Source organism: Streptomyces sp. NPDC042102 (assembly GCF_055582305.1).
Genome location: NZ_JBVJDL010000001.1, coordinates 1,803,556 through 1,861,226, shown reverse-complemented (window position 1 = coordinate 1,861,226; position 57,671 = coordinate 1,803,556). Strand labels below are relative to the sequence as shown.

The 57,671-nt window shown below is 73.6% G+C and carries 35 protein-coding genes (1 of these 35 running past the window's edge); 23 read left to right on the top strand and 12 right to left on the bottom strand.

The features are described 5' to 3' along the window. The 19 genes from eccB to ACZ6KO_RS07565 form a co-directional block, all read left to right on the top strand. Positions 1 to 1,355: the 3' portion of a type VII secretion protein EccB gene (eccB, locus tag ACZ6KO_RS07655; RefSeq protein ID WP_469301244.1), read on the top strand. It extends 118 nt beyond the left edge of the window; 1,355 of the gene's 1,473 nt are visible here — the last part of the coding sequence; its start codon lies beyond the left edge, outside the window; the stop codon is at positions 1,353 to 1,355. Between the two features lie 63 nt (positions 1,356 to 1,418). Next, positions 1,419 to 1,757 carry a hypothetical protein gene (locus ACZ6KO_RS07650; RefSeq protein ID WP_469301242.1) on the top strand — a complete coding sequence of 113 codons (339 nt, stop codon included), beginning with the start codon at positions 1,419 to 1,421 and terminating at the stop codon, positions 1,755 to 1,757. A 67-nt stretch (positions 1,758 to 1,824) separates the two neighbouring features. Then, positions 1,825 to 2,121 (top strand): WXG100 family type VII secretion target, encoded by a 297-nt coding sequence (locus tag ACZ6KO_RS07645; protein WP_469301241.1) that lies wholly within the window; start codon positions 1,825 to 1,827, stop codon positions 2,119 to 2,121. Between the two features lie 170 nt (positions 2,122 to 2,291). After that, a complete protein-coding gene (locus ACZ6KO_RS07640) occupies positions 2,292 to 2,741 on the top strand; it encodes a hypothetical protein (RefSeq protein WP_469301239.1) in 450 nt (149 codons plus the stop codon). Between the two features lie 40 nt (positions 2,742 to 2,781). Next, entirely contained in the window at positions 2,782 to 4,971 is a 2,190-nt protein-coding gene (locus ACZ6KO_RS07635; RefSeq protein ID WP_469301236.1) for a hypothetical protein, read from the top strand. 113 nt (positions 4,972 to 5,084) lie between these two features. Next, complete coding sequence (locus ACZ6KO_RS07630; RefSeq protein ID WP_469301234.1) at positions 5,085 to 5,651, top strand: YbaB/EbfC family nucleoid-associated protein; 567 nt, start codon at positions 5,085 to 5,087, stop codon at positions 5,649 to 5,651. Then, positions 5,644 to 5,952, top strand: coding sequence for a hypothetical protein (locus ACZ6KO_RS07625; RefSeq protein ID WP_469301232.1), 309 nt, complete (start codon positions 5,644 to 5,646; stop codon positions 5,950 to 5,952). The genes ACZ6KO_RS07630 and ACZ6KO_RS07625 overlap by 8 nt, the downstream gene beginning before the upstream one ends. 67 nt (positions 5,953 to 6,019) lie before the next feature. Further along, a complete protein-coding gene (locus tag ACZ6KO_RS07620; protein WP_469301230.1) occupies positions 6,020 to 23,284 on the top strand; it encodes a WXG100-like domain-containing protein in 17,265 nt (5,754 codons plus the stop codon). 79 nt (positions 23,285 to 23,363) lie between these two features. Next, positions 23,364 to 23,795, top strand: a complete 432-nt coding sequence (locus ACZ6KO_RS07615; RefSeq protein ID WP_469301228.1) for a hypothetical protein — start codon at positions 23,364 to 23,366, stop codon at positions 23,793 to 23,795. Positions 23,796 to 23,875: 80 nt separating this feature from the next. Continuing rightward, a complete protein-coding gene (locus ACZ6KO_RS07610; RefSeq protein ID WP_469301226.1) occupies positions 23,876 to 25,336 on the top strand; it encodes a hypothetical protein in 1,461 nt (486 codons plus the stop codon). Between the two features lie 111 nt (positions 25,337 to 25,447). After that, on the top strand, positions 25,448 to 28,903 hold the full coding sequence (locus ACZ6KO_RS07605) for a right-handed parallel beta-helix repeat-containing protein (RefSeq protein WP_469301224.1): 3,456 nt from the start codon (positions 25,448 to 25,450) through the stop codon (positions 28,901 to 28,903). Beyond that, positions 28,900 to 30,249 carry a S8 family serine peptidase gene (locus tag ACZ6KO_RS07600; protein ID WP_469301223.1) on the top strand — a complete coding sequence of 450 codons (1,350 nt, stop codon included), beginning with the start codon at positions 28,900 to 28,902 and terminating at the stop codon, positions 30,247 to 30,249. Before ACZ6KO_RS07605 ends, ACZ6KO_RS07600 begins: the two co-directional genes overlap by 4 nt. 177 nt (positions 30,250 to 30,426) lie before the next feature. Continuing rightward, on the top strand, positions 30,427 to 31,104 hold the full coding sequence (locus ACZ6KO_RS07595) for a sigma-70 family RNA polymerase sigma factor (protein ID WP_469301221.1): 678 nt from the start codon (positions 30,427 to 30,429) through the stop codon (positions 31,102 to 31,104). 90 nt (positions 31,105 to 31,194) lie between these two features. Next, positions 31,195 to 32,349, top strand: a complete 1,155-nt coding sequence (locus tag ACZ6KO_RS07590; RefSeq protein ID WP_469301219.1) for a MinD/ParA family ATP-binding protein — start codon at positions 31,195 to 31,197, stop codon at positions 32,347 to 32,349. Positions 32,350 to 32,401: 52 nt separating this feature from the next. Further along, positions 32,402 to 32,971, top strand: coding sequence for a hypothetical protein (locus ACZ6KO_RS07585; RefSeq protein WP_469301217.1), 570 nt, complete (start codon positions 32,402 to 32,404; stop codon positions 32,969 to 32,971). A 597-nt stretch (positions 32,972 to 33,568) separates the two neighbouring features. After that, positions 33,569 to 36,406, top strand: a complete 2,838-nt coding sequence (locus ACZ6KO_RS07580; RefSeq protein ID WP_469301214.1) for an AfsR/SARP family transcriptional regulator — start codon at positions 33,569 to 33,571, stop codon at positions 36,404 to 36,406. A gap of 99 nt (positions 36,407 to 36,505) precedes the next feature. Continuing rightward, complete coding sequence (locus ACZ6KO_RS07575; protein WP_469301212.1) at positions 36,506 to 37,747, top strand: cytochrome P450; 1,242 nt, start codon at positions 36,506 to 36,508, stop codon at positions 37,745 to 37,747. Between the two features lie 191 nt (positions 37,748 to 37,938). Further along, positions 37,939 to 38,478 (top strand): EF-hand domain-containing protein, encoded by a 540-nt coding sequence (locus ACZ6KO_RS07570; protein WP_469301209.1) that lies wholly within the window; start codon positions 37,939 to 37,941, stop codon positions 38,476 to 38,478. A gap of 117 nt (positions 38,479 to 38,595) precedes the next feature. Beyond that, positions 38,596 to 40,197: an NAD(P)/FAD-dependent oxidoreductase gene (locus ACZ6KO_RS07565; protein ID WP_469301207.1), complete on the top strand. Its 1,602-nt coding sequence runs from the start codon at positions 38,596 to 38,598 to the stop codon at positions 40,195 to 40,197. Between the two features lie 13 nt (positions 40,198 to 40,210). Here ACZ6KO_RS07565 and ACZ6KO_RS07560 read toward each other — a convergent pair whose 3' ends face one another. Then, on the bottom strand, positions 40,211 to 40,639 hold the full coding sequence (locus ACZ6KO_RS07560) for a nuclear transport factor 2 family protein (RefSeq protein ID WP_469301205.1): 429 nt from the start codon (positions 40,637 to 40,639) through the stop codon (positions 40,211 to 40,213). An 89-nt stretch (positions 40,640 to 40,728) separates the two neighbouring features. Next, the gene (locus tag ACZ6KO_RS07555) at positions 40,729 to 41,436 is read right to left on the bottom strand and encodes a helix-turn-helix transcriptional regulator (RefSeq protein WP_469301202.1); all 708 of its coding nucleotides are present in this window, start codon (positions 41,434 to 41,436) and stop codon (positions 40,729 to 40,731) included. Positions 41,437 to 41,776: 340 nt separating this feature from the next. Between ACZ6KO_RS07555 and ACZ6KO_RS07550 the strand changes: the two genes are divergently transcribed. Then, on the top strand, positions 41,777 to 42,439 hold the full coding sequence (locus ACZ6KO_RS07550) for a deoxynucleoside kinase (RefSeq protein ID WP_469301200.1): 663 nt from the start codon (positions 41,777 to 41,779) through the stop codon (positions 42,437 to 42,439). Positions 42,440 to 42,449: 10 nt separating this feature from the next. Here ACZ6KO_RS07550 and ACZ6KO_RS07545 read toward each other — a convergent pair whose 3' ends face one another. Further along, positions 42,450 to 43,055, bottom strand: coding sequence for a TetR/AcrR family transcriptional regulator (locus ACZ6KO_RS07545; protein WP_469301198.1), 606 nt, complete (start codon positions 43,053 to 43,055; stop codon positions 42,450 to 42,452). A 104-nt stretch (positions 43,056 to 43,159) separates the two neighbouring features. Here ACZ6KO_RS07545 and ACZ6KO_RS07540 point away from each other — a divergent pair, with 104 nt between their 5' ends. Further along, the gene (locus ACZ6KO_RS07540; protein WP_469301195.1) at positions 43,160 to 43,714 is read left to right on the top strand and encodes a DUF3995 domain-containing protein; all 555 of its coding nucleotides are present in this window, start codon (positions 43,160 to 43,162) and stop codon (positions 43,712 to 43,714) included. Between the two features lie 19 nt (positions 43,715 to 43,733). Here the strand turns inward: ACZ6KO_RS07540 and ACZ6KO_RS07535 are convergent, their stop codons facing one another. Then, positions 43,734 to 44,825, bottom strand: a complete 1,092-nt coding sequence (locus ACZ6KO_RS07535; RefSeq protein WP_469301192.1) for a PP2C family protein-serine/threonine phosphatase — start codon at positions 44,823 to 44,825, stop codon at positions 43,734 to 43,736. A gap of 63 nt (positions 44,826 to 44,888) precedes the next feature. Next, a complete protein-coding gene (locus tag ACZ6KO_RS07530; protein ID WP_469301190.1) occupies positions 44,889 to 45,683 on the bottom strand; it encodes a Tat pathway signal sequence domain protein in 795 nt (264 codons plus the stop codon). A 266-nt stretch (positions 45,684 to 45,949) separates the two neighbouring features. Between ACZ6KO_RS07530 and ACZ6KO_RS07525 the strand changes: the two genes are divergently transcribed. Next, positions 45,950 to 46,318 carry an amphi-Trp domain-containing protein gene (locus tag ACZ6KO_RS07525; RefSeq protein ID WP_469301187.1) on the top strand — a complete coding sequence of 123 codons (369 nt, stop codon included), beginning with the start codon at positions 45,950 to 45,952 and terminating at the stop codon, positions 46,316 to 46,318. A gap of 65 nt (positions 46,319 to 46,383) precedes the next feature. On the opposite strand, the gene ACZ6KO_RS07520 is transcribed toward ACZ6KO_RS07525, so the two are convergent. Further along, positions 46,384 to 47,364, bottom strand: a complete 981-nt coding sequence (locus tag ACZ6KO_RS07520; protein ID WP_469301185.1) for a hypothetical protein — start codon at positions 47,362 to 47,364, stop codon at positions 46,384 to 46,386. A 101-nt stretch (positions 47,365 to 47,465) separates the two neighbouring features. Then, a complete protein-coding gene (locus ACZ6KO_RS07515) occupies positions 47,466 to 47,870 on the bottom strand; it encodes an SHOCT domain-containing protein (protein WP_469301182.1) in 405 nt (134 codons plus the stop codon). Between the two features lie 236 nt (positions 47,871 to 48,106). Between ACZ6KO_RS07515 and ACZ6KO_RS07510 the strand changes: the two genes are divergently transcribed. Beyond that, positions 48,107 to 49,936: a diacylglycerol/lipid kinase family protein gene (locus ACZ6KO_RS07510; RefSeq protein ID WP_469301598.1), complete on the top strand. Its 1,830-nt coding sequence runs from the start codon at positions 48,107 to 48,109 to the stop codon at positions 49,934 to 49,936. 9 nt (positions 49,937 to 49,945) lie between these two features. Here the strand turns inward: ACZ6KO_RS07510 and ACZ6KO_RS07505 are convergent, their stop codons facing one another. The 5 genes from ACZ6KO_RS07505 to ACZ6KO_RS07485 all read right to left on the bottom strand — a co-directional run bounded on the left by ACZ6KO_RS07505 (position 49,946) and on the right by ACZ6KO_RS07485 (position 57,460). Further along, the gene (locus tag ACZ6KO_RS07505; RefSeq protein ID WP_469301180.1) at positions 49,946 to 51,547 is read right to left on the bottom strand and encodes an MFS transporter; all 1,602 of its coding nucleotides are present in this window, start codon (positions 51,545 to 51,547) and stop codon (positions 49,946 to 49,948) included. Positions 51,548 to 51,709: 162 nt separating this feature from the next. Then, the gene (locus tag ACZ6KO_RS07500) at positions 51,710 to 53,119 is read right to left on the bottom strand and encodes a DUF2252 domain-containing protein (protein WP_469301178.1); all 1,410 of its coding nucleotides are present in this window, start codon (positions 53,117 to 53,119) and stop codon (positions 51,710 to 51,712) included. A 53-nt stretch (positions 53,120 to 53,172) separates the two neighbouring features. Continuing rightward, a complete protein-coding gene (locus ACZ6KO_RS07495; protein ID WP_469301176.1) occupies positions 53,173 to 53,370 on the bottom strand; it encodes a hypothetical protein in 198 nt (65 codons plus the stop codon). 200 nt (positions 53,371 to 53,570) lie between these two features. Continuing rightward, positions 53,571 to 56,243, bottom strand: coding sequence for a winged helix-turn-helix domain-containing protein (locus ACZ6KO_RS07490; protein ID WP_469301173.1), 2,673 nt, complete (start codon positions 56,241 to 56,243; stop codon positions 53,571 to 53,573). Positions 56,244 to 56,371: 128 nt separating this feature from the next. Next, complete coding sequence (locus ACZ6KO_RS07485) at positions 56,372 to 57,460, bottom strand: helix-turn-helix transcriptional regulator (protein WP_469301171.1); 1,089 nt, start codon at positions 57,458 to 57,460, stop codon at positions 56,372 to 56,374. Between the last annotated feature and the right edge of the window lie 211 nt (positions 57,461 to 57,671).

The following is a 57,671-nucleotide window of genomic DNA, read 5'->3' as shown; positions in this document are numbered from 1 at the left end:
GGGTGCGCATGGGGCTGTTCATCGCCGTACTGATCGCCCTGGTGATGGGCCTGTACGGGGCCATCAAGCCGGGCGGCGCGACCGGCTGGGCGAAGCCGGGCACCCTGGTGGTGGTGAAGGAGACGGGCGCCCGCTACCTGTTCGTCGGCGGGCAGCTGCGGCCGGTGCTCAACCAGGCCAGCGCGCGGCTGGTGGCCGGGGAGAAGATGACCGTCTCCCAGGTGAGCCTGAACTCGCTGCGGGCGGCGCCGCGCGGCGGACCGGTCGGCATCGTCGGCGCGCCCGACGGGGTGCCGGTGCGGTCGCAGCTGGTGAACGGGGCCTGGCTGGTCTGCGGGCTGGTCAGCCGTACCCCGTCCGGGGAGGCCGCGCCGGTGCTGTCCGTGGCCGTCGGGGCCGGGGGGCCGGGCCAGGCCCTGTCGCCCGAGCAGGGGTTGCTGGTGGGGACCGCCGACGGCACCCGGCACGTGCTGTGGCAGGGCAAGCGGCTCCGGCTGAACACGGCCGAGGGGGCGGGCACGGCGCTGGGCTACGGTACGGCCGTCCCCTTCCCGGTGGCCCCGTCGTTCCTCAACGCGCTCCCGGCCGGCCCCGACCTGTCGCCGCCGGACGTCCCCGGGCGGGGCTCGGCGGGTCCCGCGCTGGCCGGGCACCAGACCCGGGTCGGCCAGTTGTTCACCGGCCCGGCGGGGGAACCGTACGTCCTGACCCAGCAGGGTCTCGCGCCGCTCGGGCAGGCCCTGTTCGAGCTGCTGCGCGGTGACCCGAGGACGCAGCGGGACGCGTACGGGGGTGCGCCGCCGGCCGCCGCGGCGGTGGGCGCGGCCGATCTCGCCGCGCACGCGGCACCCGCCGGGACCCTGGCGGCGGCCGGGCTGCCCGCGACACCCCCGAGACTGGTGAACGCCGGGGCGGGGCAAGGGGTGTGCGCATCGGTCCAGCCTTCGCCGCAGGGGCCGCGCACCCTGGTGACCGTGGTCGACGCGGCGGCGGTGGCGGGGGCGGCGCCGGCCGCCCAGCCGGGTGTGGCGACGGGGTGCGGCACGGCCGACCGGGTCCTCGTACGGCCGGGCGGCGGGGCCCTGGTCCGGGCGCTGTCCGGGGCGGGTGCGGGCGGGACGACGTACCTCGTGGCGGACAACGGGGTGAAGTATCCGCTGCCGTCCGAGGAGGCCCACAAGGCCCTCGGCTACGGCGGCACGGCCCCCGCGGGCCTGCCCTCGACCCTGCTGGCGCTGCTCCCGACCGGCCCGGCGCTGGACCCGGCCGCGCTGGCGTCGGCGGGCCTGGTGGAACCGCCCGCGGGCGCCGCCGGAGCGCCCTGCTCCGGCGCCTCCCCGGCAGTGAACCCCTAGCCGGGGCGGGCCCGTTCACCCTGCCGGGGAACCCAGCCCGTACCGTCCGACCAAGGAGACCAGGTGCCCGACAACCTCGATGCCAACCTCAAGGTATCGTCAGCGGTCCTCACGCAGACCCTCGACCGCCTCGAGGGGCACGTCCAGACGATGGAGCGGTCCTACACGCAGTCCGAGGACATCGCCACCGAAGTGTCGCGGACCATGGTGTCCACGGCCGGCCAGAAGTTCGTCGCGAAGATCGAGAACTGGCAGCGCGGCTACCGCTCGGTGATGGCCGAGTACAAGGACCTCGTCGAGGCCGTCCACTACACCAGCAAGGTCATGACCGACACCGCCGGCGAGGCGGACTCGAACATGGACCTCTGGACCAGCGACGTATACGACGTCCTGGGCAAGTGAGCCCGGCCGGCTCACCCGATCCCCTCTCCGCTGCCCTCCCGCCGCCCCCACCACCCAAGGAGTCCCCATGAGCGAAATGGACATGAACATCCAGCACGCTCCGCTCGCCGAGGCCAACGAGCGGATGCGGCAGGTCGCCGCGACCATGCACAACGCGCTCGATGACATGGTCAAGCAACTCGAAGCCGTCAAGAACGAGTTCACCGGTGAGGCGGCCAAGGAGTTCGACGAGTTCAAGCGCGCCGTCAGCATCCTGGACCAGCAGCTGTCGACGCAGTTCAACCAGGGCGCCGACCTCCTGGAGAACGCCCACAGCATCATCAGGAACGGCGACCGCAAGAGCGCCTACCTGTTCCAGCGCTGACCCGCCCGGCGCCGGCAGGCGCGGGCGGACCCGGACCCGGCCCAGGGCAGCAGCCCGTGGGCCGGGTTCTCGCACGTCGAGGGTGAACCACCGCGTGCGGGGCCCGCGTTCTTCCTGCCGGACGACACCGCACGGCCACAACCACCCGACACGACGGCAGGAGAGGTCCCATGGCGAGCACGCCCCCCAAGGACGACGAGGGCGAGAAGGATTCGTTCGAGATCACCGAAGCGGTCCTGCTGGACTTCGCCACCAAGTTCGAGAGCCTCCTGAAGGACATCGGCGAGAGCCCCTCGCTCCAGAGCCTGACCCAGTGGGCGAACGGGAACCTCATCGGTGACGACGGCAAGCTCCTGCCGGGCAACACGAGCGAGCTGGCGAGCGCCGGCGAGGTGCAGGCGGCGTTCCAGGCCCTGTGCAAGCAGGTGACCACCGGGCTCAGCACCTTCCGCGGCGTCGCCGACAGCGGCTTCCTGACCCTCAAGACCATCAAGACCATCCTCGACAACGCGTCCGACGACGCCATCAGCGTCACCGAGATGTGGGAGATCCTCAACTCGATCCAGGCGGGCGCCAAGACGCAGCCCGTGGACACGCCCGGCCCCGGTCCGAAGAAGTAGCCGACCACCCTCGCCCTGCCGACAGGAGTTCCGCGCGATCATGCCGGTGAACAAGAAGTGGGAAGAAGCCCTCAAGGTCTTCATGGGTACGACCGGCAATCTGGTGGACCGCGACGCGGTGGCCGGTGCGGGGTCGCCCCGATGGGTCGTCGAGAAGAGCCTGCGGATCGTCCAGGACGCGTCACCGGCCCATGACTGGAGCAAGACCTTCGACTTCCACTGGAGCGGCTACGCAACGCTGACCACGGGCTCGGGGGAGAACGTCGTTCCGCCCGTCTTCTACGTCGTGGGCTTCAACCTCGACTGGAAGAACGTCTTCGACAACACGTCATCCAAGTGGAACTTGTGGTTCCGCGACCCTGACAAGACCCTCACGTCCCTGGTGGCCTCGCCGTACAAGAACGACGTCGTCAACGCCACGACCTTCGACCACGCCGCGGCACAGGTCAAGGGGATCGTGGAGTGGTTCGACCACTGGGTGCCGACCATCAAGGGCTGGGCGGACTCGATCGACTCCGACGCGTCCGACTGGAAGGGCAGCGCGGCCGGCTCGTTCCGGAAGTTCCTGAACGTGATCAACGTGGAGATGACCAAGGTCAGGCTCGACCTGACGGCGCCGTACGACTACATCACGATGCTCACCACGACCAGGGAGCAGCTCGCGAAGTCCACCCTGGGCATGTACAACGGCTTCAACACCTGGAAGCAGACGCCGAACTCCAATGCGGTGAACCTGCTGCGCGAGGTGTTCAACCAGGTCATGACCGGTGCGCAGATCCAGGTCAACTGGCAGCCCTATGCGTACGGCGACACGTACGGCTACGAACCGGTCCTTCAGAAGATCGTCGACAGGGACGGCTCGGACGTCTCCAACGCGGTCTGGGTCGACGGTGTCGAGGGCGAGGCGAAGAAGCGCTGGCTGACGAACCTGACCCTCCTGGACACGACGTCGAGCGAACACGTCGGCGCGCTGGACACCGCGTACCTCAAGCTCGCCGGTGCGCTCAAGGAGGGCGTCTACCAGCCCAACATCACGATGCCGGGCGGCGGGACGGGGCCCAACGGACCGAACGGGCCGAACGGGCCGAACGGGCCCACCAACAACCCCCTCAACGACCTCCTCAAGAAGAACCAGGGCGAGAAGAACCCCCTCGGCGGGGGCAAGGGCCCGGGCGGCGCGGGCGGCCCGAAGGACATCCCCAAGCCGGGCGGGGGCGGCGGCACCCCGGGCGGCAAGCCGCCGGGCGGCATTCCCGGCAACCTGCCCGGCAAGGGCGGACCGGGTGGGCTGCCGGGCAACCTCAACCCCGGCACCTCGCCCGGGACGGGCGCCGGCGGCAACCTGCCGTTGCTCGACAAGAACGGCAAGCCGGTCCTCGGCCCGGACGGCAGGCCGGTCATGGTGCCGCCCGGTTCCCGGATCGGCAAGGACGGCAGGGTCTACGACAGGAACGGCAAGCCGGTCCTGGGACAGGACGGCAAGCCGGTCATCGCGCCGCCCGGCGGCAAGGTGGGCACGCAGCCCACGAACGGCCAGCCGGGCACCGGCCAGCCGCAGGGCGGGCTGATCCCGGGCACCAACCCGTACGACCAGATCCGGCTCCCCGAGGGGGCGAGGGTCCTGGACAACGGCACGGTGGTGGACGCCGACGGCAAGCCCCTGCTCGACGCCAACGGCAATCCGTACGCGCTGCCCAAGGGAGCCACCGTCAAGGACGGCATCGTCGTCGATGCCAACGGCAAGCCGCTGAGCCGTACGAACCAGCTCCTGACCAACGCCGAGCACGCGATCGGCTCGCGTCCGCCGAAGCTCACCACCCAGAGCGGCGGCCTGCCGCCCGGCCTCACCTCGGGTGGCCGGGGTCTCCCCTCGCTGGAGGGCCTGTCGTCGGGCGGCGGCCTCGGTGACGGCCCGAAGCTGAAGGGCAATGCGGCAACGGTCGGCGCGATGACCGGGATCAGCGAGCGCGCGGCCCAGAACCTCGGGCCGCTGTCCTCCGGCAGTCCGGCCGTCGCGGCGGCCAATGCCACCGGCGAGCAGCAGCGGGCGGGCCTCGGGGCGGGCCAGCAGCAGGCGCCGCCCCCGATGATGCCGCCGATGAGCCCCGGTGCGGGCGCCGCCGGCCAGCCCAACCAGGGCAAGGACCGGCAGCGCACCACGTGGCTCACCGAGGACGAGGAGGTCTGGGGCACGGACACCGGCTCGGTCAGCGGAGTGATCGGCCGCTGACGGCCGTATCCACCCGGCCCCTCCCCCGGCCGTGGCCGGTCCCCGCGCGGGCCCGGCCACGGCCTCTTCTCCCTCCCTTCCGCCCCAGCACGTACGCACCCGAGAGGTGACCCATGAGTATCGATTTCGAGGGCAGGATCAAGGACGCCATGTCGGCGCTGTACGAGCAGCGCGACAGGATGCTGGCGGTCAAGCGCGACCTGGACGCGGCGACCGCCTCCGTCACGTCCAAGGACCGCATGGTCTCGGTCACCGTCGGCCCCCAGGGCCAGGTGGTCTCGCTGACCTTCCACACCAAGGCCTACCAGACGATGGCACCGGCCGAGTTGTCCGCCGCCCTGCTCACCGTCCTCAACGACGCCCGGGCCCGGATGGGCGCCCAGGTCATCGAGCAGATCAAGGGCTTCGACAGCTTCGGTGACCACCTGCGCGTCGTCACCGGCATGACCGGCATGCCCGAGTCCCTGGAAGAACTCATGAAACCGCTGCGCGCGATGGGTTCCTCCTTCGGCCTGGAGGAGGCCAAGGAGGAGGCGAAGGCGGCCAGGCAGGAGGAATTCGTCGCCGCCGAGGCCGGCACCGACCGCGAGAAGGCCGAGCGCACGGGGAAGCAGGACGAGTTCGCCGCGGCGTCGGAGAGCCGTATCCCCACCGGGAAGCAGGAGGAGTTCCATGGCTGACGAGCTCCGGGTCCTGAGCGACCTGAAGAACAAGTTCGCCTGCTACGACGACTACGAGCGCTGTCTGGCCGACCTCAACAAGTCGATCGTGGAGATCAACCGGATCAACAAGGAGTCGGCAGGCCAGGACACCATCGGCAAGACCTACCACGAGCAGGTGGACAAGCCCACCGAGAACCTCACCCAGACCATCGCGTACATCAGGAAGCGGCTGGGATTGGTCGTGCAGGCCGGCAACGAGACGGTGGAGACGATGAACAACGCCGACGACGAGGCGGGGCGGACCGTGGACGGCATGTGAACCGTGGCGGTGGCGGCCCCCGTTCCTCCGGGCACAGCCGCCCGTCCGACCGGAGGACCCGCACAGCATGGCCATCAATCCGCCGAAGGAAATCGCCGACTTCCTCGGGTTCGTGAGCGGCATGGAGTGGCCCCAGGCCGACGAGGACCTGATGCGGCGGGTGTCGGAGTACTACGCGTCGATCGCGAAGGACCTGGGGACCCTGTCCGGTTACGTCGTGGAGCTCATCCCGATCGTCAAGGGCGACTTCGACGGCGACGCGGCGGACGCGTTCCTCGTGGCGATGAAGGACCTGACGGGCCAGACGGCGGGCGAGAACCAGCTGGAGCAGACGGCCGAGCTGGCCCGGCAGCTCTCCGAGGTGGCCCTGAAGGTCGCCAACCAGGTCGAGTACACGAAGATCATGGCGATCCTCCAGCTCGTGGAGCTGCTGGCACAGATCATGTTCGCCACGATCTTCTCCCCCTTCACCTTCGGCGCGGTGTGGGGACCCGTCTCGGTGATGTTCACGATGACCCGCGAGGGTCTGAAGAACCTCTTCATGTGGCTGCTCAGCACGATCCTCAGCCAGACCTTCATCGGGATCACCGGCGGTATCTTCCGCGACGCGGTCATCCAGCTGTACCAGCTCGGCGCGGGCCACACCAAGGGCTGGAACACGGAGTCGATGCTCGACTCGATCAAGCAGGGCGCGCTGACCGGTCTGGTCGGCGGCCCGCTGGAGGTCATCTTCCACTACGGCGGCAAGCTGCTCGGCCGGCTCCTCGGCGGCAGCGATCCCTCCTCGATCCTCAGCCGCCGGGTGGACGACGCGCTGCGGAACAAGGCCGACGACAAGATCGACGACACACTCGACGACACCGTCAGGAACACCACCAAGGACATCCCTGACGCCGGACCCGGCACGGCCGGGCCGAAGCCGACCGACAAGCCGGATCTGCCGCCGCGGACACAACGCAACGAGGTTCCGGAGGGTACGCAGCCCCCGGCCCCGGTCCGCACCAGCACCGATGGGGACGTGCAGCCCCCGGCCTCGCCGCCGGCGCGTACGCAGACGCCGGGCGATCCCGTCACCACGCCCAGCCCCACGCCCACGCCCACGCACACGCCCACGTCCGCCCGGCCGGACGCGCCCGGGGCAGCGGGCTCGGCGGGCCGCGCGGACGCGCCCGGGGCGGTCAGGACGGAGGCTCCCGCCCCCACCGCCACCAAGCCGGCCGGCGCCGGCGCCGGCGCCGGCGCGGCCGACGGGCAGCCGGTGGCGTCGGGCACGAGGGCCTCCGGGGCTTCCGGCTCCGCCGGCCGCGCGGTCGACGCCGACGTGCCGCAGGGGCTGGATTCGCTGCTGGCCACCCGGAAGGCGCAGCGGGAGTTCGCCGAGGACGTCGGCGAACTGCTCGGCGGTGTCAGCCGCCAGCTGGAGACCGGCTTCCTGCGGTTCGGCGAGGGCACCATCGCGGACTCGTTCGCCGACAAGATGGGCGACGTCTTCGCCAAGCACCTGGCGGCCGAGGGCGCCGACGCGGCCCTGAAGGCGGAACTCAAGGCGGCGGGCCGTGACTTCGGCGAGATGCTGGCCCGCAAGTGGGTCCGGCTCGGCGCCGACCACGACGGCCTCTCCGAGTCCCTGACCAAGGCCCTCGGCGACCTGGCGCACGTCCAGCCGCTGCGGAACCTCGCGGACGCGATGCCGAACATGTTCAACCGCTCCGAGCACAAGGGCTTCTTCCAGCGGGTCCTGTTCCAGGAGAACCCGCTGCAGGGCAACCCCCTGTACCAGCTGGGCGGCGCCCTCGCGTCGACCCTCAGCGAAGGCACCCACGAGATGCTCAGCGAGGGCTTCTACAACGTGGTCTTCGGCGACGGCACGTTCCAGGTCAGCGGTGGTCCGTTCGCCGCCGGCGTGGTCATGAGCCTGATGGGCAGCGGTCTGCACCGGATGTTCGAACCGGTCGCGATCAAGTACCAGAACTGGGTCCTGAGCCACCAGTACGCCGACAACCCCCACGACAGCAAGTACTTCGGCCTGTTCCACCCGATCAACATCGCCTCGTTCGTGTCGAACATGACCGGCAACCCCGCGCCCTGGCCGGTCCCCCGCCCCACCTCGGCGGAGCTGGACCCCAGCGTCGCCGCCGAGATGAAGGCCATGATCAAGTGGGTCTTCTCCAACCCCTTCACCGGGAACTCGTTCTTCTCCGACACGCCCGACCACACGGACGCCCCCTCCGGCGGCACCCTGGACGATGCCCGCACCGTCGCCACCGAGAGCGACAGGGGGACCGCGTTCGACCTCCCGGTGTTCACCCCCGACCGGCCGTTCGGCGAGGAGTTCGCCGACCACCCGCTGTTCCGGACCGGGTCCGGCCCCGATACCGCGACCGACGCGACGGACGGGACGGACGGGACGGGTCCCGGGGCCACCGAACCGCGCGACACCGTCTCCTCCGGCCCGGACTTCGGCCTCCAGCCCCTCTCCGGCGACCGGCCCGCCACGGACGACGCGCCGGACCGGCCGGTGTTCCGGCCCACCGAGAGCGGCACCGACCCGTTCACGACCGGCGGTCCGGTTCCGCGGGCCGGGGGCGAGAGCGCGACCGAGCCGGGCGGGCCCGTGCTGCGGCCCGGCCCCGAGCGGACGGTCGACGTCGTCACGCCGACGGTCACCCACACCCCGCTCGCCGCCGTCGTCGCATCGGCGTCCCCGGACCCCACCGGCACGGCCGACGACGGCGACGCGCCGGCCGCCCACCGGAACACACCCCCCGACGACGGCCTCTCCGCCACCCCCGAGCGGGCGGACGGCCCGCCGCCGGGCGACGGCCCGGATGACGGCGACGACACGCCGCCGCCCGATCAGGACGCGCCCGCCCGCGTCATCGACGCCGGCATCGCCGTCGGTGAACTGAGCCCGGCCCAGATCGCGGCTCTGCGGGCCCTGCCGCCCCGGCCCGGCGTGTTCGTCGTCGGCATGCACACCGGCCCCAACGGTGCCCCCGATGCCGTCACCACCCTCAAGGCCCTCACCGACGCCCACGACGCCGGCCGGCTCGACGGCATCACCCAGATCCGCTTCACCGCCTGCGGGCTGGCCGCGCCCGTCAGCGAGGCCACGGTGAAGACGGTCATGAGCGGCCTGTGGAAGCACCGGGCGATCGGCAAGCCCACGCACAGCCCGGACCCCCTCACGGCCCTGGCCGCCAACGCGCCCGTCTGGTACGTCCCCACCACCGGCGGCGACACGACCGGCGGGGAGCTCATCACCGCCCGGCACCTCGGGGTCACTCCGGACGGCAGGCCCGCCGTCCTCAGCGAGGACGCCGCCTGGCACGAGTACGCCGACGACGGCGACGCCGAGCACACGGCCGTCCACGAGGCCACGCTCACCGACGAGCTCCCCGGCCACTTCGTCCGCCTGGGCCTCGTCACCCCGGCGACCGGAAGCCCGTACCCCGGTGCCGTCACGTTCGGCACGGACCGGAACGAACCCGTGCCGCTGTCCCGGGTGCTGCCCAGGAAGTCCTGGGCGATGCTGCTGAACGACCCGAACAACCCGGACGCACCGGACGAGCGGATGGTCACGCTGCTCGGGGAGGTGCTGGACGGGCAGGACGGCACCCGGCGGCCGCTGGACACCGACGCGTACCTGGAGCTGCGGTCCCGGATCACGCAGAGCGGAACCGTCGAACAGCCCGGCGCCAGGGTCCGGGGGGAGATCGCGGACGCCCTCGCCTTCGTCGACGCGTCCGTGGGCCCGGACACCAGCGACGAGGAGCGGCTGAAGACCATCGCCGAGGCCGTCCAGGTGCTCCACTCGATCGACGGCCTCGACCCGTCGCTCACCGCCGACGTGCGGTTCGTGGCCCAGCGGCTCCTGCTGGACCGCGGCTACCTCCCGGTGCTGCTCCCCCCCGACCAGCACGACACGGACTTCTGGCAGGACTTCCAGGACCGCTCGGCCGAACTGGCCCTGGGCATGGCGGCGTTCGTCCGCGAGACCTCCTGGCGCCCGCAGGGTACGGATCCGGCGGGCGGCCCGCTGGCACGGGCGTTGCCGCCGGAGTCCTGGACCCGGCTGCTGGACGACCCCGACGAACGGACGGCCGCGCTGCACAGGGAGGTGCTGAACGCGCGGCAGACCCCCGACGGCGACTGGCGGACCCTGGACGCCGACACCTACCTGAGGCTGCGGGCCCGGGTCGACGGGACCGTGCCGGCCGCGGGCGCCGTGGACGACGTACGGGGCCGACTCGAAGCGGTCTTCGACACCTATCACCGTTCGGTGGGGCGGGCCGCCGGCGAGGTGGAACGGCTCAAGGCCGTCGCCAAGGTGGTCAAGGACCTGCAGAAGGTGCCGGGGCTCACGTCGCCGCCGGAGAGCCGGTACACGGCCGATGTCCGGTTCGTGGCCCAGCGCCTGCTGCTGGACCAGGGCCACCTCCCGTCGCAGCTGCCCGCCGCCGCCTTCACCAAGACCTTCTGGCAGCGGCGCACCGACGAGCGGATCGCGCAGGAACTGGCCCTGGGCATGGTGCCGTTCATCCGCTCCGGAACCCGGATGCCCGCGTCCGCGGAGCCGTCCGAGCCGTTGGAGGCATCCGCCGGCAACGCCACGACGAGTTCCCCGGAAGCCGACACCACCGCCCCGCTCACGCCGTCCCCGTCCCCGTCCACGTCCCCTCCCACGCCCGCCCCGGACGCCGGGGCCGACGGCGACACCGCGCAGCACACGGACCCGGGGACGCGGGGGCCCGCCGACTGGCGGGCGCAGCTGAACGGCCTCGGCGCCCGGACCGAGGAGCAGACCGTGGCCTATCTGGTGCTGCCGAACGCGGCGCACCACGCGGCGGGACGGTCCGACGCGTTCCTGCGGACCCGGGACAAGCCGTGGGCCACGCTGACGACGGAGCGGCCGCAGGGCGGCGGGCACACCCTGCTGGAGGTGACCGTCAAGGCGGGCCACGCCGTCGACACGGGCAACGGCCAGCTGCTGGTCGGCAAGGACGATCTGGCCGAAGCGACCATCTCCGGCGTCTTCACCGGAGACGGCGGGCTGCAGCCCTGGCAGGCGCAGACCCAGGCCGACCTGCAGGGCCGACCGCTGATGCAGCTGACCCGGCTCGGGCACATGCTGGCGGCCCATCCGGGCCGGAACGCGGACAGCCCGGAGGGCCGGCTGGCCCTGCGGATGACCTACGCGGAGGCCTCCCGCCAGGCCGAGCGACCGCTGGGTGAGTCCCTCGCCGGGAACCGGCAGGTGCAGGAACAGGTCCAGCGGCTGGTCCAGGCGATCTGGGACCGGGCCAGTGCCGCCCAGCGGGAGACGCTGGGCACCGAAGGGAACTCCGGGAGCGGCTCCGTGCGCCGGCGGCCCGCCGATCTGGAGCAGGTCGTCACGGAGGGGAATGTCCGCGAGCAGATGCACATGCTCGGCACCGCCGTGCACGGCGGTGCCCTCAAGGACATGCTCAAGTTCAAGAAGAGCGAACCGCAGGTCCTCAAGCAGGAGTGGACCCGGCAGCGCACGGCCGAGCCCGCCCAGCGGCGCGACGCGATCCAGCTCCTGCTCGACGGGGGGACCGCGGGACCCGATCGCGGCGCGCTGGAAGAGGAACTGAAGCAGGTGATGCGGACCGATCTCCGTCCGGAGGAGGTCGTCCCGCCGCTGAGTGCGCGCGAGCGCCGTCATGCGCTGGACGGCGATCGGCTGACCTGGGTCCCCGGTGAGAACCACCGCTCGATCAAGATGGTGAGCTGGGGCCAGGCGCTGGCGCAGGAGTCCGGCGGGCTCATGAGCGCCGGGACGTCCAACACGACGTACTTCGTGCTGGAAGCGGTCCACCACATGAGCAGGAAGTGGGGCGTGGCGGTCGACTACCAGCTCGTGCGGCTGGCCCTGCTCGCCGACATGCTCCCGGTCCACCACCACTCGTTCCACGAGATCATGCGGGCGGCCGCCGACTTCGGGCGCAACGTCCTCAGGAACGACTCGCTGGAGTACCACGACAACTGGTCCAGGTTCCGCTCGCTGCCGCCCCTGACCGAGGACGAGATCCGTTCGGTCATGCCCGGGGGGAGGTTCCCCGACGAGATCGCCCTGGGGAAGGAGGCCCGGGAGACGTCGCCGGACGCCGTCGCCCTGCTGCGGCCCGACCAGCACCCCAGGAACACCGGACGCCGTCTCTCCGGCATGCTGCCGCCGGCGTCCTGGCCGATGCTGCTGGAACACGACACCACCCCGCCGGAGCGGATGGCTCCGCTGCTCGCCGAGATCCTCGACCGGCAGCCGAGCGCCACCCGGGACTGGCGCCGGCTGCACGCCGATTCCTACCTGGAGCTGCGCCGCCGGATCGAGGGCGGCCCGGAGCCCGAGGAGCCCGGCATCGAGCCCTGGACCCCGTACGAGCCGGGTCCGGAGCCGGTCCCGGATCCGGACCCGCTGCGCACGGAGCTCGATGCGGTCTTCGACCGCTACTACGCCGCCCTCGCCACGTCCGCCACGGACCACGAGCGGCTGGTGGCCGTCGCCGATGTCGTCCGGCGGCTCCAGCGGATCGACGGAACGCAGCCGTGGCCCTCCGCCCCCAAGCTCACGCACGACAAGCGGCTCGAGCTGCTCAACTTGGCCCGGCCGTGGTCGTCCGGCACCTCGCTCACGGCCGGTGCCGGGGTCCTGGTCCAGCGCTTCCTGCTGGACCAGGGCTACACCCCGGCCCTGCTGCCGGCCGAGGCCCACACCGCGGACTTCTGGCAGCGGCCCCCGGAGCAGATCGCAGCCGACCTGGTCACGGGCATGGAGGCGTTCGCCGAGCGCCGGCCCGTACGCGACATCCCGGCCGGTATCGCCGTCGGCAGCCTGAACCCGGCCCGGACCAGGGCACTGGCCGCGCTGCCGCCCCGGCCCGGTGTGTTCGTCGTCGGCATGCACACCGGCCCCGACGGCGCCCCCGACGCCGCCACCACCCTCAAGGCCCTCACCGACGCCCACGACGCCGGCCGGCTCGACGGCATCACCCGGATCCAGTTCACCGCCTGCGACCTCGCCACGGCCCCCGGCGAAGCCACGGTCGAGACCGTCATGAGAGGCCTCTGGCAGCACCGCGCCGCCCACGGGACCGACCCCACCACCCCCGACCCCCTCACGGCCCTCGCCGCCAACGCCCCGGTCTGGTACGTCCCGGCCACCGACCACGCCACCGGCGGCCACCTCGTCACCGCCCGCCACATCGGCATCACCGCCGACGGCAAGCCCACCATCCTCACCGGGAACGCCGGCTGGCAGGAGTACACCGACGCCGGAGGCACCGACCACACCCCCACCCGCGCCGCCACCCCCACCCCCACCCAGACCGATGCCCTCCCCGACGACACGTTCACCCCCACCACCGAGACCGGCACCGCCCACCCGCAGGCCGTGAAGTTCGGCGACGACCCCTACCGGTCCGCCGCGGAGCTCGGGGACGATCTGCGGCGCTCGGCGCGCATCCCCGAGATCCCCGGCGACGGCAGCGTCAGGCCCCTCGGCGTGGACATGTTCGGGCTGCTGAAGCCGCAGGATCCGCCGTCGTTCCTCAAGGACCCCGAGACGGGGGTCCCGTACGACTACTCCGGTCTGAGCGTGGACGAACGCGTCTCGTTCCTCAGCCTCCTGGACATGCGGTACGCCCCGGACGAGCCCCTGTCGCCGGAGTACGTCAAGCAGGGCATCACCCCGGGCATGTACAGCGTGTCGCACGCCCGTGACTCCAGGATCTGGGCCCCGGCGAAGGACGCCCCGCCGCTGCCGTACGACACCGTCGAGATCCCGGCCCTGGTGCATTCGATCTGGGTCGGCGGGCCGGTGAAGTCCACGGGGCCCTCGGCCGGCTTCTGGAAGACCACCGGTGCGAACGCCACCCGGCACAAGGACAGCGTGATCACCGTGCTGTGGACGGACGTGACCCGCGATCAGCTCGCACCGGTCCAGGGCCTGACCGAGGCTCCCGCCGACCCGGAGCTGGCGGACCTGTGGCACTTCGACCAATGGGCGCACCGGAACGGCATCACGCTCGTCAACGTCTTCGAGGTCTTCAACTCGGCCCATCCGACCGAGAACGCCGAGATCCTCATGACCGAGCTCGTCCGGCAGACGGGGCCCGGCTACGCCGCCTTCAGCGACCTGCTCCGCGTGATGGTCATGAAGCACTTCGGTGGCCTCTACAGCGACGGCGACAACCGGATCGACACCGTGTCCAGCCTGCCGGACACCGCGGTGCACCCGAAGGCGATGGGCGCCCACGTCAAGGGCGGCAACTTCGGCAACTCGGCCTGGGTCTTCCCGGCCGGCCACCCGTTCGCCGAGGGCCTGGAGAGCCAGCTCGTCGGCAACTACGACAAGACGCAAGGAGAGCTCTACGGCGACTCGGTCAAGGCCTTCAGCAAGGAGATCTTCACCTCGGTGATCGGCCGGCCCCGGCGCAATTCGGTGATGCTGCGCACCGGGCCGGACGCCGTCATCCCCGTGGCCGGCCGGTTCGGGTTCGGCTCCGTCGCCGGCCTGCCCGCGCTCACCGGTGTGGCGATGGGCGGTGACGCCTCCTGGATGGTGCCGCCGGAGTCCCGCCCCGACGTGCCCTGGAGCAGGGAACGGACCCTGGAGTTCACCCAGAGGGTCACCCACACGCTGATCCGCAGCCTCTTCAACCGGGACGGCGACCTGCACCTGTACGCCCTCAGGACCGCGGTCGAGAAGCACCCGCAGCCCGATCTCGTGTGGCAGGCCGCACTGGAGTTCATCGCGGGCCGCGAGGACCTCAGGCCGCTGGTACGGAGCATCACGATGCACCATCTCGCGGAGGCGGGCGAGGACCCGCTGGAGCTGAAGCTGCCGGACCGTGTGCAGGGGCTGTTCGAGGAGCGCGTGGGCGAACGCCCGCCGCTCGGCGACGCCGAGGGCTGGTGGCTGGGCGAGAAGCTGACACCCGTCACCATGCTCCCGCCCGAGCCCGAGGGGGAGAAGCCCGCCTTCCCGCCCAGCATGGCACCGCCGAACCCCACTCTGGACGCCGCACCCGACGCGTCGATCGACGACAAGGGGCGTATCCGCTACCTGGAGGAGTCGGAGCAGCGCGAACCCGTCCGGGTCCCGCCGGTGGACCGGCCGGTCACCGCCGAGCGGTGGTCTGCGTGGAAGTGGTCCCCGGGCCGCCAGGACGTCCCCCCGCCGGCCCGTGTCCGCACCGAACGCTTCGACCCTTCGGCCGACCCGGACGACACGGGCCGCTACCCCGGCACCGCGGACCACCGTGGCGGCGGTCCGCTGGACGGCCGGGCCACCCTGATCAACGCCGAGGTGCAGCGCTTCAACGTGCCCGCGCGGGACGGAGCACCGGGCGGCCCGGTCCGGCTGGTCCAGCTCAACCTGCCCGTCGCCACGGACGGCTCGTACTCGGCGGAGCAGGTCGCCGCCCTGCGCGACCGGATGCAGCGCCTCCTGGACTCCCATGTGAACCTGGGGTTCACCCTGCCCCGTACCCGGGACCAGCTGCACGTGGAGGTCCAGCTCGTACCCCGGCCGGTGCCGCGGGGCGGCGCCAAGGGCCACGACTGGATCTCCGTGAACCCCGACGCCGGGCCCGGCGACCGGTCCGACCAGCTCCACTTCCACCTGCACGGCGCCGACGCCGGCGCCGATGTCAGGGCGCGTGACGACGCCATGCTCCTGCACGAGATGCTGCACTACGCCGGCCTGCCCGACCGCTACCACGACGCCACGTCCCTGTTCCGGCACACCCCGGACCGGGCCGACGCCTCGGGCGTCATGGCCCAGCTGGTCCTGCCGGACGGCACGTTCCCCCGGGACTACCTCGAAGCCATCGAGAACGTGACCGAGTCGGGCTCGGTCCTGTACGACAACAACGGGCCGGGCACCTGGTACCGGCCGGACGGCCAGGCCCACCACGTACCGGACGGGTCCGGCGAGGACGGCCCGTCACAGCTGCCGCCGTCCATGGCCCCCGAGGCCGCGGACCCGAACGCGCCCGCCGCCGCCGCGAGCTCCACCGGACCCGCGCCCGCCGCCACCGCTCCCGACCCGACGCCCCAGGTCCCCTGGCACGTCGCGGACGGGGCGCTCGGGGACGGCTACGTCACGTCCGTGCACGCCTGGGCCGACGCCGACAAGCAGCAGTGGCTGGCCACGGCCGAGCGGTCGCTGCGCGAGCGGGGCCTGAACGCGAAGACGGTCACGAAGATCATGACCCGGCTGGGTCCGACGGTCACCGGTGACGACCCGCGGGCCTGGCAGCGGTTCCTGCAGAACGGCCTGGTCCTGCGCGCCGACGGCAAGCGCGTGACCCTGAGCGCCTGGCCGCGGAACCTGCGCCACCACGGACCGCAGCCCAAGGAGGAGCTGGCGGGCTACACCTCCCGCAACCAGCCCGTGAGCAACCGCACGGTGACCTCGGGCGAGAACCGGTCGGGGGCGGCCGCCGTGGACGTCGTCATCAGGCTGGCGGACGCCGGCGCCCTGACCGGCGTGACCCCGTCCGTCAAGGTCACGGCGGGCACCACGACCAGTACGTCCCGCACGGCGACGGTGGAGACCCAGGGGGCCGGCCGGACCGTGATCAAGGAGATGACCGAGTTCGACGGCGACGTGGACGTCACCGTCCGCGTCGAGGGAACCGACCCGCTCGTCCTGCCTGCTCCGGACCGGCTGCGCATGGCCTTCCCCGAGGCTTCCGTTCCCGGGCCCGGGACCGCCTGGCCCGGTCCCCGCCCCGTGGTGAACCCCGGCGGTCTGAAGGCGGTGCTCTCCACGGTCAACGCGGTCGCCCCCAGGCAGCTCGTGGCGGATCTCGCCGACCACCTGGCGGCGGCGAAGGTCGCACCGGACGTGGCCGCGAAGTTCCTGGGCGAGGTCACCGAGGACCTCCTCAACGAGAAGGCGCTCAAGGACAGCAACCAGTGGTGGACCAGCGGCAGCTGGACGTCCAAGGTGTTCACCGCCGACGGCCGTCGCGGCAGCCGCTCCCTCGCCGGCCACTTCCAGGTCGGTGCCCGGCTGACCAGTCTCGAACGCAAGGGGGAGACGGGCGGCAAGCTGCGGGTGCGCGAGGACTTCGCGGACTCGTTCGGCGTGAAGTCGAGCAACAAGCACAGCGGCAAGGCCGGAGTGGCCGTCAGCACGTCCGCGCTGGTCTCGCTGAGCCCGTACGTGATCGTGCCCAGCGTGGAGGTCGCGGTGAACACCGCGCGCGCCCACAACCTCGACGCGGGCGGCTCGGACAAGTCCAAGCAGAAGCTGAAGTTCGCGAGCGAGAAGCAGGCCGACTACCGTGCGGAGGCCGACTTCCGCGTGGAGTTCACATCCCTGTCGAAGAACCGGATCCCGCCGTTCGAGTCCCGGCTGGTACTGGCCGTGGGCGTACCGGCCTCGCAGGCCGCCCGGTTCGAGGAACTGGTGCTCGCGCCCGAGGGCACGGCGGGGCAGGCCCCCGCCGCTCCCCCAGCCGCTCCCCCAGCCGCTCCCCCAGCGGCTCCCGCCGGCCCCGCCGCGGCCCCGGCGCCCGGATCCCGCTTCCGGGCCGCGACGCAGGCGATCCGCAGTCTGCTGCGGATGGCCCGGCAGGAGCCGGCCGCCAACGTCGACGTCGGCGTACGGCGCCCCTTCCCCAGCGGAGGGATGCCCACCGCCCAGGGCCTGCTGAAGATCGCCCGGCGGCAGCCGATCGAGGTCGCCGTCCCGCACGGCCGACTGCCCCCGGGGGACGTCTGGGACCGGCTGCGGGACCACCCGAACGTGAAGGTCGTCGACGACCGGGACGCCTACTCCTTCGAGGGCCCGAACCCGGCGAACGCCGCCCAGGGGCCGGTGTTCCGCTACTTCGCGGACGACCAGGGCACCGTCACCGCCGCCCAGCGGCTCGGCACCACCGACTTCACCGGCATGTTCGGCCGCCTGAACAAGGCGCACGAGGGAGGCATCACCGAACTCGCCGCCTTCCTCGGCACGCATCCCGAGGTCTCGATGGTGGTGGTACCGGACCCGCAGTTCGCCGCCGACCACCCCGAGGCGGCGGCGGACCTCCAGGGACTGCTCGACCACCCGCAGGTCTCCCCGCAGGCCCCGCCCGGCCGGCACCGTACGGTGATGGTCACCGACATCTCCGCCGACGGCACGGTCGAGGTGCCCGGCACCCTGCGCCACGCGGTGGAGCAGGCGGCCCTCAACCTCGCGGCGGCCACCGTCCAGGCGCCCCGTCCGCCGTTCTCCCGTTCCCACGAGCCCCCGCGGATGCAGGAGCGCGGGGTGGCGGAACTGGAGGACTTCGCCACCCGGTACGGTCCGGTCGAGCTGCGGATCAGCCCGCGGTACCCGCAGGCGCAAGCGCTCGCGGACACCTTCCGGGACGACGACCGGGTCCGTCTGCTGGACGCGACGGGGACCCGCGAGACCCCGTCCCGGCCGGAGGGCTCGGCCGCGGCCCGCCCGGAGCAGCCGGCCACGTACCTGATGGTGGTCGACGCCGGCGGCGGCCTCCTCGGGCCCTTCCCCAGGCGCGAGTTCCCGGTCGACCCGCGTGAGCCGCTGTCCCTGGCCTCGCGCAAGGGCCTGGGTCCCGGCATGGTCGGCGAGCTGCCCGGTGCCGAGAAGGTGCTGCCCGCGGCACGTGAGTGGCTGGACGCCCACCTGACGGCGGCCGGCCTGAAGAAGCGGCTCGACGAGGAGCTCCACGGCCAGTTCCAGCGGGACCTGGCGGCCGCCTTCGGCACACCGGGCATGCGGGCGCGCTTCACCAAGCTGATGGGATCCGGTGTGCCGGTGACGCTCACGGCCGGCAGCCACGAGATCCGGCTGCACCTGCGCACCGAACTGAAGGAGCTGCGCGGCACGTCCGAGGAGAGCGACGTCACGCTGGGCCGCTCCGCGCAGCGCAGCACCAACTACGGCGTCGGCCGGAGCGACCAGGTCTCGTTCTCGGTCAGCGGCGGCGCCACGCTGCGGATCGGCACCGGTGGCCCGGTCCGCGTCGAGGTACCGGGGGTCAAGGTGACCGGCGGCGCCTCGCTGTCCAACGTCAAGGAGTCCGTGAGCTCCACGGTCAAGTCGTCCCGCGGCGAGGAGTCCACCGGCACGCACACCGCGTTCACGTACGCCGCCGTCCACCACCTGACCGCCACCGTCCACGACGGGGACGGCAGGCTGCTCTCCGGGACCGCTCTGGAGTTCGGCGGGGCCGACACCTCCGCGGTGGTGCGCGTGAGCGACGAGCACCTGGCGACCGGGCCGCACGACCCGGCGAAGCTGGTGACCGTGGGCACCACGACGGTCTTCGATGGCCCGGACGAGCCGGGCTGGGTCGGCGACGGTGCGGGCCGGACCCCGGAGTTCGCCCTTCCGGCCGCCGGCCTCGGCGGTATGCACCCGGAGTTCCTGGGCACCAGGGAACTCGCCGCGGCCACGGCCGCGTTCCTGGCCGAGCGCGGCGGCGGCAAGCCGCCCACCGCCGACGACACCGCGTTCGGTGAGGGCTCGGGCGACACGGTCGGTGCGCTGCGCCAGGGCCTCACCCCGGAGATCGAGGAGATCTTCAGTCCGAACTTCCTGCGGTCGGAGTTCGAACAGCTCACGGGCCCGGACGGCGCGGTCCTCCCGCTCCCGCCGGACCCGGCCGGCCACCCGCAGGCGCTGGTGGTCAGGCTCAGGCCGGCCGGTCCGGAGCACGAGACGTCCGGTACGCGGACCAGCCTGTCGCACAGCACCGAGACCGGCACCAAGTCCAGCGTGGCGGACACCTCGTCGCGGCACATCGGCGGCACGTTCAGCGGCGGTTTCCACGCCAACCTCACCGGCAACGGCGGCGCGTCGTTCGCCGCGAGCGGCTCGGTCGAGGGCACCCGGACGTTCACGGACGTCTCCACCCGGGTCTCGAACAGCACCGTGTCGTCCACGCTGACGTACCAGGGCACGAGCCATCGCTTCCGTGCCGACGCCCACTTCGAGATCACCCACCACACGTGGGCGCCCTCCGGGAAGTCCCAGGCCGTCCCCGCCCCCGCCACCCTGTACGCGAAGGTGACCGGCGGCCTGGAGCTCACCGTCGCGGACCAGCAGGCCCGCGATCTGGATCTGCCGCTCCCCGCGGAGGCGGGCCCGGGCCCCGAGGCCGGCCCCCATTCGGAGCGCTCGTACGTCAACAGCCACCTGGCGAACGCCGTCTCCCACGTGGAGAAGCTGGACGCCGACCAGGTGCTGCCCGCGATCAGGAAGACGCTCCAGGACCTGAAGGTGATCCCGGATGCCCTGCGCGACACCCCGACGGACCTCGGCCGGAGCCTGACCGCGGTGTTCTCCAAGGAGTCGCTGCGCGCCAACTTCGCGGGCCTGACGACCACGTCGGTACGGCAGCTGCTGGGGCTCCGGACGCCGGGCGGCGGTACGCGTCTGATCGGCATCCGGGCCACCGCCGAGGTCGGTGCCGCCGTGTACGAACGGCCGCGGGGCGACGTCATGATGAGCGTGGGCGACTCGGTGACCGCCTCGCGCGGTTCCTCCTCCGGCACCTCCGACAAGATCGGCGGGCAGGTCGGTGCCACCTTCAGGGGCACCTCCGGCGGCTCGGGCGGCGCCGGATCGCGCGGGGGCGTGAAGTTCGCCGGGGGCGGCGAGACCACCTCGGGACGGACCACGACCGCGACGACGAACGTGAAGGACCAGCACGGCCTGGAAGTCACCGGGAAGGCGCAGGAGTTCTCGCACCCGGTGCGCTACCGGGTGGAGGTCTTCGACGCCGGCGAGCCGCACCAGCTCGTACGGCTGGCGGGATCGGCGCTGACCGCCCCGGCGCAGCTGGCCGACTGGGCCACGGACGGACGGGCCGGACGGTGGTTCACGGAGCAGTGGGGCGCGCAGTGGGACGCGCTGTTCCCCTCGGGCCACGAGCCCGCGCGGAAGCTCGACGTGCCGGGCGGCGAGGTCCGGCTGCTGGTGCCCGACCACCTGACGCGGGAGGGACCCGGTACGCGCACCGCACCGGTCCCGGTGGCCGGGCACGTCCGGCCCATGGGGCCGACGCCGGTCCCGGAGCCGGTCCGGAAGCTGACGAAGGACCTGGCGCCGGTCATGCAGGGGCTGGCGATGCCCGGACTGGACCGGGTGCTGCCGTGGCTGTCGGCGGCGGCGTCGCTTCCGCACCGGGTGGCGGCGGACGACACGGCGCCGCCGCGGCGGCGGGACCTCGCCCCGGCCACGCTGGCGGGGCTGCGCACGGACGTGCTGACGACCGAGCGGAACCTGCGGTCCCATATCACCGCGCTGCTCGGCGACGGCTACGCGGTGCCGGTGGCGGACGGCAAGAGCGTCACCGTACGCCTGGTGGTCCACCGCACCCGTCACCTGACCTCGGCCGAGTTCGACAGCGGGGCCGAGACCGGGGTCGTGGAACGGGAGAAGGAGCGGGAGCGGGAGCGAGGCTCCGGGGCGTGGTCGGCTTCGGTCACGCCGGACGTCGGCAGCGGCATGGTGAACACGGGCGCGCCGGTCTCGTTCGGCGGCGAGTGGGGCGGCAACGGCAGCGCCTCGCAGGGCGAAACGGTCGACGAGCGGGAGAAGAGGAAGGGGGCGCAGCACTACTACGAGGCCGATGTGACCTGGGTGCTCACCGGGAGCAACGGGACCACCGTCGAGGTCAAGGCCGACGGAGGCCTGATCGGCCTGCTGCACGAGTCCTTCGTGGACAAGCTGACGCAGACCCACCCCCCGCACCTGTTCGCCCCAAAGCCGACCCCGCCGGACCCGACGGCCGCAACCGACCCGGCTGCCCCGGTGGCCCCGACCGACCCGGTGGCCCCAACGGCCCCGACCGACCCGACGGCCTTGACGGCCCCGACAGCCCCTGTGGCCCCGCCCGCGGAGTCCCCCACGCCCCCGGTCCCGGCACCCGCCACCCCGGTGAACCCGGCCCCGCCGGCCGCCGGCCCGAGCGGCACGTCCGGGCACACCGCGACCCCGCCGGCCACCATCACCCCAGAGACCCCGACCCCTGTCCCGGCACCCGCCGTCCCCGTGGAACCGGTGACGGGCGACCGCGGCCCGGGGAGCGACGACCCGGGTGTGACCGCCACCGGGTCCGGTGCCCCGCAGGTGACCGTCCCGACGGTCGTCGTCACACCGCAGGGCGCGACCCCGGAGAATCCGGTCGCGGTCTCCCCCGCCCCGGAGGGGACCGGTCCCGAGGTCCCGGCCACGACCACGTCCACGACCTCGGCCGACACGGCGAACGCCGATCCGGCGGCCGGTGACCCCGTGGGCCCGGTCATGGGCCAGGAGCCTCCGGGGAGCGCCGGGGCCGCCCCCACGCAGGCGGCACCCCCTCAGGCGCCCTTCGCGCCGCCGCAAGGGGTACCGGTGCCGACGGTCACGGTGACCCCGCCCGACGGCGACGCCCTGCCGGAGCCGCCGCCGGACGCGGGCTCGCCGGCACCCGTGGCGCCGACGGGTCCGGTCGTGCCGTACGACGTGAGCCGGTACGAGCGGGGTGGCACGACCCCGCCCGCATACCGGGACCAGAAGGCCCGCATCGAGCCGTCCGCGGACGTGAACCCGTACGAGCTCGTGCTGAACGGCGGCCTGCCCAAGGACGCCTCGTCCTTCCCGCTCTACCGGCCCGTCCGGCCGGTGCACCCGGTGGACCGGCCCACCCTCACGGTGTCGGGCGACCACGGCTTCGCCCTGCCCCGGCACGACGGCCGCTCACGGGACTTCTACGCCACCCCGGAGGTCGTCCGGCAGGCCCGGGACGGCCTGGCCGCGGCCGGTGGCACGTTCCGGCTGACGGTGGACGACACGTCCTACGTCCGCTTCGGCGGCACCGGCGGCGAGCACACCCTGCACCAGGTCACCGTCGAGGGCAGCGGTTCCGGGGCCACCGGTCCCGTCGTCCTGGCCGGCGACCCGCAGGAGCACCACCTCACGCTGCGCAACGACTCCCGCGCCCGCCTACGGGACGAGGACATGCGCGAGGCGGTGGAGACCAACCTCCGGCACTACGGCGACCAGCTGCCGAAGATCGTGCAGCAGTTGCAGCAGTTGGAGCCGGACTCCGGCCGCACGGAGCTCGCCCGCGCCATGGCCGAGCTCCAGCGGGCGCGCACGGAGCTCGCCGCCCCCGACGGCGATCCGGCGCAGCGGGCCCGGCTCGCGCAGGCGGAGGCGGCGGCCCTCGCGGCGGCGGCCCGTGCGCTGGCCACCTCCGCCGGGGACGAGTACGGCACGTCGGACGAGGACTGGTACCTCCACCTCAGCCCGGGTGCCGCTCTCACGCTGCCCGTCGTCGACTGGTCCGTCTGAACCGCGCCCGGTGGTCCGTACGTTCTCCCGGGGGCGTACGGCCGCCGGGGCCGTACGCCCCCAAGGACAGGACCTCGCCATGACCGACCCGAGTGCCCCGGAGTTCCGGCTCGCCGCCGTCTTCGACCACGTGGACCCGCGGACCGGGCCCGGGTTCGCCGTCGACCACCCCGCGGTCGAGGACCCGCGGCTGCTGGGTCTGCTGGTCGAGCGCCTGAACGCGGGTACGCCCGTGCTGATGACGCCGGTGCTCATGGACGACGTACTGGACCCCGAGCGGCGTTCGGAGGTGCCGATGAACTTCCGGACGGACGGCACCTGGGTGTGGACCGACACCGTCACGTACTACCTGGAGCAGTACGCCCTCGCCCCCGAGCCCGGGCTGCTCGCCCACCTGAGCGCCCCGGAGTACCGGATCCCGGAGCCGCTGGACCAGGAAGCCGTCGAGCGGGCCGCCGCCTTCGTCCTCGCCCCGGCGCCGAAGGGCGAGACGGTCCATGTGCTCGGCTGACCGGCCCCGCTGAACCGGGGGCCGGTGTCGGTCCGTTCGAACCGGTTGCGGGTGTACCGCGAAGACCGAGGGGAAACACGGTGGACAACAACGAACAGCGGCAAGGGGCCGCCGGCGGGGCGCCGGCGGCCATCGCCCTGCCTGCGGTCGCCTGGCAGGCGGCCGACGAGGAACCGGCCGCGGCCTCCGGCCCGGCGCGGCCGTCCCTGACCCTGCCCGCGCTCGCCGCGGAACCGTCCGCCGGTGCGGCGCGGCCCGGCGTCGATGCCCGGACCGGCGCGGCGACGGTCCCGGTCGGCGGGGCCGTCGCGGCGGTCCCCGGCGACCCGGGCTCCGACACCGGCACGGGCTCCGGCACGGACACCGACGGGTCCGCGCAGCCCGAGCAGAGCACCGGGGCAGCAGCGACGCCGCACCAGGAACCGACCCAGGAACCGGCCCGGGAGACGGCGGCGGACGCCCTGGCCGCCGCGCCCGTCGCCGCCCCCTCACCGCGCCGGAGCCTGCGCCCGGGCCGGCGGATCCCGAAGCCGATGATCGCGGCGGCGGCCACCTCGGGCGTGGTGCTCATGGGCGTGCCCCTGCTGCTCTCCCAGCTCGGCGGCGGCTCCGCCCCCGGCCGGGTCCCGCCCGGCCCGGCGGGATACAACCAGCCCGACGGCGCCCCCGACGGGTTCGTGCCGGGAGCCGACGCGCCGGACAAGGGGTCCTCGCTGCCCGGGGTCGCCGCACCGGGCGCGATCGCCGCACCGGGCGAGGGCACCTCGAACACGAACACCCCCGTGGCCAACACCGGTCCGGGTACCGGCACCGGCACCGGCACCGGCACCGAGGGCAGCGGCGGCGCGAACCCGGCCGGCGGCCCCGGCGACACCCCGGTGTCAGGCCCCGGCTCCGGCCCTTCGGGCACCGGGCAGGGCTCCGACCCGGCCGGATCCCCGGGCACCGCCCCCGGCCAGAACCAGCAGCGGTCCGGCTCCGACCCCCAGTCCCCCGGCTCACCGCCTCCGGCCAAGAAGGAGTACACCGCGGTCGCCGGGCCGGGATGCGTGGGTGAGGGCACCTCGTTCAGCCGCCGCGGCTGGTACACCGACGGCAAGGAGGGCTGGAAGCAGTACGGCACCGGCGGCTACGGCAGCAGCGGGTGCAACGGCGACTTCTTCTCCATGCCGATGTCCGGCCACAGCGGCTCGGACGCGAGCAACTCCATGCTGTGGACCTTCCGCACCGGAGCCGTCACCACCGGCACCTGCCAGGTCTCCGTGCACATTCCGAACAGCTCCGACATCAAGGCCGTCGGCGGCAAGCCGTCGTACTACACCGTGCACGCCGGCGACTCGGGCAGCAGTCCCTTCCTCGGCTCGTTCACCGTCAACCAGCCCTCCCAGCTGGGCCGCTGGGTCGGCGCGGGCAGCTTCCGGATCACCGGCGGCCGGCTCGCCGTGAAACTGCACGACCGGGGCCAGGACTGGTCGGGGTCGACGAAGACCTACGCCCACCACGGAGGCGACGCCGTGCGCGTCCAGTGCACCTCTTCCTGAACCGCCGCCGAACCGCCCCTGATCCGCCCCTGAACCGTCCCTGATACGCCCCTGAACCACCTCGGCCACCACCGGCCGCCAACCGGCCCACGACGAAGGGAACCACCAGCCATGTCGCGCCATGTGCTGACCGTGTGCGCAGAGGCGCAGAACGGCGGCCGCCAGGGCTCCGGCGGGTCGAACGGCCCGTTCCGCACCATCGGAGCGGCGCTGGAGGCGGCGCGCAGCGGCGCGGTGATCTCGGTTCGGCCGGGCCGGTACGAGGAGAACCTGGTCATCACCAAACTCGTGACGATCACCGCCGAGGACCCGCGGGGCACCGTACGGGTGGTGCCCCGCAAGGGCACGGTGGTGCAGGTGGTGGCCGAGGCGGTGCAGCTGACCGGTCTGGTGCTGCAGGGCCAGGACGAGGAGCTGCCGGCGGTGGACGTGCCGCGCGGGCAGGCGGCGCTCCAGGACTGCGAGGTCGTGGGGAACGCCTGGACGGCCGTGCTCACCCGTCAGCAGGGTTCACTGGCGATGCGCGGCTGCCGGGTGACCAATCCCGGCGGTGCGGGCATCGTGGAGACCTCCACCGGCACCAGTGTGATCGAGGACTGCGTGGTGGAGCACCTGGGCACCTCGGCGGTGGTCATCGGCGAGCGTGCCGATCCGACGTTCCGCAACTGCGTGCTGCGCGACGCCCGCGGCAACGGCGTGGTCGCCAACGGCGAGGGCCGCGGGATGATCGAGGACTGCGAGATCTCCGCCACCGACAAGCCCGCCATCGCCCTGGAGCAGAACAGCGCCACCCGGGTCGTGCGCACGTCGGTACGGGACTGTCTGCTGGGCGTGTACATCAGCTCGGCGGACCGGGTGGTGCTGGAGGAGTGCTCGGTGACCGGCACGAAGGTGCACGGCATCGCGCTCGCCGAGGGGACCGATCCGGTGCTGCGGCGCTGCCGGACCTCCCGGACGAAGGGCAACGGCATCCACGTCACGGGCCGTTCCCGGGGCACGTTCGAGGAGTGCGAGGTCAGCGCGGCCGAGGGCAACGGCATCTGGGTGGAGGAGGCTTCGGGGCCTTCGTTCAGCAGGTGCTCGGTCCGGGACGCCAAGGAGGCGGGGGTCCAGCTGACCGGGGACAGCGCGCCGGACTTCGACCGCCTGGAGGTCCGGGACAGCGCGGGAGCCGGGGTGCGCGTCGTGGCGGGCGCGAACCCGATGCTGCGGCGGGTGACGGTGTCGGACGTGCGCGGGTTCGGCGTGGAGGTGACCCACGACGGGCGGGGCCGGCTGGAGGGTTCGGAGATCTACGGCACCGGCCAGGCCGGCATCCGGATCGCGGACGGCGGCAACGCGTACGTCGGCAACACCGCGGTCCGGGACACGGGGGCGGCCGCGATCGCGATCGGTGACGGCGGTGTGGCCACGCTGCGGGACTGCGACGTGGCCGAGTCCCCGCAGGAGGGGGTGCTGGTCGAGGACGGCGGTGAGCTGACCGCCACCCGTACCAGGGCCCGGTCCTGCCGGCGGCACGGCTTCCTCATCGCGGCCGGTGGCCGGGCCACGCTCACCCGGTGCGAGGCCGTCGACAACACGGCCGACGGTATCCGCGTCGACTCCGTCGAGGCGGTGCGGGTGCACGACTGCTCGGTCCGCGGCAACCGGGGCTCGGGACTGCGGCAGACCAAGCCCTCGGCACGGCTCGCGGTCGAGAACCTCACCAGCGTGGAGAACGGCTACCCGGACGCGCACGGCGAACTCGGCGCCGGGGCCGGCGGCGTCCCGCGCGCGGACGGCGGGCCGGCCGCCGACGGCCCGGCGCAGGACGCGGGGGGCGCCTTCCCCGGGGAGTCCGGGGCGGCCGGGGAGTCCGGGGCGGCGGAGCCGGGCGGCCGCCCGGGCGCGCCCGAGCCCAAGGGGCCCCTGGACGCACTCCAGGCGCTGGTCGGCCTGGACGGGGTGAAGGAACAGGTCGCCACCCTGGTCAACCTCAACAAGCTGGCGAGGCGGCGTGAGCTGGCGGGGATGCCGGCGCTGCCCATGAGCCGTCATCTGATCTTCGCGGGCCCGCCCGGTACCGGCAAGACGACGGTGGCCCGGCTCTACGGCTCGATCCTCGCAGAGCTGGACGTCCTGCCGTCGGGCCACCTGGTCGAGGTGGCGCGCGCGGACCTGGTGGCGTCGATCATCGGCGGTACGGCGATCAAGACCACCGAGGTGTTCCAGCAGGCCCTCGGCGGCGTGCTGTTCATCGACGAGGCCTACACGCTCTCGCAGGGTGGTGGCGGGACCGGGCCGGACTTCGGCCGGGAGGCCATCGACACGCTGGTCAAGCTGATGGAGGACCACCGCGACGAGGTGGTCGTCATCGTGGCCGGCTACTCGGAGGAGATGCGGGGGTTCCTGGACTCCAACCCCGGTCTCGCGTCCCGGTTCAGCCGGACGGTGGAGTTCGAGAACTACTCGGACGACGAGCTGACGACGATCGTGAGGATGTCCGCGGCCGCGCACGGCTACCAGCTCGCCGACGGCACCCGTGAGGCGTTGACGCTGCACTTCGAGACCGTGCAGAAGGGCGCCGACTTCGGCAACGGCCGGGCGGCGCGGAAGGTGTTCGAGGAGATGGTCGACCGGCAGGCGTCCCGTCTGGCCGCCCTCCCGGAGATCGGCAACGCGGATCTGGCGCTGCTGACGCCGCAGGACGTCGGCCCGGTGGCCGCCGCCGCGGCCGCCGCGGCCGGTACTCCGGCCGAGCGGAAGACGGAACTGCTGGACGAGCTGCGCGGGATGATCGGCCTGCCGGCCGCCAAGGAGCAGGTCGAGGACCTGGTCAACCTGATCAAGCAGGTGAACCGGCGCAAGGAGGCGGGGCTGCCGACCGCCACCATCAGCCACCACCTGGTGTTCTCGGGCCCGCCCGGTACGGGTAAGACGACGGTGGCCCGGCTGTACGGGCAACTGCTCGCGGAGCTGGGCGTCCTGCCCGGCGGACAGCTGATCGAGACCGCCCGGGCCGATCTGGTGGGCCGGTTCGTGGGCCACACCGCGCAGCTGACGAAGGAGGCCTTCGACAAGGCGCGCGGCGGTGTGCTGTTCATCGACGAGGCCTACACGCTGACCCCGCGCGGTGGCACGGGCAACGACTTCGGCCAGGAGGCCGTCGACACCCTGATGAAGCTGATGGAGGACCACCGCGACGAGGTCGTGGTCATCGTCGCCGGCTACGCCGACGAGATGCGGGGCTTCCTCGACTCCAATCCCGGTCTGGCGTCCCGGTTCTCGCGGTCGGTGTCGTTCGAGCACTACGCGGACGACGAACTCGTGCGGATCGTCGAGGTGCTGGCGGACAAGGCCGGGTACGTGTGCCCGCCCGAGACCCTGGCGGCACTCGGGGAGATGTTCGCAGCGGTACCGCGCGACCGGAACTTCGGCAACGGCCGCTTCGCCCGGCAGACGCTGGAGTCGATGATCACCCGGCAGGCCGGGCGGCTCAGCAGGCTGGACATCGACGACGTGGCCGAGCTCAGCCTGCTGCTGCCGCAGGACATCCTGTGGGACCGGGTCCCCGGAGGCGCCGCGTGAGCCCGGGCCGGCGGGGTGCCGCCGCCCTGACGGCGGCCCTGATGTGCTGCGGGGCGCTGGTGACGGGCCCGGCGGCCACGGCGGCGGCGTCCCCGGCACCGGCTGCGCCCGGGCCCGGGCCCGGGACGACACCGACGGCGACCGACCCGGCCCGGGCGGGCACCGGCCAGGCCACGGCGGGCACCGACCCGGCCCCGGGGGGCGGTTCCGCCGGGGCCGGGGCGGAGCCGACCTCGTTGCCCGGCCTCTCGCAGCGGCTCCCCGGCGACGAGTGCCGCAAGGCGTCGGACCGCAACGTCACCCGGACGCCGTGGCCGCAGGCGCACCTGCGCCCCGACACCGTCTGGCCGCTGACCGAGGGCGCCGGGGTGACCGTGGCGGTGGTCGGCTCGGGCGTGGACGACGCCGCCGGGCTGCTGGCCGGCCGGCTCGGCCGGGCACCGCGCCTGTTCGACGGTGGCCCGGCGACCGACTGCGCGGGACACGGCACCTTCACGGCGGGCCTGATCGCCGCGGCCCGCACGCCCGGTTCGGGGTTCGCGGGCATCGCCCCCCGCGCCCGGATCCTGGACGTCCCGGTCACCGACCGGCGCGGGAACACCACGGCCGATCTGCTGAGCGCCGGCATCCGGGCGGCCGCCGACGGCGGGGCCCGCGTCATCGCCGTGGTGGCCGTGGCGGGCTCCGACAGCCCGTCCCTCGCGGACGCCGTGCGGTACGCCGTGGCCAAGGGCGCGGTCGTGATCGCTCCGGTCTCTCCCGACGCGGACCACGGAGGGCCCGCCTACCCGGCGGCCCATCCGCAGGTGCTGTCGGTCGCGGCGACCGCCCCGGGCGGGGCTCCGGCCCGGCGGACCACCGCGGGCCGGGTGGACCTCACGGCGCCGGGTGAGGCCGTGATGGGCCCGGGGCCGGGCGGGAAGGGCCAGTTCACCGCGTCCGGACCGAGTTACGCCGCCGCTCTGGTGGCCGGTACGGCGGCGCTGGTGCTCGGCTACCGGCCGGAACTCGACGGTGCGGCGCTCGCGCACCGGCTGCGGGCCACGGCGTCCGGCCCGGCCGGGGTGGACCCGGTGGCCGCCGTCACCGCGGTGCTCCCCGAGGAGCAGCGGCCCGCGGCACCGGCCCGGCCCGCCCGCGCCGCCGCCTCCGGGGTGGCGATGCCGCCCGGACCCGGGCCGTCGGCCGCGGGTCCCGCCTGGCTGGTCTCGGCGGGCGCCTTCGCCGTGGCGCTGGGGGTGGCCGGTGCCGCCGTGGTGGTGCCGGGAGGGCGGCGCCGCGGTTGGCGGCCTGGCCGGTACCAGGCGCCCGCAGCGGACAGGAAGCGCAGGTCAGAAGGGTTTTAGCGGCGACACGACGCGCTGCTGCCGGGCGGGCCGGGGCCGTTGGCGAAACGTTGGTGAAGCGTTGGCCAGGGCTGGGACGCTCGCTTCCGTCAAGCCCGGCGCGCCGCACCACGGCGCCCGGATGGTGCTGCCGCCGCTCCGCGAGACCGGCGGCGCAATGCGGGAGGAACAGCCGTGATGGGGATCGAGCGGCACAGGGCCGATGGTGATCCGACGGTCGTGGGGGCCGCCGGGGACGACGCGGCGGACATGGCTGCCGCGTGCGAGGCGGACCCCGGCCCGGACACCACGACGGGTACGGCCGGGTGCGAGGGCACGGGCACGGACCCGGTGCACCGTCCGACGATGGACCGCGACACGCTCGCCGAGCTCTACCGGCTGCACGCTTCGTACCTGCTGCGCTCGCTGCTCCGCCTGACCAGTGGTGACCGGGGCAAGGCCGAGGACATGCTCCAGGAAACGTTCCTGCGCGCCTGGCAGAACCCGCAGGCGCTGACCCGCGGCCCGGAGCACGGCCGTCCGTGGCTCTACACGGTGGCGCGCCGGATCGCCATCGACCACTTCCGGATGCAGGCCGCCCGCGCCAAGGAACTCGGGGACGAGACACCGGAGGACCGGCCGGCCACGCACGATCCGTACGACGAGGTCCTGGCCGCCCACGACATCCGCGGCGCGCTCGCCGAACTGCCCCCGCACCACCGGCAGGTGCTCGTGGAGCTGCACCTCAACGACCGTTCCACCGTCGACGCCGCGGCCGTCCTCGGAGTCCCGCCGGGCACCGTCAAGTCCCGGAACTTCTACGCGGTACGGGCCTTCCGTCCCCTGCTGGAGCGGCGCGGCCTCGCCCCGGCATGACCTGCCCGGCGGGCCGGAGCTGAACCGGCACCGGTTGCACACCGTTCCCCCGGGTGACGCCCGGCCGGGACGACGAAAGGGGACCGCGACGTGACCACCATCGTGGACAGGAACGACATGGACGAGCCCGGACACTGGACGGGCGCCCCCGACTACGGACCGGCCCACTGGCCCGGTCCCGCCCCCGAGCCGCAGCGGCCCCAACTCCGGAGCCTGCGCGACCTGCTGGACGCCGTCCCGGCCACGGCCCCGGCCCCGCTCGCCGAGGCCCTCGCGCGGCCCGCCACCGAGGACCCGGCCCCCGCCCCGCCGGCGGTGCCCGCCGCCCCGGCCGGTCCGCGTGCGGGTCTGGTCGCCGCGGCCCCCCTGGGCCTCGCCCCGGCCGTCGAGCTGTCGGCCGCACGCCTGGTCCGCCGTACCCCCCGCGAGCGGCTGCGCGTCGGCCGGCGCCGGGCGCCGCGCGGATTCTCCGAAGTCCTGCGCACCCCGCTGCGGCGCAGCTACCGCATCGCGGTGATCAGCCTCAAGGGCGGGGTCAGCAAGACCACGACCACCACCGCCCTCGGCGCCGTCCTGGCCCGCGAACGGGCCGACCGGGTCATCGCGGTCGACGCGAACCCGGACTCCGGCACGCTGGGCCGGCGCGTGAACCGGCAGTCCGGCGCCACCATCCGCGACCTGGTGGCGGCGCTGCCCGGCCTCCAGACGTACATGGACATCCGGAGGTTCACCTCCCAGGCGCCCAGCGGTCTGGAGATCCTCGCCAACGACACCGACCCGGCCGTCTCGCGGATGTTCGACGAGCAGGACTACCGGCGCGTCATGGAACTGCTCAGCGGCCAGTACCCGATCGTCCTCACCGACTCCGGCACCGGTCTGCTGCACGACACCATGCGCGGCATCCTGGACCTGACGGACCAGCTGGTCGTCGTCGCCACCCCGAGCGTCGACGGGGCGAGCAGCGCCGGCATCACCTTCGACTGGCTCAACGCCCACGGTTTCCAGGAGAAGGCGCTGGGCGCCGTGACGGTCGTCTCCGGCGTACGTTCCGCCTCCGGTCGGCTGATCCGGGTCGACGACGTCGTCGCCCACTTCCGGCAGCGCTGCCGGGCCGTGGTGACGGTGCCGTACGACGAGCACCTGGCCCGCGGCGGGGAGGTCGACCCCGAGCAGATGCGCCACCGGACCCGGGCGGCGTACTACGAACTGGCGGCCCTGGTGGCGCAGGAGTTCAGCCGTGCCTGACGTCCGCCCCGCCTGACCGCCCCGCACCCGAGACACCCCTGGAGGAACACTCATGGCCTGGTACGAGGGCCCTTGCCGGATCACCGTCGTCGGCGTGGACGCCGACTACCCCCAGCGCGCGGTGGTCGTCGTGTCCGGCGCGGGCGGGGCCCGGACCGTCATCCCCGGCGTGGCCGGCACGGTCCGGCACATCGACGCGCCGAGCTGGCACCTCGAGGTGGAGCACGAGTACGAGGGCGTGTGGCGGCCCAATGTCCGGGCGGTCCGCAGCCGGTGGGAGTCCGTCGGCGGGATCCGCACCCAGACGATCACCAGCAAGGACGTGGACTGGGCCCACGGCAACGCGCACGAGCGCAACCTGGTGCTCCGTCTGGAGCGGACCGGTGAGCCGGCGGAGCGCTCCGGCGACGCCGGTCAGGGCCTCGGCCGGGGGCTCGACGCCGCGTCGCCCACGGCCACCCGGTCCTCGTCCGCCGGGCCCGCCGCCCGTGCGTCCGCCGGACCCGCCCGCTCCGTCACGCAGTCCTCGTCGGGCGGCGCCGCTTTCGCCGCGCCTCCCGCCGCGTCCCCGGGCCGTACGGGTTCCGCCCACGGCTCCACGACGAGCAGCAGCCCCTGGTAGTCGTCCGGCCGCCCGGAAACGGCCCGCCCCGCCGCACGGGGAGTGGCGGCGGGGCGGGCGGTCCCGCGGGGGACTGCGGGACCGGGCGGAAGGGCCGGGGCCGGTGTACGGGGGGACCCCGTCCCCAGGCGCTTCCACTCAACTCAACGTATGAAGGGGCGGGCCGGGTTCACCGTCCGGTGAAACACCTGCCGCCCCGGCCCTCTCTGGCCGAATCCGCACCCCCGGGCGGCCCGGAGCGTCCACGGACCCCCTCGACCGGTGGTGACCGACGAGGCCGGCGCCACAGCGGTTCACCTTCAAGATCATCACACGTCACCCGGAATTCCCCGCGAGGTCGCCGGGAACCGGTGAAGTCGGGTGAACCGGAGGGCGCTGCCGTCCGTGCAACAGCAATGGGCTAGCCTCGGACCTGCCTCAAGGCGGTTTGGCTCGGTTTCGGTGATTTTCAGCCACTGGTCCGGAGTCCGCTGGAGTCGGTACGGTGACCGCTCCAGTCGCTGCTGCGAGCACCATCCCGGAGCGCCCTTGACCGCGGGCGCCGCGTGTCGGGTGGTTCCACGTGCTTCGCGCATCGGCCGGTGGGGGTGGGGAATCATGAAATTGCTGCTGTTGGGACCGTCGGAGCTGCGCTCCGACCAGGGTGACCCCGTCCCTCTCGGCGGTGCCAGGCGCCGAGCCGTCCTGGCCGCCCTGGCGTTGGACCTCAACCGGGTCGTGCCGGTGGACCGGTTGCTCGACCTGGTCTGGGACGAGGAACCGCCGCCGAGCGCCAAGGCCGCGCTCCAGGGACATGTCGCCAGTCTGCGCAGCCGGCTCGACGGGTCACTCCGGCTGGTGACCCGGGCTCCCGGGTACGCGCTGATGGCGGACCGGGCCCTGGTCGACGTGCACCACATGGAGGACCTCGTGGCGGCGTCCCAGGACGTGGCGGACGACGAGGGCATCCGCCTCCTGGACGCGGCCCTCGGCCTCTGGCGCGGACCGGCCCTGGAGGACTGCGAGTCCGAGGCCCTGCGCGCCCGCGCCGGGACCCGCCTGGAGCACACCCGGCTGCGGGCCCTGGAACTGATGGGTGAGCGGCTCCTGCGCACCGGACGGCCGGACCTCGCCGTGCCGCGGCTGGCCGCGGCGGTGGAGGAGAACCCGCTGCGCGAATCGCTGGTGCGGCTGCTGATGCTCTGCCACCAGCACGAGGGCCGCCAGGCGGAGGCGCTGCACCTCTACCACGCCACGCGCGAACAGCTCAAGCGCGACCTCGGCGTCGCCCCCAGCCCCCGGCTCCAGGAGGCGTTCGCCGATCTGCTCGGCCGGATGCGCTCCGGGCGGCGGGTGCCGGCCGCCGTACCGGAAGGGCGCGCCGGCACCAGATCACGCCCGGTCGCCCCGGCCCGGCCCGACCCCGCCGGGCGCGCTCCCGCCCGGCCCGCGATGGCGCCCCGGACCTCGGCTGCCACAGCCGCCGAAGCCGCCCCGGCCGACCATCGGGTCCGGCCGGCGCAGCTCCCGCGCACACCGGCCGGTTTCATCGGCCGGACCGCCGAGTTCCGTTCCGTCGCCGCGGCGCTGGCTCCGGACTCCGCGGGCCTCGCCCTGGTCGTCGGCCAGGCAGGGGTCGGCAAGACCTCGCTGGCGCTGCGCTGGGCCCATGCCCACGCCGACGACTACCCGGACGGCCAGTTGTTCGCCGACCTGCACGGCTTCGACGGTTCGACGCCGGTGGAACCCTCGGTGGTGATCAGCGGGTTCCTCTCGGCGCTCGGCGTGCCGCAGGACCTGATACCCGACGATCCGGCCGCCGCGCAGGCCCTGTACCGCACCATGCTGGCGCAGCGCCGGCTGCTGATCGTGCTGGACGACGCGCGCGAGTCGGCTCAGGTGCGCCCGCTGCTGACGGGCGGCGGCGGTTCGGCGACCCTCGTCACCAGCCGGCTGCGCCTCGACGGGCTGCTCGCCCTCGACGGAGCGGCCCTGGTGCCGGTCGGAGTGCTGGGTGAGGAGGAAGGCCTGGCGCTGCTGCGGGCCGCCCTCCTCGACGACCGGATCGAGCGGGAACCCGACGCCGCGCGGGAACTCGTCCGGCTGTGCAGCGGTCTGCCGCTGGCCCTGCGGATCACCGCCGCCCGTCTGGCGGCGCACCCCCGGTGGACGCTGAGGTCGGTGGCGGACGAACTCGGCGACGAGCAGCAGCGGCTGGCGGCCCTGTCGATCGAGGACGCCGACATCACCGCGGCACTCACCCTGAGCGTGCGCGCGCTCAGCGCCGAGGCCCAGGCGGTGTTCTCGGCGCTCAGCGTGGTACCCGGCGGCGACTTCACCGCTCACGCCATCGCGGCCGCGTGCCGGATACCGCTGGCCGACTCCCGCCGGGCGCTGGGCGCGCTGGCGAGCGCGCACCTGATCGAGCAGCGTTCGGTCGGCCGTTACTCCTGCCACGACCTGGTCCAGCTCTTCTCCCGCCAGTACGGCTGCGAGGGGCGCGCCGACCGGCTGCGCGGTCTGCTCGACTTCTACGTGCACACGGCGTACGCCGCCTCCCGGCTCTACGCTCCCGACGGCCGGCCCTGCTGCGATCTGCCCGACTGGTGCGAGCGGCCGCAGGCCGTCCCCGCGCTCGCCGACCGGCGTGCGGTGCTCGACTGGTACGAGACCGAGTCGGCCAATCTCTGCGCGGCGATCGAGGCGGCCGCCCGGGCCGGTGAGGCGGACCGGGCCTGGCGCCTGACGGTACTGGTGTGGCCGCTGATGACGTGGCAGAGCCATCGTGACTGGACCTCGGTGGTGAGCCACGCCCTGCGGGCCGCGCGGGCGACCGGTGACCCGTGCGCCGAGACCCGGGTGGCGAACCTGCTCGGCTGGGCCACCGTGGAGGCGGGCCGGGCCGAGGAGGCGATCCCGCTGCTGGAGCGCTCGCGGGAGCTGGCGGCCCTGACGGGCGACGACTGCGATCTGGCCCAGGCACTGATCAACCTCGGGCTGGCCCACGCCGCGTCCGGGTCGTACGAGGCCGCGGTGACGGTGTACGAGGAGGCGGCCAGGGTCTCGGAGGAGAGCCGCGACTACGGCACCGCGAGTCTCGCCCTGCACCACGTGGCCCGGCTGTACCTGGACCGCGGCTGGGCCGACCAGGCCCTGATCCACGCCGAACGGGCCCGGCTGATGCCCGGTTCGCGCGGTCTGCTGGGGGTGCTGCTGTGCGACGTACAGGGCGTCGCGCTGTGCCGGACCGGGGACCCGTGGGCGGCCCTCCAACTGCTGGAGGAAGGGCTGACCGCGGCCCGCACGGAGAAGTTCGTCACCGGTGAGGTCAAGGTGCTGGAGCACCTGGTGGAGGTGACCGGGCGGCTGGGTCTGCGCGCGGAGAACGAGGAGTACCGCGGCGCGGCCACCCTCCTGCGGGGCCGTATGCGGGAGGTGGCCGGGGACCCGTTGTGAGCGGGCGCCGCCGGCCGGGCCGGCGGGTCCGGCGCTTCTTTGCCGTTTCTCTGCATGGACATGCGAACCCCGGTGGTGAGGGGGCACGTTCCCCATGCCATGAGTAGCCTGCATCCTGACGGATTCAACCCGTTCGCGCCGGGCGCCATGGACGACCCGTATCCCGCCTACCGGGAGCTGCGCGAGAGCCGTCCGGTCCACTTCAGCCCGCGGACCGGGCTGTTCTTCCTGTCCAGGTACGAGGACATCGCGGTGCTGGCCCGCGACCGGACCAAGCTGGTCCGGGGCAGCGCGCTCACGGGCCGGTTCGAGCAGTTCCGCGGCACCGCGCTGCACCGGATCCTCGCGGCCAACCTGTTCGCCCTCGACGACCCCGGTCACGGCCGGCTCAAGCGGCTGGTCGGGCGCACGTTCACCCGGGGCCGGGTGGCGGCGATGGTCCCCCGGATCGAGGAGGTCTGCGCCGAGCTGCTCGACCGGGCGGAGCTCGACCCCGCGGGCGGCGTGCTCGACCTCGTACCGGTCATCGGTCATCCGCTGCCGTTCCTCGTCATCTGCGAGTTCCTCGGCATCGCACCCGGGGACCGGTCCCCGTTCCTCGGCTGGACCCACAAGGTGCTGCCGATCGCCGACCCCTTCCCCACGGACGAGGAGAAGATGCTGGCGGTCGACGGCGGCGGCGCCTTCGAGGGCTTCTTCGCCGCCCTGATCGCCGAACGCCGCGGCCTGCTGCACCGCGGCCGGCCCCTGCCGCCCGGCCTGATCAGCGAGCTCGTGACGATCGCCGAGGAGGACGGCGAACGGCTCGGCGAGGACGAACTGCTCTCGCTGGCCTTCACCCTGCTCGTGGCCGGCTTCGAGAACGTCACCAACCTGATCGGCAACGCCATGCGGGCGCTGTGCGAGAACCCGGACCAGCAGGAGGCCCTGCGGGACGAACCGGAGCTGCTGGACAACCTCGCCGACGAGGCCCTGCGCTACTACAGCACCACGCAGTACAACCTGCGCGAGGCCGCCGAGGACTTCGAGCTGCACGGGGTGCGGATCCCGGCCGGCTCGCGGGTGGTCCTGCTGCGGGGCGCCGCCAACCGGGACCCCCGGCAGTTCGAGGACCCCGACCGGTTCGACCTGCGGCGCCCCAACAGCGCGACCGGCGTGGGTTTCGGCGAGGGCGCCACGCTCTGCACGGGAGCGGCGCTGGCCCGGCTGGAGGTGCGGATCGTCTTCCGCGAACTGCTGCGGCGGTGCGGGACGTTCGGGATCGAGCGGTTGCGGACCGGCCCCACCAGGCTGTTCTGGGGACCTCGTGTGCTGTCGGTGGCGTACGGGCCGCGCGGCTGAGCGGAGTGCGGTGCCGGGCGCAGCTGGGTCGGTCCTGGCCGGGCTGGGCGGGGCCGTGGGTGGGCCTACCCGATCGGGTAGGAACGATCACCGGGAGCCGCAGCCGTATGCGCGCGGGCCGCGGCATGTGGTTTCCTGGTCCCGCCTCGCAGCGTGACGGGGCGACCACATGGAGTGAAGGGGATGGTGTCGTGAGCGTTCTGGACATCAAGCTGGAGCGGGCGTTCGACGTCTTCGACGCGGACCGCGACGGGCGGCTCGAGAAGGCGGACGTCATCGGCCTGTCGGACAGGCTCGCCGAGTCGCTCGGCTGCGCCCCGGAGGCCGTGGCCGCGCTGCGGACCTCGCTGGCGGACCTCTGGGACACCGTCTTCCACGCGATGGACAAGAACGCCGACGGCGGTGTCGACCGGCAGGAGTTCCGGGCGGCGTTCCGGGCGCGGATCGTCACCGACCAGAACCGGATCTGGGAACGCATCAGGAACATGAGCAACGCCTGGACCGAGCTCGGTGACCGCGACGGCGACGGCATGCTGAGCCGCGAGGAGTACACCTCCCTGCTCCACGGCATGTTCCGGCTGCCCCGGGAGACCTTCGACGAGGCGTTCGACCAGCTGGACGTCGACGGTGACGGGCAGTTGAGCCGGGACGAGATCAGCGCCGCGATGAAGGAGTACTACACGAGCGAGAACTACGCGGCGCGCGGCAACCAGTTCTTCGGCCGTCTCTGAGCGGTGCGCAGGGGGGTCTGCGGGCCCCCCTTCCTCCTGGGCCGATGCGTATCGCGTTCCCGCTCGTTGATCACGAGGGGAAGCCGATCCCACGTAATCCACCTGGAGGATCTCTTGATGGCCGATGCCGAACTGCCGGTGATTGTTCTCTCCGACTCCGATCCGCTCCGCCGGCACGAGACCGCCGAGCTGGTGCAGAGCTGGTACCGGACGTCGTTCCGTGTGCTGCAGGTCGGCGGACCGGCGGAGGTGGTCCGGGCGCTGACCTCGCTGGCCGACCGGAAGGTGCCCGTCGCGGCCGTGCTCGCGGACGAGGCCCCCGACCCCGGCGCCGCGCAACCCGGCGTGCGCTGGCTGCCGCTGGCCGGGCACCGCGGCACCGTACCCGGCGCCCGTACCGGGGAGGAGGCTGCGGACGGTGACGGCCCGGCCGAGCACCTCCGTGAGGCGCTCGACGACTCCCTGTGCACCTGGAACGCCGACTGCGAGGGCGAGCTGGCCACCGCCGAGGTGCGCGGCAGCCGCTTCTCCCCCGCCGCGTACGCGGTGCGCGACTTCCTCGGCCGCAGCGGTGTGCTCTTCCGATGGCTGCCCGAGGAGGACGTACGGGAGGCACCGGTGACCGTCCGGCTCGGCGACGGCACCGAGCTGGTGAACCCTTCGATCAGCGCGCTGGCCGAACGGCTCGGCCTCATCCGGCCGGCGGCGCAGGACCACTACGACGTCGCGGTGATCGGCGGTGGCCCCGGGGGACTGTCCGCCGCCGTGTACGCCGCCGCCGAGGGCATGAGCGTGGTCGTGATCGAGGACGACGCGCCCGGCGGGCAGGCGGGATCGACCTCACGGATCGAGAACTACCTCGGGTTCCCCGTCGGACTCACGGGTGGCGACCTGGCCCAGCGGGCCCTGCAACAGGCGCGCAGGGCCCGCGTCGAGTGGCAGCCCACCCGGGTGGCCAGCCGGGTGACCACGACCGGAGAGGGCGCCCACACCGTCGATTTCGTCAAGGCCGGCACCGATGAGACGGCCTCGGTGACCGCGGCCGCCGTGGTGGTGGCCACGGGCGTGGACTGGAACCGGCTGACGGCTCCCGGCGTCGACCGCCTCCTCAACTCCGGTGTGTACTACGGGTCCTGCCTGTCCGACGCCCCCTCGACCGCCGGGGAGGACGTGTACATGGTGGGCGCGGGCAACTCCGCCGGGCAGGCCGCCCTCTACTTCGCGCGCTACGCCCGCTCCGTCACCCTGCTCGTCCGGGGCACGGACCTCGCCGCGTCGATGTCGAGCTACCTGGTGCAGCGGATCGAACGGACCCCGGGCGTCAGGGTCCTGCTGGGCACCGAAGTGGCCGAGTGCCTCGGCGGGCCGACCCTCACCGGACTCAGGCTGCGCGACCGCCGGGGCGAGGAGACGACCGTCGCCGCGCACTGCCTGTACGTCCTGATCGGCGGCCGCCCGTCGACCGAGTGGCTCGGCGGCGCGCTGAAGCTCGACGACCGCGGCTACGTCCTGACCGGCAGCGGCGGAGCCGGCCCGGACGCGCTGCCGATGGAGACCAGCCGGCCCGGCGTGTTCGCCGTGGGCGACGTACGGTCCGGATCCGTCAAGCGGGTCGGCGCCGCGGTGGGCGAAGGCGCCGCCGTGGCCCAGTCCTTGGTCGAGTACCGGCGGCGTCACCCGGAGCGCTTCCAGGACGCGCGGACGTCCTGCGGGTTCTGACGGTTCCGGCCGGTCAGGCGGCGAAGCGGCGGTTTCCGGTGAGCGACCACACGGAGGAGATCCGGCCGTCCGTGACCGCGAACATGTCGATGCCGCTCTTGACGACGACGTCTTCGCCGTCCGCGTTGCTCTCGATCCAGCGGCAGGCCATCTCGCCGCGCTCGGAGTCGACCAGCGGTGCGGCGTCGGCGGCGAACGTCAGGCCGGTGAGGGCCAGGCTGTTGGCCGAGATGAACGCCATCAGTTCGTCCGGGCCGAAGGAGGCGGCGGAGCCGGTGCCGTCGAAGTCGTCCGCGAAGTGCAGCCGGAAGCCGGGGGCGAGGATCTGCTCGGCGAGGGCGACGTTTCCGTTCCAGAGCGCCGTCCAGCCCTCCACCAGGCGGGTGCCGGCCTCCCGGGTCAGCGGTGCGGAGTCGGTGGTGGGGGTCGTCGTCACAGACATGGGTGCCTTCCATGGTCGGTTCGTGGTCACCCAGCGTCCGGGCCGGGGGCGACAACCCCCTGTCGGTATTTAGCCGTCCGGGCGGCGGCTCAAGCGAAACCGTAGAGCTCGTCGAGCGGGACGAAATCCCATCCCAGGGTGTCCAGTTCGGACAGGTCCACCGGACGCGGCTCCGCCGTCTCCTCCAGTGCCCGCGCCTCCCGGATGCGGTCGAGGCGGAAGCCCCGTACGGCGGAGCGCAGCCGGCACCAGCCGATGAGGTACCAGTGGTCGGCCCCGAGGAAGCCCAGGGGTTCGACGGTGCGGTCGGTGACCTCGCCCCGCGCGTCGGCGTAGCGCAGGTGCAGCAGCCGGTGGGCCGAGAGCGCCTCGCGCAGGGTGTGCGGGAGCGCGGACGGGCGGACGGGGTTCACGGCGAGCCGGATCCGGCCGGCGAGCTCGCGCGCGGCCTGGCGTTCGCGCTCCGGCATGACGGCGAGCACCTTGTGCAGCGCCGCGCGGGCGTCCGTGGCGAACGGTGTCCCGGACAGCCCGTGCAGGGCGACGGCCAGGGCCGCCGCCTCGGCCGGGGTGATGGTCAGGGGCGGCAGGGTGTGGTCCTTGTCCACCACGTACCCGCCGCTGCGGCCCGGTTCGGCGTAGAGCGGCACACCGGACTGCTGCAGGGCGCTGAGGTCGCGCTCGATGGTGCGGGTGCTGACGCCGAAGCGCTCGGCGAGCCACCGGGCGCTGCGCGGCCGGGGCGAGACCGCGCGTAACTCCTCCACCAGGGCGTACAGGCGCTCGGTACGGTTCACAGTCAAGGACCGTAGCCGATGCCCCAAAGCCTGACGACGGCGGATCCGGCCCCGGCCCTCCGGTGCGGTCCGGCGCCCTGGCCTGCGGGGGGCTGATCGTCATCTAAGATTCAAGGCGGCCGCGGGGCCGCGGCTCGGCGCTGTGCGCGGCGGCCGCGCAAGCGTCAGGCCGGCCGGTCGAGGAGAGCGGCCTGGGTCAGGGCCTTGGTCCGGACGGGGACCACATGACGCGGATCTTGAAGATCCCGGGGAATCGCGTGACCGCCGGTGTGCGTCTCAGTGGTGTGGGGCGCCCAGCCCACCCGCCCACGAACAGAAGACCCCCAGGGAGAAGTGAGGTATGCCAGTGATCTGCGTCGGAGGCATGATCGGCATCGGCAAGACGAGTGTGGCCGAGCTGCTCGCCGAGGAGCTGGGCAGTGAGGTCTTCTACGAGAGCGTGGAAGACAATCCGATCCTGCCCCTCTTCTACACGGCCGGCCCCGAGGAGATCCAGGCGAAGCGCTACCCCTTCCTGCTCCAGCTCTACTTCCTGCAGACGCGGTTCGCCGCGATCAAGGAGGCGTACAAGCAGGGCGACAACGTCCTCGACCGCTCCATCTACGAGGACTGGTACTTCGCCAAGGTCAACCACGACCTGGGCCGGATCAGCTCCCTCGAGATGCAGGTGTACGAGGGGCTGCTGGACGAGATGATGCGCGAGATCGACGGCCTGCCCTACCGCAAGGCACCCGATCTCATGGTCTACCTCAAGGCGGACTTCGAGACGGTGCTGCACCGCATCGGGCTGCGGGGCCGCGATTTCGAACAGGACGAGGCCCTCGTCGAGTACTACCGGACGCTGTGGTCCGGCTACGACGACTGGGTGCACAAGCACTACTCGGCCAGCGAGGTCCTCGTCATCGACATGAACCACACGGACGTGGTGCACAACCCCGAGGACGCCGCCCGCGTGGCGCGGGAGGTCAAGGACGCCTTGGCGGCGGTCGGGCACCGCGGCTGAGCCCCGCCGTTCAGGATCCGCCGCCGGTACCCGTACCGGTACCGGCCGGCGCGAGGATCATGTCGATCAGGTGGGCGAGGGCCTCGGCCGAGCCGGGGCCCTGGAGCTGTACCTCGGGGGCGGGACCGGGCGCCGTCCTGCGCAGCTCGAGCCATCCCAGGTAGGCGGCGTACGCGGCGAGCGCCCGATGGCGGGCGTCCCGCTGCCCCAGACCGAGGCCGGTGTACACCTCTTCGAGGAAGGCGAGCCGGGTCCGCGTGACGCGCGCGACGACCTCGGCGACCGCGGGGTGGCCCGTCTGCGCGGCGAGGGCGGGCTCCAGGCCGGCGATCTCCTCGTCACCCAGTGCCTCGGCGAACAGGGCCCGTGCCCGCGCCAGGGGGTCCGCCTGCTCCCGGACGGTCACGATGACCTCGGCCGTACCGCGCCGCTCCCAGGTTTCGAGGGCGGCCACGAGGAGGGCCTCCCGGTTCTCGAAGTGCCAGTAGAAACTTCCGCGGGAGACGCCGAGCTCCCTGGCCAGCACATCCACCGCCACCGCGGCGGCCCCGCCGCGCGCGAGCGCCCGCAGTGCCGCCATCGTCCAGTCGTCCTTGCTGACCTTGCCCTTCACCATGGTCCGTACAGTACTGTATGGAATGTCCATACAGCGGTGCATGGATCTGCCTCCGGTGCCGGTGGCCCGGTGGCAGACCTGCGGAGGTAGGGAAGGGCGGCAGCATGAAGGCCGTGGAATGGCTGCTCGGTTCGGCGGGCGGCACGAACCGTACGGGCGGTATGAGTGATTCGCTCGGGGGCGGTGCGGGTGGTGGCGCCCGCGCCGCGGCCGGTGTCGTGGCCGCCGGCCTGGCGGCGGCCGGCGCCCTGCACGTGGTGTGGACCGTCTCCTCCTGGCCGCTGGCCGACCGCGCCGAGTTCGCGGCCGTCGTGGTCGGCGTCGACGAGGGCCGGCTGCCGTCGGTCCCCGCCACGCTGGCCGTCGCCGGACTGCTCGGCGCCGGCGCGTGGCTCGTGGTCACGGCTGCCCGGCCGGCACACCGGCTCGCCCCCTCGCGACTGGTGCGGACGGGTCTGTGGACGCTCTCCGGCGTGCTGGCCGTCCGCGGACTGGGCGGTCTGCTGGTGTCCGGCCTCGAGCTGCAGGAGGCGCCGGAGCGGTTCCGCCACTGGGACCTGGCCCTCTACTCGCCGCTGTGCGTCGCACTGGGCGGGCTGACCGGCTACCTGGCGTTGCGCACACGCCGCCGGCACACGCCCTCATCCTCGTCCTCGTGAGGTACCTCAGGTTCCTCGCTCAGGGTGCGCACAGGCGTACGGCGAGGGCGGCGATGTCGTCGTCGAGGCGCCCCCTGCTGTGGCGCAGGAGGTCCCGGTGCAGGGCCGTGAGCAGCTCGCGGGGCGGTGTGGGGGGCTGCCGGCCCATCCAGTCCCCCAGCGGGAAGAACTCACCGTCCCGGGCACGGGTCTCGGCGATCCCGTCGGTATAGAGGAGCAGCAGGTCGCCGGGGGCGAACTCGAACGTGTCGACGGTGTAGTCGTCACCGATGAGCTCCGCGAGGCTGAGCAGCGGCGAGGGGCTGCCGGGCTCGAGGACACGGAGCTTCCCGCGGTTCAGGAGCATCGGCGGAGGGTGTCCGCAGTTGAGGATGTCGATGCGTCTGCCGCCGTGCGGGATCTCGGCGAGCAGGGCGGTGGCGAAGCGCTCCATCGGCCCGTCGGGGGGAAACGCGGCGTTGTACCGGGTACTGCTGGCGTCCATCCTGCGCGCGACGGCGACCATGTCGGCCTCGCCGTAGGCCGCCTCCCGGAAGGCGTTGACGATCGCCGCGGCCGCCCCCACCGCCGGCAGGCCCTTGCCCCGCACGTCACCGATGAGCAGCCTGACCCCGTACGGCGTGTCGACCACCTCGTAGAAGTCCCCGCCGATGCGGGCCTCCGCGGCGGCCGCGAGGTACAGCGATTCGATCTCGACGTCGCCGAAGCGGCGCGGCATGGGGCTCAGCACGACCTGCTGCGCCGCGTCGGCGACGAGCCGGACCTGGAAGAGGGTGCGCTCCCGCTGGAGGCGGACATGGCTTCCGTACGCGGCGGCCACCGTGACGGCGACGATGCCCGCGCACGTCCACCACGCTCCCAGATCGGGGAAGACGAAGCTGAGGCCGATCATCAGGATGAGGCAGACCGTCCCGAGCAGGACCGTGGGGAGGACCGGCCACATGGCCGCCGCCAGGGCCGGCGCCGCCGGCAGCAGGCGGCTGAAGGCCATTTCCGGCGGAGTGGCGTAGGCCAGGCTGGCGATCACGACGGTCAGGATGACCGGCGACAGCCGCACAAGCCTCCCCGGGCCGTAGCTCCGACGCAGCCGCGGCCGTCCAGACTCGATCACATGTCCCAGGGTATCCGGGCAATAAGGGCATAGCACTCCGGCGAGGCGGACCCCGGCGCCCCCTCACGTACCGGTGAGCTGGTACGCGCGCAGGTTGCGCAGCAGCAGGTAGCTGTCGCGCAGGGAGCCCGACGTGTCACCCAGGGAGCGGTAGATGCCCCACTTGGGCCGCACACGGTCGGCCAGGAAGGTGTCGACACCGGTCCTGGTCGCGTCGACGATCGTGGTGCCGCCGCTCTTCACCACCCAGCGCACGGATCCGGACGTACCGTCGCCGATCTTCATCTCGTACTCGATGTCGATCCACTTGTTCTGGAGCGGTTCGAGGTTCGTCCGGCCGACCAGGACGTCACCGGCGAAGACCTTGTGCTCGATGGTCTGCACCCCGTTGACGCGCCGCAGCGAGGTGACCGTGATCGGTGACGTGCCGCTGCCGGGCTGCTTGGTCTGCATGATGTGGGTGAAGGTCGTCGTGGCCTTCAGCGAGCTCGGGATGTACATCGAGTACGTCACGCGCCAGGTCTCGCCCCGCCGCCACTGGAGGTGGGCGGACGAGGAGGTCCGGTTGCCCGTCACCTCCTGGCGCTGGCGGTCGGTGGCCGAATCGCGATCACCCATGTGCATGTCAAATCGATAGGCGCCTCCCGCGACCTTGATGTGGGGTGCGCCGCCGGGGTGCGAGCCCGCCCGGTCGTCCTCGACGGTCTCGAACGCACCGAGTCCGGCCGTGGCGGGATCGGGTGCCCAGCGGAGCTTCCAGGTCGGGGCCGCCTCGGCGGAGAAGGAGGGGAGCGCGAATCCGAGCAGGGCCAGCGCGAGCGCCGCCGGCGCGACCCTCGCCAGACGCCGATGCCTCATGTGTCACCTCTGGGTTGAGGTTGTGGAGTGCGCCTCATGGTGCGGGAGGCCGTAGTGGAAGTAAAGGTTCCTAACCAACCTGCCGACACCCGGCGCCCTCCCCCAAGGGGGCGCCCGTTCGCGCCGAGGCACGCGGAGGTCGGCCGGATGGACCAACGGGGACGGGTCCGGGGCCGCGTGATGGCGTCGTGGAACGGACCATGGCAGGTGACCGGTCCGTGCCGGCCCGTACGTCCCCGTGTCCTGGCCATGTCCTGGAGGAAGCCGTGTCAGACCTCAAGTACGAGCAGAAGCGCTCGTTGTCCCGCATGGAGGCCGCCGACCAGCTCGCGGCACTCGCCGAGGCGCTCCGAGGGGGTGAAAAGGCCGACATCGAGCTCGGCGCGGGCGTGCTGAGCCTGCGGCTGCCGGACGAGCTGCGCACCGAGGTGGAGATCGAGGTGGACGGGGACGAGATCGAGCTGGAGATCGAACTGAAATGGACCACCGGCCGGCCCCGCTCGGCGTCCCGCGCGCCGAAGACCGCCGAGGAGCCGGAGCCGGAGCCGGCCCCGGTGAGACCGGCGAGGCCGGCACGCAGCCGGAAGGCCGCCGGGGCGGCCAGGACCAAGCGGGCCGCCGCGAAACGTGCGTGAGCGGCGGCTGCGCGAGCGACCGCCAGGGGGTGTCCGGCCCTGGTCCGCCGGGCCGGCGCCAGGGCCTACGCGTCGTCTGCGTCCGGGGCGCGGTGCCGGCGGCGGTACTGCCACAGCGCGCCCGCCCCTACGGACGTCGCGATCAGGACGATGCCCACCACCGGCCACACGCTCCCGGCCATCCGGAGGTCGGCGCCGTGGACCACGACCACCAGCAGCGCCGGCAGCACCACGTAGCCCACGGCACGCAGGAACGCGGCCAGCATGCCGGGATCCAGGCGGGACGTGGTGGTGCGCCGGCGCGGCAGCCCGGTGTGGGTCAGGTACATCGCCGCGGCGCGGGAGAACGCCTCGCGGGACCCCCTGCGGTAGGACACCGCCATGTACGGCAGCCACACCAGCGGGACCACGGTGCCCACCAGCAGCGTCAGCACCAGGAGCGCCCAGCGGCCCAGGGAGATCAGCCGGTCCCGTGCGGTCGGGGTGGTGTCCGTCGGGCGCGGCGGCGTCACCCCGAGGAGTTTGGCCATGCGGAGCGTCAGCGCCGTCAGGGCGGAGATCCGCCCGCCCTCGTGGCGCGCCGGCCGGCCGTCGCCGTGCTGCCCGGGCGGCTGCCGGTCGTCCTTCCCGTGCGCCGCCAGCGCGCGCTCCGCGGCGTCCGCGTCCTCGTAGACGCCCTGGAGGACCATGAGTTCCGCGGCCCGCCGCGGTGCCGTCGGATCGTGTCCGGCCACGGCGGCCAGTTCCAGCATGGTCCGGGCCTGGCTGAGCAGCGCCGCGCAGAACGCGACCGGGATGAACACGAGGAACGGGCCGCCGACGAAGGCCCCCTCGGTGACCGTCCGGCGCATCCCCCGGGCCACGACCTCCCCGCCGAGCGAGGCGGCGTCCGCGTCGGGCCGCTCGGCGCGCAGCCTGGCCACGCTGCGCGCGGCACGCGGTCCGGCGTGCCGCAGGGCGAAGCCGGCCAGCAGTTCGGGCAGCCGGCCCGGCTCGCGCATGGCCGCGCGCAGCAGGGCCTCGGGCGCTCCGTCGGGACGGGCCACCGTGCCCTCCGTTCGTCGGGTCGCACGGCCGCGTCACCCGGCCGGCCCGGCCGGTGGGCCGGGCCGCCGGGCTCCTTCGCCGCGCGACGCCGGCGGTGCGGTCAGTGGGACGCCAGGACCTTGGCCTTGGCCTGCTCGTACTCGGCGGCGGTGAGGTCGCCGTGGTTGCGCATCCCGGCGAGTTTGGCGAGCTCGTCGGCCGTCGCGGTCACGGACGCGGTGTCCCCGGCCGCCTCCTGGACGTACGAGCGGAAGGCCTTCTCCTGCTCCTGCATCTGCCGGAGCTGGCGCTCGCCCATGCCGCGGCCCCGGGCGATGAGGTAGATGAAGCAGCCGAGGAAGGGCACGACGCAGACGAGGACCGTCCATCCCGTCTTGCCCCAGCCGCCCAGGCTGTCGTCCCGGAATATGTCTCCGATGATCCTGAAGAGCAGCATGAACCACAGCACCCACAGGAAGAACCAGAGCATGGTGAGGAATGCGTTGAGCAGCGGATAGTCGTCCATCGTCGTCTCCGTCGCAAGGCTGCCCCGGCCGCGGGGCGGCGTCTGTGTGGCGTGGTCCAGGGTCCTCGCTCCCCCCGCCGCCGGCATCACCCGGTCCGGGTGGGGCCACCGGCCGTGCGGGGGACGCCGACACCCGGGACGGGGCGGACCCCCGGGAGATGCGCGGCCATCCGGCCTGGAGCTCAATGGAGATCGGGGGGCGAAGGTGCGGCAGAGCGGAGGAGCCCCACGTGAGCATGCACGCCAAGGCGCGGCTGGCCCTGCTGTCCGGTGCGGCGGCCCTGATCGTCATGCTGGTCTTCGCCGGCTACCGGAGCATCGTCCTCGTGGTCGTGGGAGCGGCCGGGGTGGTGGTGACGGTGGCGGCCGGCTGGCTGGTGCTGGCCCATCGCGGCCCGGTGCGATGGGTGGCGCTGCTCCTGGTCGTGGCGGCCCCGCTGGCCGTGATCGTCTGGTACGTGCACGCCGGGCTGCTGTGGGTGGTCCTCTGCGCGGCCCTCCTGTGGGCCCTGGCCGTGGCAGCCGGGCGGGCCGCCCTCACCGCGGAGGGCCGGTCCAGGATGCCCGAGTTCCGGGCCGCGCCGCCCGAACGGCCGTTCATCATCATGAATCCGCGCTCAGGGGGCGGCAAGGTCGGCGCTTTCCACCTGCGGGAGAAGGCCGAGGCGCTCGGAGCGGAGGTGGTGCTTCTCGACCCCGACCACCCCCAGGACGTCGCCGATCTCGCACGCCGGGCGGTGGACCGGGGCGCCGACCTCGTCGGGGTCGCCGGGGGCGACGGTACGCAGGCCCTGGTCGCCGGCGTGGCGGCGGAACGCAACGTACCGTTCCTGGTCGTCAGTGCGGGCACGCGCAACCACTTCGCGATGGACCTCGGGCTGGACCGCAGGGACCCTGCGGCCTGCCTGGACGCCCTGACCGACGGGGTGGAGCTGCGGGTGGACCTCGGCCGGATCGAGGACCGGGTCTTCGTCAACAACGCCTCCTTCGGGACGTACGCGGAAGTGGTGCAGAGCCCGGCGTACCGGGACGACAAGATCCGTACGATCATGGCGCTGCTGCCGGACCTGCTCGCGCGCCACAGCGGCCCCCGGCTGCGCGTGCACGCCGACAGCACGACCGTCGAGGATCCGCAGGCCGTGCTGGTGAGCAACAATCCGTACGGCCGCGGCGACGCGGCGGGGCTGGGCAGGCGCACCCGGCTGGACACCGGCACGCTCGGCGTCCTGAGCGTGAAGGTGAACAACGCCGCCCAGGCGGCCGGAATCCTGCGGCACGGGCGGTCCGGCGGTCTGACGTCGCTGCGCAGCGGCGAGGTCGTGGTGGACTCGGACGACGCGTTCGTCCGGGTCGGGGTGGACGGCGAGTCGCTGACCATGCCCGCACCGGTGCGCTGCCGGGTGGAGCCCGGCGCCCTGCGGGTGCTGGTGCCCCGGCACCGGCCCGGGATCCGGACGGGGGTGCCGATGAACTGGGCCGGGGTGCGCAGGCTCGCGCTGACGATGGGGAGGGCGGCCGTGGAGAAGCGGCCCGCTCCGGCGGGCAGGGGTGAGCACCCGGGAGAGCACGGCCGCGGGCGGCCGGGGCCGGGCGGCGCGGCGCGGTCCGATTACTCCGGAGCCGTGTACGGGTCGCTGCTCGCCGCCTCCGTCATCGTCGGGGCCGGCAGCCTCGGGGACTTCCCGAGGGCGCAGCTGATCGTGCTGCTGCTCGGCACGGGTGTGGTGTTCTGGGCGGCGCACGTCTTCGCCCGCCTGTTCGGCGTGTCGCTGGCCGACGAGCAGCTGACCTGGCGCGAGGTCCGCAGGGAGTGCGCGCACGAGCGGCCCCTGGTCGACGCGGCCGTCCCGCCCGCCGCGGCCGTCGCGCTGAGCCGGCCGCTCGGTCTCGACATCTCCGGGACGATGTGGTTCGCGCTGTCCGTGGCCCTGGCCGGGCTGGTCGGCTGGGCGGTCGCCGGGGCGGTACGGGCCGGCGCGCCGCGCCGTCTGGTGGCCATGGCGGCAGCGGCGAGCCTGGTACTGGGCCTCCTGATCGTCGGGCTCAAGACGGCCATCTCGCACTGAGGCCGGGGGTCAGGGCGTCGGCGGTGTGCCGGCCGGTGTGCCCATCCGCCCCGTGGGCAGCCGGCGGGTGAAGGGGAAGCAGAGCAGGGTGACGGCCCCGACGGCCAGGATCGCCGTCTTGAGACCGGTGATCTGGGCCTGCGCGTACTCGTCCACGTACGCGTCGGCCTCCGCCGCCGGGACGCCCGTCCGTTCGATCGCCGCCCGGACCTGGTCGGTCGAGAGGAAACTGACCCCCGACGCCACGGCGACGCCGGTCTGTTCGCGCACGGCGTCGGAGATCGCGGGATTCTCCTCGATCTGCCGGACGAAGACGGTGGTGAGCGCCACGATCAGCACCGATCCGATGAGGGCGGTGCCCAGCGAGGAGCCGAGGTTCTGCGCGGTGTACTGCAGTCCGCCGGCCTCGCTGCGCCGGTCTTCCTCGACGCTGGACTGCACCACGTTGCCCAGCTGCGACGCCAGCAGGCCGATGCCGATGCCGAGCAGGCCCATCGCCCAGGCGAACGAGGCCTCGTCGAGCTCCGGCCGGACCGTCGAGAGGAGCCAGACGACGGAGCCGAGCAGGACCAGCAGCCCCACTCTGACCACCGTGCGCGGGGAGGCCACCCGGCCCAGGAGGGGACCGCTGAGGGCCGAGAGGAACATCGTGACCGAGACCGGCAGCAGCCGCAGACCCGTCTCGAACGCGTTGAGCCCCTGCACGATCTGGAGGTAGAGGGGGATCACGAAGAAGAGGCCGAGCATGATGAGGTTCTGGGCGAACAGCATGGCGAGTCCGGAGCGCAGGACGGGGACGCCGAACAGGCCGAAGCTCACGAGCGGGTCCTCGTGCCGGGACTCGCGGCGCCGCTCCCAGATGCGGAACAGCCACAGCAGCAGACAGCCCGCGGCCACCACGAACAGCGTCGGCGAGAATCCGAAGACGGTGAAGGGGGCGTCCCGGGGCTGCAGCCACCCCCAGGCCGAGCTCTGCAGGACGCCGAGCACCACGCCGGCCAGGCCGAGGGCGGACAGCACCACGCCGACGGCGTCGAGCCGGGGCGGCCGGGCGGGCCGCGGCGGCTCGGTGATCCAGCGCACCACGCAGAGCAGGGCGACCACGATCACGACCTCGCCGGCGAAGACGACGCGCCAGGTGAGGTACGTCGTGACCCAGCCGCCCAGCAGCGGGCCGATCGCGATGCCCGCTCCCGCCAGCCCGCCGATCACGCCGTAGGCGACGGCCCGGTCCCGGCCCTGGTAGGCACCGGCGACGAGGGCCGCGAGGGCGGGCAGGACCAGGGCCGCGCCCAGGCCTTCGATGACCGACCAACCGAGGGTCAGGACCCACAGCTCGGGCGCCAGCGCCGTCAGGGCGGAGCCGACGCCGTAGACGCACAGACCGATGGCGAAGGTACGGCGGCGCCCGGCCATGTCACCGATCTTGCCGCCGGTGATCATGAAGGCGGCCATGACCAGCGTGTAGAGCGTGATCACGGCCTGGATGGCGGTGACGTCGGTGTCGAAGTCCTCCACCAGGGTGCTGATGGAGACGTTCATGACCGCGGTGTCCAGCACCATCAGGAACTGCGCGGTGCCCAGCACCAGGAGAGCCCGCCATCGACGCACTGCGCCACCTCTCTGCCCGGGCCGTACGGGGCCTGGGCGGCCCGGCCGACCGTTGCCGCCCACCGTAAGGAGGCGGCGGCGGCCGTCGGCACATTGACGGCCCGCCCGGCTCCCCTGTCAGCCGTACGGTCCTGGCGGCCGCGCCGGGCCGGGCGGCGGCGGTCAGCCGGCCGCGGTGCGGATCCGGCCGGTCCGGGCGGCTTCGACGAGGGCCTCGTAGTCGCGCTCGTTGCGGTCGGCGTACGCCTCGGCGAAGTCGGCCAGTGCACGGTCGAAGGTGTCCGATCCGCCGAGGTAGGCGCCCATGGCGATGGGGTCGCCGGAGCGTGCGTGGGCGCGGGCGAGGGCGGCGCCGCAGACGCGGGCGAGCAGCCGCATCCCCTCCGGCCGCATGTCCTCCGTGGTGAGGGAGCCCTTCCAGTCGTGCAGTTGCCTGACGTAGAAGTCGCGGTGCCGGCCGTCGAGGCCCTTGACCCGCTGCCAGCCGAGGAAGATGTCGCCGCTGGCCTGCATCAGCCGCTGGCCGGCCACCACGCGGTGGCCCTGGTTGTCGTACGTGACGGGCCCGGCGTACGGGGCGAGCACGGACGGTCCGGCCTCCTTCGCCTGGAGGAGCAGCGGGTCGTCCTCGTCCCTGCCGGTCAGCAGGACGATCCAGCAGCGGGTGCCGACGCTGCCCACGCCGACCACCTTGCGGGCCATGTCGACGAGGCGGAACCGCCCGAAGAGCGCCCGGCGATCGGGGGGCAGGCTGGCCGCGTAGGAGTCGAGGAGTTCGCGCAGCGCGGTGTCCTGGTCCGCCGCCGTGGGCTCGTCCCGCAGCTCGGACAGCGGCACCACCAGGGGCGGGTCCGCCACGATGCGCAGCTCCCCGCCGGCCCGGTGGGTGAGCTTGGCGAAGGCCTGGAGGTGGTCCTTGGTACGGGCCTTGCCGATGACACGGTCGGTCCGGCTCAGAGCGCGGCGGCCGCCCTCGGCGGCGATGGCGCGCAGGTCGTCGGCGTTGTCGTGGGCGTACCAGATGTCCAGGACGCGCATGCCCGCGAACTGCCGCATCCGCAGACGGTAGGCCGACGCCGCCTCCAGCACCGCGGCGGCCCGTTCGCGTGCCGGGAAGCCGTTGACGCGGCCGGCGACGGCGAGACTGGCGGCGAGCCGCTTGACGTCCCACTCGAAGGGGCCGGGGTGCGTCTCGTCGAAGTCGTTCACGTCGAAGACCAGGGTGCGCTCGGGAGAGGCGAAGAGGCCGAAGTTCAGGAGGTGGGCGTCGCCGCACAGCTGTGTCGTCAGGCCCGTGTGCGGCGCCCCTCCGAGGTCGGCGGCCATGATGGCGGCCGAGCCGCGGTAGAAGTGGAAGGGCGACTGGAGCATCCGGCCGTAGCGGATGGGCAGCAGTTCGGGCACCCGCGTGGCGGCCTCGGCCTCCAGGATGCCGACGGGGTCGGCCCGGTCGGTTCCCGGGTCGAACAGCGCCTGTTCCGCCCGCCGTACGCTCGCGCGGGCCGCCTTGCCGCGCTCCGCGCGTGCGGCGGGTGTGAGGGCGGCCTCCGGGGCAGCTGCGCGCTCGGTCATGGCGACGGCTCCTCTCGCCTGGTGTCGTGCCCGTCCGGTCCCGGTGTCCGGGATCAGTCGGGCAGCTGGCGCATCTCCTCGACGTGCAGGCCCAGGTCCCGGAAGCGCCCGAGCAGGCCGTACAGGTGCGCCTCGTCCGTGACGGTGCCGAAGAACTGGGTCTGCCGGGACGCCGGCTTGTGGTCGAGTTCGGGAAAGGCGTGGGACAGCGTGTCGGACACTTGGCCCGTGATCCGGAATTCGTAGCGCATGGGCGGGTCCTTCCCACCCTGCCCGGGGCGTGCCCGGTGCGGGGCCTTCCGCTTCGTTCCGGCCGGAGCCGGCGTCTCCATGCTGGCCGCGACCGGGCGCCGCGCGCCTCACCCGTCCGAGGTGAGGGGCGGCCGGGCGGCGGGCCCGGGTGCGGACCTGGGTGCGGGTGCCGCTGCCGCGCGAGCAGGGGACGGCCCGGTCAGAGCATGTGCAGCTCGCGGGCGCGTTCGACCGCGTCACGCCTGCGGGACACACCCAGCTTGTGGTAGATGCCGCGCAGGTGGGTCTTGACGGTGTTCACGGACAGTCCCAGCTCCGCGGCGACCTCCTCGGTGGACAGCATCCGCGCCACGTGCCCGAGCACCTCCTTCTCGCGGGGGCTCAGCTCTTCGACCACGAGGCTCGCGGGCTCCGCGGGTGCGGCGGTGACCCAGGCGTAGGCGGCGCTGCGCCCGTCGAGCCCGGCCGCGAGGTGCCGCACCCAGGGGCCGGCCTCCGTGAAGGGCCGCCGCAGGAGTTCGGGGTGCGCGCGGTGCAGGGCCTGCACGAGCCGGTCGCGTGCCCCGGCCTCGTCACCGTCCAGGAGGGCGTGATGGGCCCGCAGGAGCTCCAGCCGTACCCGGTCCGTGAGGGTGACCGCGGCGGCGTCCTCGGCGTCCGCGATCAGCCGCAGCGCCCGGGCGCCGTGCCCGGCGGCGAGATGCGCCCGCGCGAGGACCACCGCGCGCGAGGGCGGGCCGTCGGGGGCGTCCTCCAGGACGAGCAGCGCCGTGCCGGGATCCCCGTGCGCCAGTGCGGCGGTGGCGTGCGCCTCGGCCAGCCGTACGGCCGTGCCGGTGGCGGTGGCACCGGACCGGGCCGGCTCGTCGAGCAGGTCGAGCGCGGCCTGCCACCGGCCCCGGGCGAGTTCGAGGTGCGCGCGCCGGACCAGGCGCTCCGTGGCGAGGTCCTCGTCGCGGCGGATGTCCGGGAGCTGCTCGCAGCGGTCGAGGTGCGCCGCCGCCGTGACGAGGTCGCCGCGCTCCAGGGCCACCGTGGCCAGGGCCAGCCCGGCCGCACCGCAGCGGTGGTCGACGGGAATGCCGTGCTCGTCGGCGACGCGCAGGGAAGCCGTGGCGTGCTCCTGGGCCCGGGTCAGGGCTCCGGCGGCGGCGTCGGCCAGCGCCAGCCGTCCCAGGCAGCGGTGGCGCAGGACCACCGTCGTGTCGCCGGAGCAGGCCCGGACCGCCTGCTCCAGCGCCTCGCGGGCCGCTTGCGGGTCGCCGGCGCGCAGGCGGGCGCACGCCAGCCCGTACAGGCGCAGGGGTTCGGTCTCGGGGTGGCGGGCGAGCCGCTCGGGCGGCAGCTCCGCCATGAGGACGGCGACCCGACGCGCCTGCGTGTCGCCGCCACCGTGGGGAGCGGCCAGGAGCCGGAGCAGGGCGACGGTGAGCCGGGTCGCCGGATCCGGTGCCCGGCCGGCACGCCCCAGCCGCCGCTCGGCCCGTACGAGCCATGAGCGGCATCCGGCGGCGTCGTGGTGGACCAGCCGGCAGCCGGCGGCGACCAGGGCCGGGGCGGCGCCCGGGGTGTCGGCGGGCATCCGGGCGAAGGTGTCGGCGCAGGGGAGGGTCGCGGGACCGCCGCGCACGGGACCCGCCGGCCCGGATCCGGCCAGCAGGGGGACGACCATCAGGTGCTGGACGGTCCGGGCGGCCGCGAAGGCCCAGTCGCCGCCGGCCGCGGCTTCGGCCACGGCCTCGGCGGTCCGGCCCCGGCCGGCGTACCAGCGGGCCGCGCGGCGGTGCAGCTGGGGTTCCAGTTCCGGCTGGCGGCTGCGCAGGTGGGTGCGCAGGACCTCCGCGAACAGCGGGTGGAACCGGTACCACCGGGTGCCGGCGAGCGGTTCCACGAAGGCGTGGCTGCGGGCCAGGTCCCGCAGGGCCTGCTCGGAGTCCGTCCGTCCGGTCAGGGCGCCGGCGAGGTCGGGGTGGACCAGGTTCAGGACGCCCGTGCGCAGCAGCAGGTCGCGCAGCGGCTCCGGCTGGGTCGCGAGCACCTCGGTGAGGAGGTAGTCGGAGACGGCCTGCTCGGAAGCGGTGAGGGAACGGGCGAAGCCGGCGGGGTCGCCGGACCGGGCCAGGGCCAGGGCGCACAGCCGCAGACCCGCGGCCCAGCCTTCGGTGTGCCCGAACAGGAGGTCCACGACGTCGTCGTCCGGCGCCCGTTGCGGTCCGCCGTGCCCGCCCCGTCCGCCCTGCCCGCCCGGTCCGCCCGGTCCGCCCAGGAGCAGGGCCGCCTCGTGCCGGGTGAAGGCGAGGTCGTGTTCGCGGATCTCGTGGACCCGTCCTTCGGCGCGGTAGCGGTGCAGCGGCAGGGGCGGGTCCTCCCGGCTGATGAGGACCAGGCGCAGGGCCGGGCCGGCGTGTTCCATGACGAACCTCAGCTCGTCGTGGACTCCCCTGCCGGGGAGCTTGTCGAGGCCGTCGACGACCATCACCAGCGGGTCCGGCACCTGTTCGAGGGCCGAGGCGAGGCGGACCAGGAAGGAGCGGGCGACGTCGTCGGCGTGGACGGGCGGTTTCAGACGGGTCGCGGCCGGCAGGCCGTGGCGCCGGAGCCCTTCGACGACGTACGCCCAGAAGACGCCCGGGGTGTCGTCCGCCTCCGCCGTCAGCCAGACCACCGGGGCGCGGTCCGGCCGGGACAGGGCCCACGACGAGGCGAGGGCGGTCTTGCCGAACCCGGCTCCCCCGGTGATCAGTGTCAGCGGCCCGCGCGTGCCGGCCGTGAGCCGCTGCATCAGGCGCGGGCGGCGGACGAGGCCGGGTGCCTGGACGGGTACGGCGAGTTTCGCGGCCAGCAGTGGATCTTCCGAGAGAGGCACGCTCATGTGTCACACCCCGCGTGGTTCGGGCACCCTCCATGGTCGGGTCGGACCGCCTTGATCGCCACGCGCGCCTCACCCGGTCCGGGGGATGCGGGCCGGGCACCGGCCCCGGTGGCGGTGCCGGCGGCCGGTCAATCGGGGAGCCGTGTGCGCAGTTGGCGGCGGGAGCCGATGCCCAGCTTGCGGAACACCTTGCCGAGGTGGTACTCGACCGTGCTCGCGCTGAGGAACAGGTCGGTGGCTATCTCCTGGTTGGTGCGTCCGTCGGCGGCCAGTCGCGCGATCCTCGTCTCCTGCGGGGTGAGGTGCGGGCGGGTCCCGCAGTCGCGACGGCGGGCCTGTTCACCGGTGGCCCGGAGCTCCAGCCGGGCCCGCTCGGCGAAGGCGGCGGCCCCCATGGCTTCGAACGCCTCGTGGGCGGCGCGCAGGCGCACCCGCGCGTCCTGCCTGCGCCGTCGGCGGCGCAGCCACTCCCCGTACAGCAGGTCGGTGTGGGCCTTCTCCGTGCCGAGCGGTGTCGGCCGCAGGTGGCCGACGGCCTCCAGGTAGAGGTCCTCGGCCTCCGCGTCGGTGGCCAGCAGGGCCCGGCTGCGGGCCAGCAGCCCCAGGGCCCACGGGGTGCCGCCGGCGAGCGCCCGCGGGGTCAGTTCGTCCAGGGCCCGCTGGGCGGTGTCGCGGTCGCCGTTGCGTACGGCCGCCTCGACGAGGCCGGGCAGGCTGAGGCCGGCGCAGTGCGGCGGCGGGTCGTCCAGGACGGCCCGGGCCGCCTCCTGGGCCTCGGGGTAGCGGCGCAGGCCCAGCATGAGCACGACCATCGCGGCGCGGGCCAGTTGGACCGGTATCCCACCGGGGACCCCGGGGTACAGCTCCCGTGTGGCCCGCCAGGCGGCCAGGGTGGCCTGCTCGTCGCCGCGCCAGCCGTGGAGCATGGCGTCGGTGGGGTGGGAGAGGCGGGCGTCGGCGCCGGTGGCGTCGGCGACGTCCTTGAACTCGACGAAATGCAGGGCGGCGGTGGCGAGGTTGCCGCGGAAGACCTCCGCGGTGGCGTTGGCGTGGGCGGTGATCTGGAGCATGCGCAGGGCGCCGTGCGCGCGGGCGGCCGCGGCGTAGCGGCGTCCGCACTCCGCGAGGGTGTCGATGTCCCACATCTCGACGGCGGCGATCATCCCGAGCAGACTCCAGCGGACCGCCCCGCCGTGCTCGGCGTCCGGCAGCCGCATCGCGGCGAGCGCCGCCCGCAGGGCGTCGGCGGCCTCGGGGTGGCCGAGCGCGACCAGGCGGGTGTGGCCGGCCAGCAGGAGATCGGCGGCCGCCCCCCCGGGCCCCCCCCGCCCCCCCCCCCCCCCCGGCCCCCCCGGGGGCCGGCCCCGCCCCCCCCCCCGCGCCCCCCCCCGGCCGGGGGGGGGGGGGCCCCCGCGCCGGGCCCCCCAA

Bases quoted from the DNA above. Each gene is read 5' to 3' on its own strand.
- ACZ6KO_RS07645 (WP_469301241.1), top strand. From the start codon at position 1,825: ATGAGCGAAATGGACATGAACATCCAGCACGCTCCGCTCGCCGAGGCC.
- ACZ6KO_RS07640 (WP_469301239.1), top strand. From the start codon at position 2,292: ATGGCGAGCACGCCCCCCAAGGACGACGAGGGCGAGAAGGATTCGTTC.
- ACZ6KO_RS07635 (WP_469301236.1), top strand. From the start codon at position 2,782: ATGCCGGTGAACAAGAAGTGGGAAGAAGCCCTCAAGGTCTTCATGGGT.
- ACZ6KO_RS07630 (WP_469301234.1), top strand. From the start codon at position 5,085: ATGAGTATCGATTTCGAGGGCAGGATCAAGGACGCCATGTCGGCGCTG.
- ACZ6KO_RS07625 (WP_469301232.1), top strand. From the start codon at position 5,644: ATGGCTGACGAGCTCCGGGTCCTGAGCGACCTGAAGAACAAGTTCGCC.
- ACZ6KO_RS07620 (WP_469301230.1), top strand. From the start codon at position 6,020: ATGGCCATCAATCCGCCGAAGGAAATCGCCGACTTCCTCGGGTTCGTG.
- ACZ6KO_RS07615 (WP_469301228.1), top strand. From the start codon at position 23,364: ATGACCGACCCGAGTGCCCCGGAGTTCCGGCTCGCCGCCGTCTTCGAC.
- ACZ6KO_RS07605 (WP_469301224.1), top strand. From the start codon at position 25,448: ATGTCGCGCCATGTGCTGACCGTGTGCGCAGAGGCGCAGAACGGCGGC.
- ACZ6KO_RS07595 (WP_469301221.1), top strand. From the start codon at position 30,427: ATGGGGATCGAGCGGCACAGGGCCGATGGTGATCCGACGGTCGTGGGG.
- ACZ6KO_RS07585 (WP_469301217.1), top strand. From the start codon at position 32,402: ATGGCCTGGTACGAGGGCCCTTGCCGGATCACCGTCGTCGGCGTGGAC.
- ACZ6KO_RS07580 (WP_469301214.1), top strand. From the start codon at position 33,569: ATGAAATTGCTGCTGTTGGGACCGTCGGAGCTGCGCTCCGACCAGGGT.
- ACZ6KO_RS07575 (WP_469301212.1), top strand. From the start codon at position 36,506: ATGAGTAGCCTGCATCCTGACGGATTCAACCCGTTCGCGCCGGGCGCC.
- ACZ6KO_RS07565 (WP_469301207.1), top strand. From the start codon at position 38,596: ATGGCCGATGCCGAACTGCCGGTGATTGTTCTCTCCGACTCCGATCCG.
- ACZ6KO_RS07560 (WP_469301205.1), bottom strand. From the start codon at position 40,639: ATGTCTGTGACGACGACCCCCACCACCGACTCCGCACCGCTGACCCGG.
- ACZ6KO_RS07550 (WP_469301200.1), top strand. From the start codon at position 41,777: ATGCCAGTGATCTGCGTCGGAGGCATGATCGGCATCGGCAAGACGAGT.
- ACZ6KO_RS07545 (WP_469301198.1), bottom strand. From the start codon at position 43,055: ATGGTGAAGGGCAAGGTCAGCAAGGACGACTGGACGATGGCGGCACTG.
- ACZ6KO_RS07540 (WP_469301195.1), top strand. From the start codon at position 43,160: ATGAAGGCCGTGGAATGGCTGCTCGGTTCGGCGGGCGGCACGAACCGT.
- ACZ6KO_RS07530 (WP_469301190.1), bottom strand. From the start codon at position 45,683: ATGAGGCATCGGCGTCTGGCGAGGGTCGCGCCGGCGGCGCTCGCGCTG.
- ACZ6KO_RS07515 (WP_469301182.1), bottom strand. From the start codon at position 47,870: ATGGACGACTATCCGCTGCTCAACGCATTCCTCACCATGCTCTGGTTC.
- ACZ6KO_RS07510 (WP_469301598.1), top strand. From the start codon at position 48,107: ATGCACGCCAAGGCGCGGCTGGCCCTGCTGTCCGGTGCGGCGGCCCTG.
- ACZ6KO_RS07500 (WP_469301178.1), bottom strand. From the start codon at position 53,119: ATGACCGAGCGCGCAGCTGCCCCGGAGGCCGCCCTCACACCCGCCGCA.
- ACZ6KO_RS07495 (WP_469301176.1), bottom strand. From the start codon at position 53,370: ATGCGCTACGAATTCCGGATCACGGGCCAAGTGTCCGACACGCTGTCC.
- ACZ6KO_RS07490 (WP_469301173.1), bottom strand. From the start codon at position 56,243: ATGAGCGTGCCTCTCTCGGAAGATCCACTGCTGGCCGCGAAACTCGCC.
- ACZ6KO_RS07485 (WP_469301171.1), bottom strand. From the start codon at position 57,460: ATGCGGCTGCCGGACGCCGAGCACGGCGGGGCGGTCCGCTGGAGTCTG.